At 41.4% G+C, this 42,846-nt stretch carries 40 protein-coding genes, 1 tRNA gene, 2 rRNA genes and 2 other annotated features (1 of these 45 cut by a window edge); of the genes, 3 read left to right on the plus strand and 40 right to left on the minus strand.

The window, feature by feature from the left end:
* The 31 genes from fusA to BUQ87_RS12510 form a co-directional block, all read right to left on the minus strand.
* Positions 1 to 269, minus strand: partial view of an elongation factor G gene (gene fusA, locus BUQ87_RS12360; protein ID WP_038267358.1) — the beginning only. Its footprint begins 1,801 nt before the window's first position; the window shows 269 of its 2,070 coding nt (coding positions 1-269); its start codon is at positions 267 to 269; the stop codon falls past the left edge of the window.
* 74 nt (positions 270 to 343) lie between these two features.
* Positions 344 to 814 (minus strand): 30S ribosomal protein S7, encoded by a 471-nt coding sequence (gene rpsG / locus BUQ87_RS12365; RefSeq protein WP_038267361.1) that lies wholly within the window; start codon positions 812 to 814, stop codon positions 344 to 346.
* 109 nt (positions 815 to 923) lie between these two features.
* Positions 924 to 1,346: a 30S ribosomal protein S12 gene (gene rpsL / locus BUQ87_RS12370; protein WP_038267364.1), complete on the minus strand. Its 423-nt coding sequence runs from the start codon at positions 1,344 to 1,346 to the stop codon at positions 924 to 926.
* Positions 1,347 to 1,375: 29 nt separating this feature from the next.
* Positions 1,376 to 1,621 carry a ribosomal L7Ae/L30e/S12e/Gadd45 family protein gene (locus BUQ87_RS12375; protein WP_038267366.1) on the minus strand — a complete coding sequence of 82 codons (246 nt, stop codon included), beginning with the start codon at positions 1,619 to 1,621 and terminating at the stop codon, positions 1,376 to 1,378.
* A 136-nt stretch (positions 1,622 to 1,757) separates the two neighbouring features.
* On the minus strand, positions 1,758 to 5,255 hold the full coding sequence (gene rpoC, locus BUQ87_RS12380) for a DNA-directed RNA polymerase subunit beta' (protein ID WP_038267369.1): 3,498 nt from the start codon (positions 5,253 to 5,255) through the stop codon (positions 1,758 to 1,760).
* Between the two features lie 113 nt (positions 5,256 to 5,368).
* The gene (rpoB, locus tag BUQ87_RS12385; RefSeq protein WP_038267459.1) at positions 5,369 to 9,103 is read right to left on the minus strand and encodes a DNA-directed RNA polymerase subunit beta; all 3,735 of its coding nucleotides are present in this window, start codon (positions 9,101 to 9,103) and stop codon (positions 5,369 to 5,371) included.
* A gap of 301 nt (positions 9,104 to 9,404) precedes the next feature.
* Positions 9,405 to 9,770 carry a 50S ribosomal protein L7/L12 gene (rplL, locus tag BUQ87_RS12390; protein ID WP_038267372.1) on the minus strand — a complete coding sequence of 122 codons (366 nt, stop codon included), beginning with the start codon at positions 9,768 to 9,770 and terminating at the stop codon, positions 9,405 to 9,407.
* Between the two features lie 110 nt (positions 9,771 to 9,880).
* The gene (gene rplJ / locus BUQ87_RS12395; protein ID WP_038267374.1) at positions 9,881 to 10,384 is read right to left on the minus strand and encodes a 50S ribosomal protein L10; all 504 of its coding nucleotides are present in this window, start codon (positions 10,382 to 10,384) and stop codon (positions 9,881 to 9,883) included.
* A 35-nt stretch (positions 10,385 to 10,419) separates the two neighbouring features.
* Positions 10,420 to 10,566 (minus strand) — a sequence feature (ribosomal protein L10 leader region).
* A 39-nt stretch (positions 10,567 to 10,605) separates the two neighbouring features.
* On the minus strand, positions 10,606 to 11,304 hold the full coding sequence (gene rplA / locus BUQ87_RS12400) for a 50S ribosomal protein L1 (protein ID WP_038267376.1): 699 nt from the start codon (positions 11,302 to 11,304) through the stop codon (positions 10,606 to 10,608).
* A 56-nt stretch (positions 11,305 to 11,360) separates the two neighbouring features.
* A complete protein-coding gene (rplK, locus tag BUQ87_RS12405) occupies positions 11,361 to 11,786 on the minus strand; it encodes a 50S ribosomal protein L11 (protein WP_038267378.1) in 426 nt (141 codons plus the stop codon).
* A 34-nt stretch (positions 11,787 to 11,820) separates the two neighbouring features.
* Positions 11,821 to 12,348, minus strand: a complete 528-nt coding sequence (gene nusG / locus BUQ87_RS12410; protein WP_038267380.1) for a transcription termination/antitermination protein NusG — start codon at positions 12,346 to 12,348, stop codon at positions 11,821 to 11,823.
* A gap of 49 nt (positions 12,349 to 12,397) precedes the next feature.
* Positions 12,398 to 12,613 carry a preprotein translocase subunit SecE gene (gene secE / locus BUQ87_RS12415; protein ID WP_038267383.1) on the minus strand — a complete coding sequence of 72 codons (216 nt, stop codon included), beginning with the start codon at positions 12,611 to 12,613 and terminating at the stop codon, positions 12,398 to 12,400.
* Positions 12,614 to 12,625: 12 nt separating this feature from the next.
* Positions 12,626 to 12,775 carry a 50S ribosomal protein L33 gene (gene rpmG, locus BUQ87_RS12420; RefSeq protein WP_038267387.1) on the minus strand — a complete coding sequence of 50 codons (150 nt, stop codon included), beginning with the start codon at positions 12,773 to 12,775 and terminating at the stop codon, positions 12,626 to 12,628.
* A 302-nt stretch (positions 12,776 to 13,077) separates the two neighbouring features.
* On the minus strand, positions 13,078 to 14,271 hold the full coding sequence (gene tuf, locus BUQ87_RS12425) for an elongation factor Tu (protein ID WP_038267392.1): 1,194 nt from the start codon (positions 14,269 to 14,271) through the stop codon (positions 13,078 to 13,080).
* A 74-nt stretch (positions 14,272 to 14,345) separates the two neighbouring features.
* Positions 14,346 to 14,421: transfer RNA gene (locus BUQ87_RS12430), tRNA-Thr, on the minus strand.
* Between the two features lie 52 nt (positions 14,422 to 14,473).
* Positions 14,474 to 15,112 carry an RNA polymerase sporulation sigma factor SigH gene (gene sigH / locus BUQ87_RS12435; protein WP_242943841.1) on the minus strand — a complete coding sequence of 213 codons (639 nt, stop codon included), beginning with the start codon at positions 15,110 to 15,112 and terminating at the stop codon, positions 14,474 to 14,476.
* Positions 15,113 to 15,135: 23 nt separating this feature from the next.
* Positions 15,136 to 15,648, minus strand: coding sequence for an NYN domain-containing protein (locus BUQ87_RS12440; protein ID WP_074210113.1), 513 nt, complete (start codon positions 15,646 to 15,648; stop codon positions 15,136 to 15,138).
* Between the two features lie 2 nt (positions 15,649 to 15,650).
* Positions 15,651 to 16,385 (minus strand): 23S rRNA (guanosine(2251)-2'-O)-methyltransferase RlmB, encoded by a 735-nt coding sequence (gene rlmB, locus BUQ87_RS12445; RefSeq protein WP_143182472.1) that lies wholly within the window; start codon positions 16,383 to 16,385, stop codon positions 15,651 to 15,653.
* A gap of 16 nt (positions 16,386 to 16,401) precedes the next feature.
* Complete coding sequence (thyX, locus tag BUQ87_RS12450) at positions 16,402 to 17,160, minus strand: FAD-dependent thymidylate synthase (protein WP_038267398.1); 759 nt, start codon at positions 17,158 to 17,160, stop codon at positions 16,402 to 16,404.
* Positions 17,161 to 17,255: 95 nt separating this feature from the next.
* Positions 17,256 to 17,687 carry a Mini-ribonuclease 3 gene (locus tag BUQ87_RS12455; RefSeq protein ID WP_038267400.1) on the minus strand — a complete coding sequence of 144 codons (432 nt, stop codon included), beginning with the start codon at positions 17,685 to 17,687 and terminating at the stop codon, positions 17,256 to 17,258.
* Positions 17,672 to 19,069, minus strand: a complete 1,398-nt coding sequence (cysS, locus tag BUQ87_RS12460) for a cysteine--tRNA ligase (RefSeq protein ID WP_038267402.1) — start codon at positions 19,067 to 19,069, stop codon at positions 17,672 to 17,674. Before cysS ends, BUQ87_RS12455 begins: the two co-directional genes overlap by 16 nt.
* A gap of 172 nt (positions 19,070 to 19,241) precedes the next feature.
* Entirely contained in the window at positions 19,242 to 20,726 is a 1,485-nt protein-coding gene (gltX, locus tag BUQ87_RS12465) for a glutamate--tRNA ligase (RefSeq protein ID WP_038267405.1), read from the minus strand.
* Positions 20,727 to 20,827: 101 nt separating this feature from the next.
* Positions 20,828 to 21,220, minus strand: a complete 393-nt coding sequence (locus tag BUQ87_RS12470; protein WP_052636325.1) for an ArsR/SmtB family transcription factor — start codon at positions 21,218 to 21,220, stop codon at positions 20,828 to 20,830.
* Between the two features lie 98 nt (positions 21,221 to 21,318).
* A complete protein-coding gene (locus tag BUQ87_RS12475) occupies positions 21,319 to 22,845 on the minus strand; it encodes a YbaK/EbsC family protein (protein ID WP_038267407.1) in 1,527 nt (508 codons plus the stop codon).
* 81 nt (positions 22,846 to 22,926) lie between these two features.
* A complete protein-coding gene (gene proS, locus BUQ87_RS12480; RefSeq protein ID WP_038267409.1) occupies positions 22,927 to 24,372 on the minus strand; it encodes a proline--tRNA ligase in 1,446 nt (481 codons plus the stop codon).
* A gap of 96 nt (positions 24,373 to 24,468) precedes the next feature.
* Positions 24,469 to 24,683: a binding site (T-box leader), on the minus strand.
* A 43-nt stretch (positions 24,684 to 24,726) separates the two neighbouring features.
* Positions 24,727 to 25,200: a 2-C-methyl-D-erythritol 2,4-cyclodiphosphate synthase gene (ispF, locus tag BUQ87_RS12485; RefSeq protein ID WP_038267412.1), complete on the minus strand. Its 474-nt coding sequence runs from the start codon at positions 25,198 to 25,200 to the stop codon at positions 24,727 to 24,729.
* A 1-nt stretch (position 25,201) separates the two neighbouring features.
* Entirely contained in the window at positions 25,202 to 25,888 is a 687-nt protein-coding gene (gene ispD / locus BUQ87_RS12490) for a 2-C-methyl-D-erythritol 4-phosphate cytidylyltransferase (RefSeq protein ID WP_038267415.1), read from the minus strand.
* Positions 25,889 to 25,904: 16 nt separating this feature from the next.
* Positions 25,905 to 26,507 (minus strand): glycerol-3-phosphate 1-O-acyltransferase PlsY, encoded by a 603-nt coding sequence (plsY, locus tag BUQ87_RS12495; protein ID WP_038267418.1) that lies wholly within the window; start codon positions 26,505 to 26,507, stop codon positions 25,905 to 25,907.
* Between the two features lie 163 nt (positions 26,508 to 26,670).
* The gene (locus BUQ87_RS12500; RefSeq protein ID WP_052636328.1) at positions 26,671 to 27,273 is read right to left on the minus strand and encodes a GDYXXLXY domain-containing protein; all 603 of its coding nucleotides are present in this window, start codon (positions 27,271 to 27,273) and stop codon (positions 26,671 to 26,673) included.
* The gene (locus tag BUQ87_RS12505; protein WP_038267419.1) at positions 27,263 to 28,339 is read right to left on the minus strand and encodes a DUF2157 domain-containing protein; all 1,077 of its coding nucleotides are present in this window, start codon (positions 28,337 to 28,339) and stop codon (positions 27,263 to 27,265) included. Before BUQ87_RS12505 ends, BUQ87_RS12500 begins: the two co-directional genes overlap by 11 nt.
* Before the next feature lie 106 nt (positions 28,340 to 28,445).
* Entirely contained in the window at positions 28,446 to 29,555 is a 1,110-nt protein-coding gene (locus BUQ87_RS12510; RefSeq protein WP_038267421.1) for a PIN/TRAM domain-containing protein, read from the minus strand.
* A 337-nt stretch (positions 29,556 to 29,892) separates the two neighbouring features.
* Here BUQ87_RS12510 and BUQ87_RS12515 point away from each other — a divergent pair, with 337 nt between their 5' ends.
* Positions 29,893 to 30,288: a nucleoside triphosphate pyrophosphohydrolase family protein gene (locus tag BUQ87_RS12515; RefSeq protein WP_038267424.1), complete on the plus strand. Its 396-nt coding sequence runs from the start codon at positions 29,893 to 29,895 to the stop codon at positions 30,286 to 30,288.
* A 59-nt stretch (positions 30,289 to 30,347) separates the two neighbouring features.
* Here BUQ87_RS12515 and disA read toward each other — a convergent pair whose 3' ends face one another.
* The 7 genes from disA to BUQ87_RS12545 form a co-directional block, all read right to left on the minus strand.
* On the minus strand, positions 30,348 to 31,424 hold the full coding sequence (gene disA, locus BUQ87_RS12520) for a DNA integrity scanning diadenylate cyclase DisA (protein ID WP_038267426.1): 1,077 nt from the start codon (positions 31,422 to 31,424) through the stop codon (positions 30,348 to 30,350).
* Between the two features lie 2 nt (positions 31,425 to 31,426).
* Positions 31,427 to 32,797, minus strand: coding sequence for a DNA repair protein RadA (gene radA / locus BUQ87_RS12525; protein WP_038267428.1), 1,371 nt, complete (start codon positions 32,795 to 32,797; stop codon positions 31,427 to 31,429).
* A 194-nt stretch (positions 32,798 to 32,991) separates the two neighbouring features.
* Positions 32,992 to 35,439 (minus strand): ATP-dependent Clp protease ATP-binding subunit, encoded by a 2,448-nt coding sequence (locus BUQ87_RS12530; protein ID WP_038267430.1) that lies wholly within the window; start codon positions 35,437 to 35,439, stop codon positions 32,992 to 32,994.
* Between the two features lie 19 nt (positions 35,440 to 35,458).
* A complete protein-coding gene (locus BUQ87_RS12535; protein ID WP_038267433.1) occupies positions 35,459 to 36,496 on the minus strand; it encodes a protein arginine kinase in 1,038 nt (345 codons plus the stop codon).
* 13 nt (positions 36,497 to 36,509) lie between these two features.
* Positions 36,510 to 37,043, minus strand: coding sequence for a UvrB/UvrC motif-containing protein (locus BUQ87_RS12540; RefSeq protein ID WP_200774469.1), 534 nt, complete (start codon positions 37,041 to 37,043; stop codon positions 36,510 to 36,512).
* A 54-nt stretch (positions 37,044 to 37,097) separates the two neighbouring features.
* Positions 37,098 to 37,196, minus strand: coding sequence for a hypothetical protein (locus tag BUQ87_RS15855; protein ID WP_159434332.1), 99 nt, complete (start codon positions 37,194 to 37,196; stop codon positions 37,098 to 37,100).
* Positions 37,197 to 37,264: 68 nt separating this feature from the next.
* Positions 37,265 to 39,265 (minus strand): elongation factor G, encoded by a 2,001-nt coding sequence (locus tag BUQ87_RS12545; RefSeq protein WP_038267438.1) that lies wholly within the window; start codon positions 39,263 to 39,265, stop codon positions 37,265 to 37,267.
* 319 nt (positions 39,266 to 39,584) lie between these two features.
* On the opposite strand from BUQ87_RS12545, the gene BUQ87_RS12550 reads away from it, so the two are divergent.
* The gene (locus BUQ87_RS12550) at positions 39,585 to 40,415 is read left to right on the plus strand and encodes a PHP domain-containing protein (protein ID WP_038267441.1); all 831 of its coding nucleotides are present in this window, start codon (positions 39,585 to 39,587) and stop codon (positions 40,413 to 40,415) included.
* A complete protein-coding gene (nrdJ, locus tag BUQ87_RS12555) occupies positions 40,402 to 42,417 on the plus strand; it encodes a ribonucleoside-triphosphate reductase, adenosylcobalamin-dependent (RefSeq protein WP_052636331.1) in 2,016 nt (671 codons plus the stop codon). Before BUQ87_RS12550 ends, nrdJ begins: the two co-directional genes overlap by 14 nt.
* 130 nt (positions 42,418 to 42,547) lie before the next feature.
* On the opposite strand, the gene rrf is transcribed toward nrdJ, so the two are convergent.
* Both rrf and BUQ87_RS12565 read right to left on the minus strand, forming a co-directional pair.
* Positions 42,548 to 42,664 (minus strand): 5S ribosomal RNA (gene rrf / locus BUQ87_RS12560).
* Between the two features lie 46 nt (positions 42,665 to 42,710).
* Positions 42,711 to 42,846, minus strand: a 23S ribosomal RNA gene (locus tag BUQ87_RS12565); the annotation flags it as partial.

The following is a 42,846-nucleotide window of genomic DNA, read 5'->3' on the forward strand; positions in this document are numbered from 1 at the left end:
ACTGTAAAGTCTACGTGCCCTGGCGTGTCTATTATGTTTATCCTGTTGTCTTTCCACTGGGCAGTTGTCGCAGCCGAAGTTATTGTTATACCTCTTTCCTGCTCCTGCTCCATCCAGTCCATAGTCGCTCCACCCTCATGAACTTCTCCTATCTTATGGGTAACTCCCGTATAATATAGTATACGCTCAGTAGTGGTCGTTTTTCCAGCGTCTATATGCGCCATTATACCAATATTTCTGGTTCTCTCTAAAGGAAACTCTCTAGGCACTACAAATGCCTCCCTTCTGATAATAATGCCAGCCCCACTTATACGCGGGGCCAGGCAATGTTTGTTTTTTTATCTTACCATCTATAGTGAGCAAATGCCTTGTTAGCCTCTGCCATCTTGTGTGTATCTTCTTTCTTCTTAACTGATGCTCCTGTACTGTTTGCAGCATCCATCAGCTCTTTTGCAAGCTTTTCTACCATTCCTTTTTCACCACGAGCTCTAGTATAGTTTACTAGCCATCTAAGCCCTAGTGTAACTCTTCTTTCAGGTCTAACTTCAACTGGAACCTGGTAGTTAGCTCCACCAACACGTCTTGCCTTTACTTCAAGCACTGGCATTATGTTGTTCATTGCCTTTTCAAATACTTCTATTGGTTCTTCTCCTGTTTTTTCCTTTATTATGTCTAAAGCTCCGTAAACTACTTGCTGAGCTTTACCTTTTTTTCCATCAACCATTATACTGTTTATAAGCTTAGAAACTAGCTGGCTGTTGTACATCGGATCAGGAGTTATAACTCTCTTTGGAACATTTCCTTTTCTTGGCACTGTGCTTCCCTCCTTATTAGCTTTTAATTCATTGGTACTCGACAGGCTGTAAACTGCCGTAGGTGCCTTCCGTTATATATATAATTAAAGGACCGTACACTTTAGTTTGTTATTTTTTCGCAGCCTTAGGTCTCTTAGTACCGTACTTAGATCTTGATTGAGCTCTCTTCTCAACTCCTGCTGTATCAAGAGTTCCTCTTACTATGTGATACCTAACACCTGGTAAGTCTTTAACCCTACCACCTCTTATAAGAACAACGCTGTGCTCTTGTAGGTTGTGTCCCTCACCAGGAATATAAGATGTAACTTCTATTCCGTTAGTAAGTCTTACTCTTGCAACCTTTCTAAGCGCTGAGTTTGGTTTCTTTGGAGTCACAGTCTTAACTGATGTACAAACCCCTCTCTTTTGTGGAGAACTCATATTAACGTTCTCTTTTCTCAGTGAGTTGAAACCTCTTTGTAGAGCTGGAGCAGTAGATTTTTTAGTTGCCTTCACTCTTCCTTTACGCACTAGCTGGTTTATAGTTGGCATAAAGTGCACCTCCTTCCATTTTTTGAAACTTACTTTAATATTCCAACTGTAGCAGCTTTCACCTGTATCCCACAGGCGCTTCCAAGCTGCTGCATGGATTCAACATAAACTACCTCAACATTTTTTTCATTGGCTATTTCCTGTGTGTTTTTGACTACGCGCTCGTCAGCATCTTTTGCTATTATCACATACTGTAGTTTTTCTTCTTTAAGCGCTCTTGCCGTCTGCTTAGTGCCAATCACCTTGTTGAGATTTTTCAATTCCTCAAGCTTCATAAAAGTTTCCTCCTTTTTAAATACCCAGCAATTCCCAGATACTAAAAAGTCCACTTTCTATTTTACACACTCAAACATTTTATCACTACATAATATTTAGTGTCAATAGAATTTAAAAGCTTTAACATTTTTAATATTATTCAGCAGACTCTTCTTCTGTATTTTTTATAGCTATATTCTTGTATCTTTTCATTCCTGTTCCTGCAGGTATGAGCTTTCCTATTATTACATTTTCCTTTAGTCCTATAAGCTTGTCTTCTTTTCCCTTTATTGCTGCCTCTGTAAGAACCCTTGTTGTCTCCTGGAAAGACGCCGCTGAAAGGAACGATTCTGTTGCAAGAGATGCCTTTGTTATTCCAAGAAGCACTCTGTTTGAAGTTGCAGGAGTTCCGCCTTCAGATTCAACTCTTTCGTTTTCATTTTCGAATTCGAGCCTGTCTACAAGACTTCCTGGAAGGAACTCAGTATCTCCCTCTTCTTCAATTCTCACTTTAGAAAGCATCTGTCTAGATATTATCTCTATGTGCTTGTCGTTTATATCAACACCCTGCATTCTATAAACCCTTTGAACTTCCTGAACTATATAGTTTTGAACGGCTGTTACGCCTTTTACAGCCAGTATGTCGTGTGGATTTATTGAACCTTCTGTTATAGGGTCTCCTGCGCTTACAAAATGACCTTCCTTGACTTTTATTCTCGAACCGTATGGTATCGAGTAAGTCTTGCTTTCGCTGTCTTGTCCTGTTATTATTACATCCCTTTTATTTCCGCTCTCTTTTATCTGAACAGAGCCGTCTATTTCTGTTATTATTGCAAGACCCTTTGGTTTTCTGGCCTCAAAAAGCTCCTCGACCCTTGGAAGACCCTGAGTGATGTCGCCTCCAGCAACTCCACCTGTGTGGAATGTACGCATTGTAAGCTGTGTACCCGGCTCACCTATCGACTGGGCAGCAATTATACCTACAGCCTCTCCGGTATTTACCTGTTTGCCTGTCGCAAGGTTTCTTCCGTAACACTTAGAGCATACGCCGTGCTTAGTCTTACAGCTTAGCGCCGATCTTATCATAAGATTTTCTATTTCGGCTCCAATTATCTTGTCTGCGATGTCTTCAGTTATGAGCTCTCCGTTAGGTACGATAATATCGCCGGTTTCCGGATGAAGTACATCTTCTGCAGCATATCTTCCAAGTATTCTGTCATAAAGCTCCTCTATTATTTCGTTTCCATCGCTGAACTTTCTAACTAGTATACCTTCTTTACTTCCACAATCTTCTTCTCTTATTATTACGTCCTGAGATACGTCAACAAGCCTTCTTGTAAGATATCCTGAGTCGGCTGTACGAAGTGCTGTATCCGCAAGACCCTTTCTTGCTCCGTGTGAAGATATGAAGTACTCCAGTACCGAAAGACCCTCACGGAAGTTCGCCTTAACTGGAAGTTCTACGGTTTCTCCGGTCGCATCCGCCATAAGACCACGCATACCTGCAAGCTGTCTTATCTGGTTTTTACTACCCCTCGCTCCCGAGTGCGCCATTATGAATATGTTGTTTAGTCTGTCAAGGTTGTCCATAAGTGCGTCGGTTACTTTGTCTGTTGTAGCAGTCCAAGTTTCGATAACTCTTTCTTTTCTCTCTTCATTTGATATAAGACCTCTTCTGAAGGCTTTCTCATATTTTGCAACCTTCTCTTCGGCCTGCGCAATATATTCATATTTCTCCTTAGGAATCTCCATATCCGCTACCGAAACAGTTATGGCTCCCCTTGTCGAAAACTTGAATCCAAGCTCTTTTATGTTGTCAAGCATTATTGCAGTAGTTGTATTTCCATGCTTTCTGAAGCACTTGTCTATTATCTGACCCATTTTCTTTTTGTCTACAAGGAAATCTACTTCAAGGCTGTGCATGTCCTTTTCCCTGTCTACAAATCCCAGATCCTGAGGAATGTTTTCGTTGAATATGAATCTTCCCACAGTACTCTCTACAAGTATGTCCTTGCCTTGATCATCTTTTCCTATTCTGACCTTTACCTTTGCATGAAGTGCCACGCATCTGTTGGTGTATGCAAGAAGCATTTCATTGTAGTCCTTGAACACCATGCCCTCGCCCAGAGATCCTTCTATGTCAAGTGTAAGGTAGTATCCTCCAAGAACCATATCCTGAGTAGGAGTAGTTATTGAAGATCCGTCTTTAGGCGCAAGTATGTTGTTTGTTGAGAGCATAAGGAATCTACACTCAGCCTGTGCCTCCACTGAAAGTGGCAGGTGGACAGCCATCTGGTCTCCGTCGAAGTCGGCGTTGTATGCAGTACATACAAGAGGGTGCAGCTTTATGGCCTTTCCTTCAACCAGTATAGGTTCAAATGCCTGTATTCCAAGTCTGTGCAGAGTAGGTGCACGGTTTAGAAGAACTGGATGAGCCTTTATTACATCTTCAAGCACGTCCCAAACTTCAGGCTTAACTTTTTCAACCATTCTCTTCGCACTCTTTATATTGTGTGCACATCCCTTAGTTACAAGCGCATTCATAACGAAAGGCTTGAAAAGCTCAAGCGCCATCTTCTTTGGAAGTCCGCACTGGTAGAACTTAAGCTCTGGCCCTACGACTATAACCGAACGTCCCGAATAGTCAACACGCTTTCCTAGAAGGTTTTGACGGAAACGTCCCTGCTTTCCTTTTAGCATGTCTGAAAGCGATTTTAGCGGTCTGTTTCCAGGACCCGTTACAGGTCTTCCCCTTCTACCGTTATCTATAAGTGCATCTACCGCCTCTTGAAGCATCCTTTTTTCATTTCTGACTATTATGTCAGGAGCTCCCAGCTCAAGTAGTCTTTTAAGTCTGTTGTTCCTGTTTATAACTCTTCTGTAAAGGTCGTTTAGGTCTGATGTTGCAAACCTTCCTCCGTCAAGCTGAACCATAGGTCTAAGATCTGGAGGTATTACAGGTATTGCATCAAGTACCATCCAGTCTGGCTTGTTTCCAGACTTTTTGAAAGCTTCTACGACCTCAAGTCTTCTTATTGTTCTGACTCTCTTTTGTCCTGTGCTGTCCTTAAGCTTGCTTCTAAGGTCTTTTGAAAGCACCTCAAGCTCTACATTCTCAAGAAGATCTCTTACCGCTTCAGCACCCATTGCCGCCTTGAATCCTCCAGGGTACTTGTCCATGGCCTCTCTGTACTCTTTCTCTGTAAGAAGCTGCTTTTCGCTAAGTCCCGTCTCTCCAGGATCAGTAACTACATATGATGCAAAGTATAGTACTTTTTCAAGTGAACGTGGTGACATGTCAAGAAGAAGTCCCATTCTAGATGGAATTCCCTTGAAATACCATATATGTGAAACTGGAGCTGCCAATTCTATATGACCCATTCTCTCACGTCTTACTTTTGATTTGGTGACTTCAACACCACATCTGTCACACACTACACCTTTATATCGTACTCTCTTGTATTTCCCGCAGTGACATTCCCAGTCCTTTGTAGGCCCAAATATTCTTTCGCAGAAAAGCCCGTCCTTTTCAGGTTTTAAAGTCCTGTAGTTTATTGTTTCCGGCTTTTTAACTTCCCCCTTCGACCACTGTCTAATCTTTTCAGGTGAAGCCAAACCTATTTTCATCGATTCAAAATTACCAAGTTCAAACAAGGAGTTCTCTCCCTTCTCTGTTAGATTGACTTGTCAAATATTCAAGACAAGGATTTAAAATCAAAGTAGCAACACGACCGTGTAGCCCGCAATTTTTTTCGCAGGCTATGGGTCTAAATATCTATATTTTCGCCAATTCCATAATTGTTTTCTTTGAAAAATTCCTGATCCGCATTGTCTTCATCAAAGTCATCTACGTCTTCTTCGCTATAGCCTTCAGCTTCATCTTCATCTTCTTCGCCCGGTTCTTCTTCGCTATAGCCTTCACTGTAATCAGAATCTGTCTTTATATATTCAAATTCGCCTTCCATGCTTGTCTCTTCTTCATCCACAGACTCTTTTATTTCTATTTCCCTGTCTGCTTCAAGCACCTTGACATCAAGACAAAGACTTTGAAGTTCTTTTATAAGAACCTTGAATGACTCAGGTATTCCCGGTTCTGGAATATTTTCGCCCTTAACTATCGCTTCATAAGTCTTAACACGACCAACCACGTCATCAGACTTGACAGTAAGGATCTCCTGAAGTGTATGTGCTGCTCCGTATGCCTCAAGCGCCCAAACCTCCATCTCTCCAAACCTCTGTCCTCCAAACTGCGCCTTACCGCCCAGCGGCTGCTGAGTTACAAGCGAGTAAGGACCAGTTGACCTTGCGTGTATCTTGTCGTCTACAAGGTGGTGCAGCTTAAGCATGTACATGTATCCTACAGTTACCCTGTTGTCAAACGGATCTCCAGTTCTTCCGTCATACAGCTGGAGCTTTCCGTCTTGAGGATATCCCGCTTCTGCAAGTGCCTTTTCTATGTCTGACTCGTTTGCTCCGTCAAATACCGGTGTCGCAACGTGCCATCCCATCTTCTTGGCTGCAAGTCCAAGGTGAACCTCAAGTACCTGTCCTATATTCATACGCGATGGAACGCCCAGTGGGTTTAGTACTATCTCTACAGGAGTACCGTCTTCCATGAAAGGCATGTCCTCTTCTGGAAGTATCCTTGAAATTACACCCTTATTACCGTGACGTCCAGCCATCTTGTCTCCAACATTTATCTTTCTCTTTGTAGCTATATATGCTCTGACAAGTTCGTTTACACCCGGAGGAAGCTCATCTCCATTTTTCCTTGTAAACACCTTCACATCTACTATTATTCCACTTTCTCCATGAGGAACCTTAAGTGATGTATCTCTTACCTCTCTTGCCTTTTCACCGAATATGGCTCTTAGGAGTCTTTCCTCTGCTGTAAGCTCAGTTTCACCCTTAGGTGTAACCTTGCCGACAAGAATGTCTCCTGATTGAACCTCGGCTCCTATTCTTATTATTCCCCTGTCATCAAGATTCTTTATTGCATCTTCTCCGACATTCGGAATATCTCTTGTTATTTCTTCTGGTCCAAGTTTTGTATCTCTTGCCTCTGCTTCATATTCTTCTATGTGTATAGTCGACAGCCTGTCTTCTTTTACAAGTCTTTCATTGAGGAGAATCGCATCCTCGTAGTTGTATCCTTCCCATGTCATGAAGGCTATTCTACAGTTTCTTCCAAGCGCCAGTTCTCCCATCTCCGTAGATGGTCCGTCAGCCAGTACATCTCCTGCATTTACAATCTCGCCTCTGTCTATTATAGGCGTTTGGTTAACGCATGTTCCCTGGTTTGACCTTTTGAATTTAAGCAGCTTGTACCTGTCTCTTTGGCCGTCTTCTCTTTTTACTATTATTTCATTTGCCGTTACTCTTTCAGCCACACCCGAGTTTCTTGCTATTATAGCTACACCCGAGTCCATTGCGGCCTTTCCTTCCATACCTGTACCTATAACAGGAGATTCCCTTCTTATAAGAGGAACCGCCTGACGCTGCATGTTCGATCCCATCAGGGCACGGTTGGCGTCGTCATTTTCAAGGAATGGTATTATTGCAGTCGCTATGGAAACAACCTGCTTTGGAGATACGTCCATATAATCAACAAGTGACGGATTTACAAGCTCAGCCTCTCCGCTTACAGCTCTAGCCGTTACCCTTTCATTTACGAATCTTCCTTCTTCATCTAGAGGCTCATTTGCCTGCGCTCTTACATAAAGGTCCTCTTCGTCAGCAGTAAGATAGTCTATCTGGCTAGTCACTATGCCCTTTTCCTTGTCTATCTTTCTGTAAGGAGATTCTATGAATCCATATTCATTTATCTTCGCAAATGTACTAAGCGAGTTTATAAGTCCGATATTTGGGCCCTCTGGTGTTTCTATAGGACACATTCTTCCATAGTGTGAATGGTGAACGTCCCTGACCTCAAAGCCCGCTCTTTCCCTAGAAAGACCTCCTGGTCCAAGGGCAGAAAGCCTTCTCTTGTGAGTAAGCTCTGAAAGAGGGTTTGTCTGGTCCATGAACTGCGAAAGCTGAGAGCTTCCGAAGAACTCTTTTATAGAAGCCGCCACAGGTCTTATGTTTATAAGCGCCTCCGGACTTGTATTTTCTGTATCTTGTATAGTCATTCTCTCTCTTACGACTCTTTCCATTCTGGAAAGTCCGATTCTGAACTGGTTCTGAAGCAGTTCTCCGACAGATCTTACCCTTCTGTTTCCAAGGTGATCTATATCGTCAATTCTTCCCACTCCGTGGAAAAGGTTGAATTGATAGCTTATAGACGCTATTATATCATCAAGTATTATATGCTTTGGTACAAGCCTTCTCTTGTTCTTTTTAAAGCTTTCAACTATCTCTTCTTTTGTATTGCACTCTTCAAGAATCTCTACAAGTGTTGGATAGTGAACTTTTGCCTTAGGGCCAAAACCTTGTATTTCAAAGTCAACATGAGCCTTAAGGTCTACGAAATTATTTCCTATTACCTTTATTTCCTTGTCTTCGCCGCCAAGCACTCTGACTATGTTTATTCCGGCATTTTGGATTGCAAATGCCTTCTCAAGGGTTATTTTCTCACCCTTTTTCACAAACACTTCTCCAGTATCGCTTGAAACTATATCTTCCATAGCCGTTCTTGTTGCTATTCTATGAGCTATAGAAAGCTTTTTGTTGAATTTATACCTTCCAACTTTTGCAAGGTCATATCTTTTAGGGTCAAAGAATAGAGAATTCAAAAGCGATGTCGAACTCTCCACTGTAGGCGGCTCGCCAGGTCTCAGCTTCTTGTATATCTCTATAAGTGCTTCTTCCCTGTTTTTTGTATTGTCTTTTTCAAGGCTTGCAAGAAGTCTTTCGTCCTCTCCAAGAAGCTCTATTATCTCTATGTCACTTGAAAATCCAAATGCTCTAAGCAGTACAGTTATAGGCTGCTTTCTTGTTCTGTCAACCCTTACTGAAATTACATCGTTTGAATCCGTTTCATATTCAAGCCATGCTCCCCTGTTTGGAATAACGGTTGATGAAACGAGTTTTTTCCCTGACTTGTCTCTTTCTTGAGAGTAATATACTCCTGGAGATCTGACAAGCTGGCTGACTATTACCCTTTCTGCGCCGTTTATAATAAACGTACCCTTTTCAGTCATCAGCGGGAAGTCTCCCATAAAAACGTCTTTGCCCGGCTCTTTTATCTCTCCGGTGCTTTTGTTTTCGAGTCTTACTTTCACTTTCAGCGGTGCCGAGTAAGTAACGTCTCTCTCTTTTGACTCTTCAACGCCATATTTAGGATCGCCAATAGAATAGTCTACAAAATGAAGCGACAAATTACCCGTGTAGTCTTCTATTGGTGATACGTCCTCAAAGACTTCCTTCAGGCCTTCTTTTAAAAACCAATCATACGAATCCAGTTGTATTTCTACAAGATTCGGAAGTTCTGCTACTTCATTGATTCGAGAAAAACTCATCCTAGTTCTCTTTCCGCTTTTTACAGGATGTGGATATGGCATCAATTGTTCACCTCTCCTAAAAAAATCTATTGTTAATGTATGTCAAATTGAAAAAATATACCGAACGACAGAAATATCCATTGTACGCATTTAAATATGATATCACACGCTTGTCAATAAGTCAATATTATATTTTTATCATTTTTTATTAATAAGCTTTAAAGTGCGCTTGAATTTAAAATTCAAGCGCACTTTAAAGCTTATTAAACAAACATTGCCATTCAATTAATTTCACCATTTTTTCAAAAGCAAATATAAAAGGCACCTTACTTGACAATAAGGTGCCTTTATTATATTTTTACTATTTAACTTCTATTTTAGCTCCAACTTCTTCAAGCTTAGCTTTCATTTCTTCAGCCTCTTCTTTTGAAGCTCCTTCTTTAACTGGGCTTGGTGCTCCATCAACAAGAGCTTTTGCTTCTTTAAGTCCAAGTCCTGTTATCTCTCTTACAACCTTTATAACTTTAACTTTTTGTGATCCTGCATCTGCAAGAACTACATCAAACTCAGTTTTCTCAGCTGCTGCTTCTCCACCAGCTGCTGCGCCCGCTACTGCTACTGGAGCAGATGCAGATACACCAAATTTTTCTTCTGCTGCCTTAACTAATTCGTTAAGCTCTAGTACTTTCATATTCTCTATAGCTTCTAGTATTTGTTCTATAGTCATTAAAAGACACCTCCGGTTTTATTCTTTCGATTTAATTATTTTAAAATATACATTTTCTCAAACGCATAAGACTTTGTCTCCTGCAGCTTGATCAAATGCAAAGCACGGTATTATTCGCCAGCTTCCTCTTTTTGCTTTGCAACTGCATCCAAAAGGTATGCAAAGTTCGAAACTGGAGCCTTGAAGCTTCCAAGAAGTTTTGCGATAAGTACTTCTCTTGAAGGTACGTTCGCAAGTTCTTTTATCTTTGCGTCATCGTAGAATTCACCTTCCACGATACCCATCTTAAGCTCTATTGCAGGATGATCCTTCATGAAATCCTTAATTATTCTTGCTGGTGCAACAGGATCTTCATATCCAAAAGCTATCGCATTTGGTCCTACTAGACTTTCATCGTTCAGTTGGTCATATCCAAGTTCGTTTGCTACTCTTCTTACAAGTGTATTCTTGTAAACTTTGTAATCACATCCAGCCTCTTTGAATTTAGCTCTTAGTTCATTAGCTTCATCAACTTTAAGACCTCTATAATCAACTATTACTAGCGAAGATGCATTTTTAAACTTCTCAGTAATTTCTACAACTTGCTCTTTTTTCATTTCTAAAGCCTTAGACACTAACCATCCACCTCCTTTGGTTGTTCTGTAATTATATAAACACTATAAAAGCCCTTGTATGCTCACAGACAGACAAGGGCTTGAATTTCAAAATTCAAAACTTCGAATTTTCGAAGTATTTGACCTCGGTAGGCATTTTAAGCTTTCGCGCCTACTGTCTGCGGCATATTTATTTTTAACAACAAGGGAATTATACTATATCATATACCATATGTCAATAATTATTCTGATATTTTGTTTGGATTTATTTTAATTCCAGGTCCCATTGTGCTAGCAACAGTAACTGATCTTAAGTACTGTCCTTTAGCAGCTGCAGGCTTAGCCTTCTCTATTGCATCAGCAAGAACTGCAAAGTTTTCAAACAGTTTTTCCTTGCCGAAAGAAACCTTTCCTACTGGAACGTGAATTATGTTAGTCTTATCTAGTCTATATTCAACCTTACCAGCTTTTATATCATTTACTGCTGCTGCAACATCGAATGTAACTGTACCTGATTTTGGGTTTGGCATAAGACCTTTTGGTCCAAGAACTCTACCCAGTCTACCAACTACACCCATCATGTCTGGAGTTGCAACTACAACATCAAAGTCAAACCAGTTTTCGCCTTGGATCTTGCTTACAAGGTCCATTTCTCCTACATAGTCTGCTCCAGCTTGCTCAGCTTCTTTAGCTTTTTCTCCCTTTGCGAACACTAGAACCTTTTTAGTTTTTCCTGTTCCGTGTGGAAGTACTACTGCTCCTCTAACCTGCTGGTCAGCGTGTCTCGAATCTACACCAAGCTTTATGTGAGCTTCTACTGTTTCATCAAATTTAGCACTTGCACATTCTACTGAAAGTGCCATAGCGCCAGATGCACTGTAAAGAGTATCTTTTTCGATTTTCTTAAGTGCGTCTACATACTTTTTTCCTTTTTTAGCCATGTTTATTCCTCCTCGTGGTATTAGCGGTTTATTTCCTCCCACTTATTTCTAAAATACTAGTCTACAACTTCAACGCCCATGCTTCTAGCAGTACCAGCTATCATACTCATAGCTGCTTCTACATCTGTCGCATTAAGGTCAGGCATCTTAAGCTCTGCTATTTCCTTAAGTTGAGCTTTTGTTATTTTAGAAACCTTCTTCTTGTTTGGCTCGCCTGAACCAGACTCTATTCCACAAGCTTTCTTTATAAGTACTGCAGCTGGTGGAGTCTTTGTTATGAATGTGAATGATCTATCCTGGTATACCGATATTATTACCGGTATTATCATGCCAGGCTGGTCTGCAGTCTTTGCATTGAACTCTTTAGTGAACTGCATTATGTTAACACCATGCTGTCCTAGAGCTGGCCCAACTGGTGGAGCTGGAGTCGCCTTTCCTGCAGGTATTTGCAATTTTATCTGACCTATTACTTTCTTAGCCATATATAACACCTCCTCATAATTTAAATCATATATATTACATTTTTTCTATTTGGTCAAAACCCAGTTCAACTGGTGTTTCCCTACCAAACATTGAAATTAAAACTTTGACAACACTTTTTTCCATATTTATTTCTTCTACATTCCCCATGAACCCTTCAAACGGCCCACTCTTAACTGAAATAACGTCGCCTAGTTCCACATTTATCTCAGATGTAACCTTTTCAACTCCCATAGCGGCCACTTCTTCGTCTGAAAGCGGCACAGGCTTTGAACCCGGTCCTACGAATCCGGTTACTCCTTTTGTGTTCCTAACTATATACCATGACTCATCAGTTATAAGCATTTTTATTATAACATATCCGGGGAATTTCTTTCTGGATTTTACTTTCTTTTTTCCATCTTTTATTTCCACTACCTCTTCTGTAGGAACTTGCACGTCAAATATGAAATCTTCCATATTCCTTGTTATTACAGTCTTTTCTATAGTTGCCTTTACCTTGTTTTCATGCCCAGAATAGGTGTGTACAACATACCATTTAGCTTTTTCTTCATTGTTAGGCATAATATTAGTCATCCTTTCTCCTAAAAGGCGACTCCCTATCCTTTTAGATTTATTGCTTAACTATAAATTTCAACAAAAAGCCTAGTCCTGAATCAAGCAGCCAAACAAAGAAACTTACAAAAGCACTTGTAACTAGTACTACTGTAGTATATCTTACAAGCTCTCTTTTACTTGGCCAGTGAACCTTTTTAAGCTCTCCTTTTACTTCCCTTAAAAAGCCCGCCTTAGACTCTTTGCCACCAGTAGTATTTAACTGGGCCGCCATATACTCACATCCTTATTTTGTTTCTTTGTGATTAGTATGCTTTTTACAGAACTTACAGTATTTGCTCATCTCTAATCTATCTGGATTGTTCTTCTTGTTTTTTGTTGTATTGTAGTTTCTCTGCTTGCATTCTGTACAAGCTAAAGTTACCTTCACTCTCATGTAATACACCTCCTTAGTTTCTGCCCATCAAAATATATCATGGATAGTTGGATCGTATCTATTTTTCTGACCACATATATATGCCATTATAAAACATCACCCATAAAATCTATCACATTTTCGAGGTCATGTCAATCTTATGTTGTTATATTTTTTATTTTTGAATATTGAAGCTTGCTGTTTCGACGGCTTGCAGGGATTAAATCTCCAAAAATTTTAAGAGTCTAAAAAAGAGAAGGACTCCCATCCTTCTCTTTGCAATTTCAGAAAGTCTATTTTATTATGCGAATCTTCGCAGGGGATTACTCTACTATAGAAGCAACTACTCCTGCTCCTACTGTTCTTCCGCCTTCTCTTATCGCAAATCTTAGTCCCTCTTCTATAGCTATAGGTCCTATTAGTTCAACTTCCATCTGTACGTTGTCTCCTGGCATTACCATTTCTACGCCTTCTGGTAGGTTGATTGATCCTGTTATGTCTGTTGTTCTGAAGTAGAACTGTGGTCTGTATCCGTTGAAGAATGGAGTGTGTCTTCCGCCCTCTTCCTTCTTAAGTACGTATACTTCCGACTTGAATTTAGTGTGAGGCTTTATTGATCCTGGCTTAGCTAGAACCTGTCCTCTTTCTATCTCGTCCCTTTGAACTCCTCTTAGAAGTACTCCTATATTGTCTCCTGCTTGCGCTTCGTCAAGAAGTTTTCTGAACATCTCTACTCCTGTTACTATTACTTTTCTTGGTTCTTCTGATAGACCTACTATTTCGATCTCGTCCTGAACCCTAACTATTCCTCTTTCAACTCTTCCTGTAGCAACTGTTCCTCTTCCCGTTATAGAGAATACGTCCTCTACTGGCATTAGGAATGGCTTGTCTACATCTCTTTCTGGCTCTGGGATGTAGCTGTCTATAGCTTCGAATAGCTCTATTATTTTGTCTCCCCACTCACTGTCTGGATCTTCTAGTGCCTTAAGCGCTGATCCTGCTATTATTGGAGTGTCGTCGCCTGGGAAGTCGTATGCGTCTAGCAACTCTCTTATTTCCATTTCTACTAGTTCTAGTAGTTCTTCGTCATCTACCATGTCGCACTTGTTCATGAATACCACTATGTATGGTACTCCAACCTGTCTTGACAGTAGTATGTGCTCTCTTGTCTGAGGCATTGGACCGTCTGCTGCAGATACAACTAGTATTGCTCCGTCCATTTGCGCTGCTCCTGTTATCATGTTCTTAACGTAGTCAGCGTGGCCTGGGCAGTCAACGTGTGCGTAGTGTCTGTTTGGAGTCTCGTACTCAACGTGTGCTGTTGATATTGTGATTCCTCTTTCTCTTTCCTCTGGTGCCTTGTCTATGTTTGCAAAGTCTACTGCTTCACCAGTTCCGTATCTCTTGTTTAGTGTGTATGTTATTGCTGCTGTTAGTGTTGTCTTTCCATGGTCAACGTGTCCTATTGTTCCGATGTTAACGTGTGGCTTATTTCTTTCAAATTTAGCTTTTGCCATCTTGCTTGTCCTCCTCCTTATAAAAACCGCCCTTAGCGCTTTATATTTTTAGGCTTACTGCAGTTATTTTATTCTGGAGCCCACGAGCGGACTTGAACCGCCGACCTCCGCCTTACCAAGGCGACGCTCTACCGACTGAGCCACGTGGGCACTAAAATCATCTCTAATATTGTACTATTGCCCCCCTATAAAGTCAATAGTTTTAGTCATTTATACAGCCCATATAAAGCCTCACTTTTCTTTTTATCCTCTGCAGTGTATTATCAATGGATTTGAATGTTTTTCCAAGCTCATTTGCGATCTCTTCATATGACTTTCCGTCCATATATAGATACAGCACTTCTTTCTCTAGATTGCTGAGGATCATATCTATCTTTTTTTGAAGCCTTATGAATTCTTCTCTCGACACCACTATTCTTTCCGGGTTTTTAGACATGCTGTCAGCCAGAATATCAAAAGGCCACTTGTCAGTTTCCAGTTCACTTGAGCACGAGCTTATGGATACATATGAATTAAGTGGAATATGCTTTTGTCTTCTGGATGTTCTTATGGCCGTTATTATCTGCCTTTTTATGCACATCTCTGCAAACGACCTGAACGAAGCGCTTCTTTTTGCCATGTCATAGTCCCTTATGGCCCTGTAAAGTCCTATCATGCCTTCCTGCATTACATCTTCAGCCTCTGCTCCAACTATGAAATAATATCTCGACTTCAGCTTCACAAGCCCTCTGTATTTTTCCATTATATATTCAATGGCTTGCTGGTCTCCCCGCTTTGCACTTATAAGCGCAGCCTCTTGTTCGTTTGCATGTCCAATTCCACCGGTAGCGTCTCTTTTCAAATACAGCAACCCCCTGACATTCTTCAAAAATTGCCGTTTCTACGCATTTGCTCAAGCTTTAAAAACACATCATCATCAACAACATCTGCAAGAGTGATCTTGGAAGCCTTTTTTTGAGAAGACCCCTTCATCTTTTTGCGTGAATTTTGCACGTCTATATGGAGCTCTCTAGCCGACAGTCTGCTGCAGCCTTTCCCCAGTACTATCTGCTGCTCGGCCCAATCATTTGTAGCCACTCTTATAACGGCTCTTTTGTCCAGCTCCCCTATTACCTTTTCAATATATGAATCTGCCGTTTGATTTTCCTTTGTGTATACAACCGTAACCTTGGGATATTTTTGCTTTGTTCTGCTTCTCTTTTTCACTCTATACGCATCAAATACTATTATGACCTCTTCGCCGCTGAGCGCTGCGTATTCGAGCATCATTTGAACAAGCTTATCCCTTGAAGCTTCAAGGTCGTTTTCAGCAATATTCTTAAGCTCACTCCAGGCATTTATTATATTGTATCCGTCTATTATAAGATATTCCTTCACATTTATCCCTCTTTAAGAGTTCTCTGCCTTAAAACCTCATACATTATTACTCCGCCCGCAACAGATGCATTTAGAGAAGAAACCTTTCCTTCCATAGGCAGTTTAACCGCAAAGTCACAATTTTCTTTTACCAGCCTGGATATGCCTTTGCCCTCACTCCCAAGCACTAGTGCTATAGGGCCTGTCATATTACTCCTATATACGGAATCTCCATCCATGTCAAGCGCCGCTATCCAAAGGCCGTGTTCCTTGAGTTCCTTAATTGCATTTACTATGTTAGAAACCCTGCATACAGGCACATGCTCCACTGCTCCCGCAGAAGACTTTACAACAACAGGAGTTATGCCAACGCTTCTTCTCTTTGGAATTATAACCCCATGCGCTCCTACCGCATCTACAGTTCTTATTATCGCCCCAAGGTTATGAGGATCTGTTATGCCGTCAAGCACTATGAGAAAAGGGCTTCCTTCTTGATTGTTGCAGTACTCCATAAGCTCATCCAGTTCATAATATCCGTATTCAGAAACAATGGCTACAACACCCTGATGGTTTGTACTCTCGCACATTTCATCAAGCTTCTTCTTGTCTGCATACTTGATTAATATACCCCTGTCCTTTGCCATTCCAACAATTTTTTTAATTGACCCCTCGGCTCCCTTTGCTATTGTTATGCTGTCTATTTCCCTTTCAGCCTTTATGGCCTCCATCACAGGATTTCTCCCTTGTATTCTTTCCACAAAATCACTCCTAAAACTATAAATTTTTGTATTTGGCTCTTATTTCTTCTATTTTTCCGCAGCTCATGTTGCCTTCCGGACATGCGGACTTTATGCAGCTTGGACCAGCATTCTTGAATATTGCAGGTGCCACAACCTTCACTTCCTTCAGCATTAGATCTGCCATAGTCCTTATCTCTCTTTGGGCCCTTTCGCAGCATCTTTTTTTGAAAAAGTGTATTAGTGTTCTGGCATTCATTGTAAATATCATTTTAGTCTCGCATGCATTCGGGAATACATATCTTGCATCTTCTATGGCCTTTTTTTCAGAAGCCCTTTCGGCTTTTTTCTCAGACATGCCTTCCTTTGTCATCTGCTCATAATGCGAATTTTGAAGTATTGCCACAAGCTCATTGTAGACCTTCTGGTCGCTTTCCATAGCCTGAATGAATTTTTCTTTTGCCTCAGGGTTTTTCTCTATTTCCTCTGGCACTATATATTCGAACTGCTCAAGCTTTACATATCTTTGGCTCTGCTGCGAATAACTCGCAAGCCTGTGCCTTACAAGCTGATGAGTACAAGCTCTTGATATCCCTTCAACTGCAAATGTAAAACTCACATGTTCTATAGGACTTTCATGCCCTATGTCCACCAGCATCTGTACAAATCTTTCTACTTCGGCTTCGTCTAGGTTTTTATCTATATCGTCAACCCCACCCCTAGAGTAACAAAGCTTTGCAGCCATTGCAACCACTCTTTCAGGCTGTGGAGTATACTGAATCAGTTTAACTTTCATTTTTCAGCGGCCTCCTGTCAATATCAGTTTTCATTTTCATTAATAAAACTCCCATTTCGACGCACAGGCTAAAATGAGAGTTTTATATTTAGACCCTATTGAATCTGATTTTCTATAAGTTCTATGCTCTTTTCAATCACAGCCTCTAGCTTTTCTTCAAGCCCGTTTAAATACAAATATCCTATAAGGGTTTCAAATCCCGTGGCATATCTGTAATCTGAAGCCTGTGCGTTTTTTGGCATAGAGCAGCTCTTTTGATTTCTTCCCCGCTTGACTATGGCCCACTCAGCCTCGTCCAGCTCTTCCTTAAGAGCCATTACCGCCATGGCCTGCGCCTTTGCCTTCACAAAATTAGTGGCCTTTTTGTGCATGTCATTTACCTTTATGTTTCCATATTTGCATATAAGGTATTTCCTTACGTATATTTCATATACGCAGTCACCCATATAAGCCAGCACAAGAGGAGAAAGCAGATTTGCATCCTTTACTTCTTTTATTGCATTTAAATCCTTTAGGCTCTTTTCCATTTAGTTCCCTGCCTTGTATCTTCAAGAACTATGCCCTTGTCCTTAAGCATGTCTCTTATCTCATCAGCCCTTTTAAAGTCTTTTCCTTTTCTGGCGTCAATCCTGTCTTGTATAAGCTGTTCAACCTCTTCGTCCAAAAGCTCCTCTTCAGCCTTTTGGCACACTATACCTAAAACGCCTGTAAGCTCGTCGAATATAGACTCGCCCATCTCCATGAATCCGTGCGACACCTCTTCGTCAAGCTTTGTATTAAGGAATCTCGACAGCTCGAATATAACACTTACAGCGTCTGCAGTGTTAAGGTCGTCATCCATTGCCTGCTTGAATCTTTCTCTATACTGCTCAAACTGCCCTCTATCTTCAGCCGATGCCGCCATTTTATCTTTTTGAGTGTTTTCAGCCGCAAACTGGAGCTTTTCTCTTGTGTTGTACAGCCTTTCAAGGCCTGCCTTAGCCTGCATAAGTAGGTCACCGCTGTAGTTTATAGGGTTTCTGTAGTGAGCTGAAAGCATGAAAAATCTCACGACCTCAAGGTCCACTTCTTTCGCTATGTCTCTCACTGTAAAGAAATTTCCCTTTGACTTTGACATCTTTTCATTGTTTATGTTTATATACCCATTGTGAACCCAGTATTTCGAAAAAGGCTTGCCGTTTCTAGCTTCACTTTGCGCTATTTCGTTCTCGTGGTGCGGGAATACAAGATCCTGGCCTCCAGAGTGTATGTCTATAGTCTCTCCAAGGTGCTTTCTGGCCATTACCGAGCATTCTATATGCCATCCAGGTCTTCCCTCTCCCCAAGGACTGTTCCATCCCGGCTCGCCTTCTTTTTTGGCTTTCCAGAGAGTGAAGTCTGCAGGATGCTTTTTCTTGTCACTTATGTCTATCCTCGAACCCAGCTCAAGCTCCTCAAGATCCTGTCCCGAAAGCTTTCCATATTCATTGAACTTATGAGAGTCGAAATACACGTCTCCATCTGATTCGTATGCATATCCCTTGTCTACAAGGTCCTTTATGAACTCTATTATGTCGTCCATTGTCTCTGTGACCTTCGGATGAACATCTGCCCTCTTTATTCCAAGTGCATCGGCATCCTTGAAGTACTCCGCAATATATCTTTCTGAAATTTCAGAAGGCTCCACACCTTCGTCATTTGCCCTGTTTATTATCTTGTCGTCAACATCAGTAAAGTTTTGCACAAACTTCACATCATATCCAATATATTCAAGATACCTTCTAAGTATGTCAAACATTATGAATGGTCTTGCGTTTCCTATGTGGAAAAAATTATATACGGTAGGTCCGCATGAATACATCCTTACCTTGCCTTCTTCAATTGGTACAAATTCTTCTTTTTTTCTTGTAAGAGTGTTGTACAGCTTCATATGCAATCACCTCTTTTTTTATTAGCCCTTACAATGCACGCTTCATGTAAAAAATCTCACATCATCATTTTACATTCTTTTTAGCATTTTTGCCATATATTATACTTCGCTTTTCCTTTTCAAAACGCTTAATGCCGCCATAGCGGCGGCATTAATATTTATTTTGCAGGTTTTATATAAGATTGTTTTTTACATATGCTATTCTGCTTAGAACTCTTTCTTTTCCAAGTATTTCTACAACGTATGGAATCTCAGGTCCGTGCATTTGTCCTGTGAGTATCACCCTAGTTCCCATGAAAAGGTTTTTTCCCTTTATGCCGTGCTCTTTTTGTATTTCCTTGAACATGGCCTTTACAAATTCAGGAGTTATCTCAGAAGCACCCGATATCTTTTCTTCAAGAGCTCCTATAAGAGCTGGCATGTGCTCAAGTGCAAGAAATTCCTTTGCATCGTCATTTTCAAGTTTCACATCATCCCCAAAGAAAAGAGAAATCTTTTCAGGAATTTCAGCCGCGTAGTGAAGTCCTTCTTTAACTATGGCCATTATCTTTTTTAGAGTTTCCACGTCCATGTCTTCTCCGTTTGAAACTCCAGACTCTTTTATATAAGGCATTGCAAGGTTTGCAAGCATCTCGTCCTCTGCATCCTTCATATAGTGCTGGTTTATCCAGTTGAGCTTGTTAGTGTCGAAAACTCCTCCACTTCTTGAAACCCTGTCAACTGAAAACGCCTCTATGAGCTCTTCCATTGAGAATATCTCTTTGTTGTCTTCAGGTGACCATCCCACAAGAGCCACATAGTTGACAAGACCTTCAGGAAGATATCCCTTTTTTTCGAAGTCCTCAACTGCAACATCACCCTGCCTTTTGCTAAGCTTTTTCTTTTCAGAGTTTAGAATGTTTGGAAGATGCACGTAAGTCGGTGCTTCCCATCCAAGTACCTCATACAGATACACGTGCTTTGGAGTCGACGATATCCACTCTTCCCCTCTTATTACGTGAGTTATCTTCATAAGGTGATCGTCAACTACAACAGCAAAATGGTATGTCGGGAATCCATCGGCCTTTATAAGAACCTGGTCATCAAGGTCGTCAGTGTTTATGCTGACCTTTCCCCTTACCATGTCGTCAAATTCTATTTCCCTGCTTGCAGGGAGCTTTAATCTTATTACATAAGACTCTCCTGCGTCTATTCTCTTTTGTGTTTCTTCTTTCGATACTCCCGCAAGCCCTCTACAAAAACCATCATATTTGGGAACTTTTCCTTCTGCCCTTTGGATCTCTCTAAGCTTTTCAAGTCTAGGCTTAGAGCAGAAGCAGTAATACGCATGGCCTTCGTCAAGCAGCTTTTGTACATATTTCTTGTATATGTCCAGCCTTTCCGACTGCATGTAAGGGCCGTACTCTCCCTTTTGGAACACCTTTCCTTCTTCGTCTATGCATACTCCCTCGTCATGCTCTATTCCTGCCCATTTCATGGCGTTTAGCATGCCCTCTATCGCTCCATCTACATATCTCGTTCTGTCCGTGTCTTCAACTCTCAGTATATACTCTCCACCTAGCTTCTTCGCAAAAAGATAGTTGTAAAGTGCAGTTCTAAGACTTCCTATGTGTACAAACCCCGTAGGACTTGGTGCAAATCTTACTCTAACGCTCATTTTAAACCTCCCAGTTAATGTATATTGAATTTTTTCACATAATACTAATATATTATAAATGCAAAAATAGTTCAATCAAGACTTGATGAATAGATCGACCTTTATCTTTCAGAATCCATATCCAGTTTTTCAAGGTCAAAATCTGCTTCCCTAAGGTCCTGACAGTTGCATCCGCTCACCTTGTACGCCGCCAGCTTTTCAACGTCGCCTCTGTACTCTCCCATCTGTTGGAGTTGATTGTATATCATCTCTCCAAGGAACGGATACTTCGATATGAAATCTTCATCCAGTTTATAGTGAACCCACTGCGCATCCTTTTCAAACTTTATTATCCCGACGCCCTTGAGCTTGTTCAAATGTCTCGATGCATTTGACTGAGTTATGCCAAGTATGCTTTGAATTTCACCAACGCACAGCTTCCCCCATCTGAGAAGATTGAGTATTCTCAGCCGGTTTTCATCCGAAAGCGCCTTTAGTATTTCCAATACCTCCATACTATTACCTTCCTTCATCCTTTAATGGCATTTTGTTAATTATATTATACACATTAGTCTGCTACAACACCACTGTGCATATAAGGCATGTAAGGACTTTACTTTAAAAGCTGCTCAATTTCCACGTCTTCCTTTTCAGATGTCTTTCTGTTTTTAAGCTCCACTTTCCCTTCGGATACAAGCTTTCCTGCAACTATAACTTTTTCTATGCCCAAAAGCTCACTGTCCTTGAATTTAGACCCTATCCTTTCTTTTCTATCGTCGAGAATCGCACTCAGGCCTTTTTCCAAAAGTGCATCATATATTTTCTCTCCAGCTGCAACTTCTTCCTCTTTTTTAGCATTTCCGATTATTATATAGTATTCAAACGGAGAATGTCCTTTTGGCCAGAGTATTCCCATGTCATCCCTGTTTTTTTCGACCGTTGCAGCCATAACCCTGTCAAGATTGACATAGGCGCTCACCTCGAAAAGCTCCTTTTCCTTTCCCTCTTCATTCAGGTATTTCGAATCCGCCTGCGATATTTTCACCTGTGCAAGGCAGCTTCCCTGTATGGTCTTAAGAGGCGCTTTATCCACAGGGCAGACATCACCTTCTTCAGCCATTCTGAAAATGCCGACCTCCTCAGGCTTGAAATCTCTGTTTATGTTCACGTTTTTTATGTGATAGTCAGTCCTATTGGCTCCCACCACTGCATTTTTCATTCTCAATACCTGCTCGTCGCAAAAAATTCTCCCCGCCTTAAGTCCTATAGGTCCTGCAAATCCAGCATCTGCCGACGTAGCTTCTCTCACTTGGCTCTCGTTTGCCATTTGAACCATGTTTTCATCGACTCCAATATGCTCCGCAAGCAGCCTTATATTGATGCTCTTGTCTCCTCTCAAAAGCACTGCAACTATTTCACCTTTAACGTCAAACAGCAGAGTCTTTATGAACATAGACGCAGGGCTGCCAAAAAAGCTTTCAAGGTCAGATATCGACCCTACTGAAGGGGTGTAGACTTCTTCCATTTCAAGTTCTTCTTCTGTGGATAAGTCATCTAAACACACGGGTCTGAGTTCATCGGCCTCTCCCCCATATCCACAGTTTGCACAGGACATAAAGCTTTTTAGTGGATAATCTGTATAAAGCATAAATGTGGCTTTATCTCCCTCTTCAAGGCATTTAGGATCAATCCCCGCATCTTTAAATATGCCCATAAGCTTTTCTTTTGCTTCGCTGTATGCCCCTGCTGCATTCTCTTCATCCGCAAAGCTTAAAAATTTCATCATTTTGTCACTTTTAGGATTTAAAAGCCCGTCCTTGAACTTGTAATCACTGTTTTTGTATTTCGATTCATAAACCAAATTCAAAGGAAGCTCCTTGTATGACTTTATATCACTTGAATACGCATTTATGTTTTTCTCTTCGCCAGATGCCATTTCAATGTCCATGTACCCTTCAAAGCTGTTTTTTATTATTGCCCTAAGTCTATCTGCAAAAAGTTTTCCCATAGGAGTATACGAGTAGCTCGCATCTTCAAGGAATTTTATGAGCCCGCTCCTGTATAAAAGCTTTGTTGACTCCAGCCCCATGTCATATGGGAACGATTTGTATGTCTTCATGTAAAGCTGTGAAAGTTTCATATTTATCCCCCCTGATAATATACCGTCTTTGTAAAAAAGGCGGCCATGCGGCCGCCTAAAATTATAAAGTCAATTTCATTCTTAATATGCTTTTGCCAAATAAACCATTTTTTCAGCTTTTTTGCCGCAGCATATGCACTTGTCCGAAAGGTTTTCCTGCTCAAAAGGCATACATCTTATTGTAGCTCCCGTTTCCTCTTTTATCTTTAATTCGCACTCTTGATCTCCGCACCACATAGCCTTTACAAAGCCTGGATTTTCAGAAAGCGACTTTTTAAGTCCGTCCATGTCAAACGCTACGCTTGTCTTTTCCTCTCTCATCTTAAGAGCTTTTTCAAAAAGGCTCTTTTGTATGTCTTCAAGAAGATCTTCTACTGTCTTAGCAAGGTTTTCCATTGGCACCTGTGTCTTTTCAAGAGTGTCTCTTCTGAATATAGTCACCTGTCCGTTTTCTATGTCTCTTGGTCCTATCTCAAGTCTGACAGGCACACCCTTCATTTCCCACTCGTTGAACTTCCAGCCTGGGCTGTAGTTGGCTCTATCGTCAAGTTCTACCTTTATTCCGGCAGCCTTTATGTCTGAGTATATTCCTTCAACAACTTCCATTACATTGCCCTTGTGAGAAGCTATAGGCACTATTGCAACCTGTATAGGGGCAATTCTTGGAGGAAGCACAAGACCTCTGTTGTCAGAGTGAACCATTATAAGCCCTCCTATAAGTCTTGTAGATATTCCCCATGAAGTGTGGTAAGGATATGACAGTCCGCCTTCTCTGTCTGTGAACTGTATCTCGAACGCCTTTGTGAAGTGCTGTCCAAGGAAATGGCTTGTTCCAGACTGAAGGGCCTTTCCATCATGCATAAGGGCCTCTATTGTATATGTCGCTTCAGCTCCTGCAAATTTTTCCTTGTCGCTCTTTCTTCCGCATACTACTGGTATTGCAAGCAGTTCCTCGCAAAGCTCCTTGTATATTCCAAGCATCTGAAGAGTCTCTTCATTGGCCTCTTCGTAAGTCTCGTGAAGAGTATGCCCTTCCTGCCATAGGAATTCCGAAGTTCTAAGGAAAGGTCTCGTGCTCTTTTCCCATCTAACTACAGAACACCACTGGTTGTAAAGGTATGGAAGGTCCCTGTATGAGTTAAGCCATTTTGCGTACATTGAGCATATTATAGTCTCAGATGTAGGCCTTACGCAAAGTCTTTCTCCAAGCTCTTCGCTTCCTCCGTGAGTAACCCATGCCACTTCAGGTGCAAAACCTTCAACGTGCTCTTCTTCTTTTTTAAGAAGACTTTCAGGTATTAAAAGCGGGAAGTAGCAGTTCTTGTGTCCCGTCTCCTTGAATCTCTTGTCTGCATACTCCTGTATTCCTTCCCAAAGAGCGTATCCGTAAGGTTTTATTACCATGAATCCCTTTACAGGCGAATAGTCCACAAGATCAGTCTTTGTTATAACGTCTGTATACCATCTCGCAAAGTCAACCTCCATAGGTGTTATTTCCTCGACAAATTGCTTTTCCTTTTTTGCCATTTACATTTCCTCCCCATTAATCAACTTCCAATATTTAAAAATCTTTAAATATGTCGTTTTTAGTTTACAAAAAATAAAAAACCGCGCATCTCAAAAAATAGAGACGAACGGTAATATTCGCGGTACCACTCTAGTTGACGCAAACTGCGTCCTCTTGAAAAGCTTTAACGGGCACAAACCGTGAAGGCCTAATATCTTCAGCCTTCCTGCTCCAGGGCGGGTTCAAAAGATTCCATCATGAGGATATTTCACCGGACAATCCCCTCTCTATAAAGCTTCATCTTTTTACTATTCCCTTTCAAAGCATTTGTTAAAATTATTTTTTGCAATTTTGTTGTATTATATACTAAAATACTACGGCTTGTCAATACAAGAAATCGCCTTTGCCGACATACCTTCTTCTCTTCCTTCAAGCCCCAATCTTTCAGTGGTCGTAGCCTTTATATTCAGCCTGTCTTCATCTATATCCAGCGCACTGCATATGGTTTTTTTCATATCCTGCATGTACGGCGCAAGCTTTGGCCTTTGAGCCACTATGACAGAGTCTATGTTCACCACAACATATCCTTTGGCACCCAGAAGGTTTGAAACATCCTTTAAAAGCACAATGCTGTCCGCCCCCTTGTACTTTTCATCAGTGTCCGGAAAGTGCATCCCTATATCCCCAAGGGCCGCAGCTCCAAGCAGTGCATCCATTATGGCATGTACAAGCACATCCGCGTCCGAATGTCCCAAAAGACCTTTTTCAAAAGGTATTTCAACACCTCCAAGTATGAGCTTCCTGCCTTCTTCAAGCCTGTGCACATCATATCCGATTCCCACTCTCATGCTATCTTCTCCTTTCCAGTATCGCCTTTGCAAATGGAATGTCTTCAGGTGTTGTGATCTTTATATTCTCGTAGTCTCCCATGACTATCTGCACTTTTTCTCCCGAGTATTCCGCAACCATGCTGTCGTCTGTGGCTGCGTATCCCTCACTCACGGCCTTTTCATACGCCCTTTTTATGATGTCCAATTTGAATGTCTGAGGGGTTTGAATGCACCAAAGTTCTTTTCTGTTTGGCGTATCGATCACTATCCCTTCCTCGTCGACAATTTTTATAGTATCCTTTGCAGGAACCCCTGCCGCACATGCACCCTTAGCACTTGCGCATTCAATTGTCCTTTTTATCATATCGCGGGTTGCAAAAGGCCTCGCCCCATCGTGTATAATCACTATTTCACAACCATCGCTCACCTTTTGAAGTCCATTGTATACGGACTCCTGCCTTTCGCTTCCCCCATATACAATGCTGATTTTCTTTCTACATTCAAGCCTCTCAAAAACCTTTTCATTAAATAGGGCCTCATCTTCTCTTGATATTACAACTACAAGTTCATCTATTTCCGGAACTGAAATCATGCTCTCAAGTGTAATAAGAACAAGTGGCCTCCCCCATATTTCCATGTACATCTTGTTTATGCCGCTTTTCATCCTCTTTCCTCTGCCTGCACAAAGTACTATGGCGCTGTTCATATGATTGCCTCCAAATCTATTTTTCGTGTCCCTTTACAAGCCTTTTTATGTTCTCCTTGTGTCTCCATATTATAAGCACTGCCGCAAGAGCTGTGAATATAACGCTCCCCTGGGGAGCTCCCTTTAAAAAAGTTACCACCGCAATTACTGCTCCAAGGGCCATAGACCTTATTGACACTATGCTTGTGACCGGCCTAAGAGCAAAATACACGACAAGCCCTGAAAATACCGATATTGGCTCTATGGCCAAAAATGCGCCAAGCGTCGTATTTACCCCTTTTCCTCCATTAAAGTTTAAAAACGGAGTATAGTCGTGCCCAAGTATTGCAAAAAATGCATTAAGTGCTATAAAATAGCTCTTTTCCATGTCCACATCAAAACTCTTGAATATGATCATCGAAATGAGCACGGGAAGCAGCCCTTTTGCAACGTCCATTGCCTGAGTAATGGCCGAGAGCTTTTTTCCTGCAGCTCTTCTTACATTGGTGGAACCTATATTTCCGCTTCCAGTGACCCTTATGTCGATTTCCTTGAACTTCTTGACAATCAAATATCCACTTGGAATCGATCCACATAAAAAAGACATTATAAGAGATGGCGCTACTACTGCAATATTCATAAACTTAAAACCTCCAAAATCATTTCGCAAAACTGCAGATTCTATTTTCTACACAGTTATTAATTATACCATGTTAACTACCTGCATTGAAACATGGAGTATGCAAAAAGGCCATTCATGCAGACAAAGCGGAATGAATGGCCTTTTTAGAATGCTGCTCTTTTCAGTTTTCAATCTGCTCACTAGGGAATATCTCTTCTAAAAGGGCATATCCCCTGTATACCTTTGCCCTTGCCGATAGCGTTCCCTCTCTCGACATCTTTTCAAGGTCTTTTCCAGTGTTTTCAGGTACAAAATACCTGTCTATGTTGTATCTTAAAAATATGGTATCGTATGCAACGCGGCCATCTTCTCTTTCCCCTTCCGTATGCTCAGCTCTGTATACAAGCGTGTATATGTCCCTTATTTTGCTTTTTAGGTATATTCCACTTTGGGGCCGTTCAAGGCTTATACTGTCCACAATATGAAATTCCCCTTCTTTTTTGAGCACTGCATATACCGTGCGATTTTTATATTTTTCAAGTTTTTGGATGTCCTTTTCATTTTTTATATCATCTGGAAGCTTTTCTATCTCCACCTCATTTATCTTGTATGAAAGAGCCACATAGTCGCCCCTGAATACGTCCCTTGGGTCATACGGCATAGTCTCCACAATTATTTCATCCCCCATTAGCTTTGCGGTAATTGGAATTACAGTCATCGAAAGCAGTATTGCTATGGGCAGCAAAAATGAATATACAAATCTTCTCTTTTTATCACTCGCCATCTGCTTCTCCTCGCTTTCTCATATTTTCTATATAGTATCCAAATCCCAGAAGCACAAGACCTCCCACCATGAAAAACAGTGACTTTGGCATGAAGTCATAAAATGTGTCGAAATAGTATCTGAATATTATAATGCATATGAAAACTACTGCGCTCACATGTGGTCTGCTTGCAAGCCATAAAAACCACGCTATGAGCAAAATCCCGAATATGACCGCCACTGTATTCGGCCTTGAAACATACGACAGATCCGCCCACATGTCCTTGTAAGTCAGCATTATTCCTGAAATTCCCATGAATATTATGCCTTCAACCCTGAATATATTCTTGTTTAGCGCTATGGGAATGTAGTACATCGCCGCGCCCGCTGCAAATATTAAAAGCGTAGTATATACCCCTTCAGCATTGTATCTGTCGGCCATATATATTATAAAATTGACCAGAAGTAGATTTGTAAAAAACGTTCCTATTTTGGAGTTTTCGATGTATCTGTTCAAATAGTAATATGCAGGTATAAGTATTATAATTGGATATGCCATATTCCAAAATTCAAACCGTCCGCCAAGGTACACTATTACGAGTATCTGCGAGAATACAAACAGTATCCTGTCTGAAAAAAATGCTGCCATTGGAATTATTCCAATGCCCCAAAGCAAAAATGCACTGCTGAAATGCCCTCCATAGTTGAATGTCTGACCATTTAGGAATATTCCCGACCCAAATATAAGAGATGATATGTAAAGCATACTGACAGATATTTTGGGATATTCATCCTCAAGCCTGTATGATGCATACATTGACACCAAAAATGCAACCATTACCACTGAAAATTTCACAGGCTTTGACAACTGTTCCCAGTTGCTCGCTATAAAACTCATGAATCCAAGCCCTACAAGTACGGCTCCTATTGTAACCACTATCTTTACAAAATTGTTTTCGCCGCTCACCTCGTAAATGTCCATAATCTGTGCATGCTGGCTCTCGTCTATTATGTCACGATTTTGATATTCTTCAACTTCCCCTTTAATAAAGGTATGAAGTTTCTTATTTATCTTCCTCTTTTCCAAAACCGCCACCCCCTCATCTGGAAAATTTCGCAATAAAAAAGTATGCCATAGTAATATATGACATACCCCATTAAATGCATTCCAACCCATATGCGCCATTGAGTAATTATTCTCCAGGCTTTGCAAATATCATTCTTCCTGCGGCAGTTTGAAGTACAGATGTCACAAGTACCGTTATTGTCTTTGTCATGTATTTCTTGCCACCTTCCACAACTATCATAGTACCATCGTCAAGGTAGGCTACTCCTTGACCTGATTCCTTTCCTTCCTTAACTATCTGGACGGTCATGCGTTCTCCTGGAATTGCAACAGGTTTCACCGCATTTGCCAATTCATTTATGTTGAGCACCTTTACCCCTTGGAACTGAGCGACCTTGTTAAGGTTGTAGTCGTTAGTCACCACTTTTCCGCCAATCACTTCAGTTAGCTTAAGCAGCTTGCTGTCAACTTCCGCAATGTCTTCAAAATCCTTTTCGTATATTTCAACCTCTATGTCTTCCTCTTTTTGAAGTGCATTAAGTATGTCCAGCCCCCTTCTTCCTCTGACCCTTTTAAGGTCATCCGAAGAATCCGCTATATGCCTTAATTCTTCAAGCACATATGTTGGAACTATGAGCTTTCCCTCTATAAAGCCGGTCTTGCATATGTCCAGAATCCTTCCATCTATTATGACGCTCGTATCCAGTACTTTTGGCATGGCCTCAAATTCGCCCTTGCCCTTTTCTTTCGAATCCTTTTCTTTAGGATTTGAAATTTTGCTGAGCATGCCAGCTATGTTGAAAAGTTCCTCCTTGTTCTTGTTCACTATACGTCTTCCAAGGTTCATTCCAACATATCCCACGAATATATAAAGGGCCACGGATATTGTCGTCCCTATTATAGGCACCGATATTTGCATTATAAGCTGGCTTATAAGATATGCTATTACAAGCCCTATTATAAGTCCTATTGATCCCATTATTATCTCCATCGGAGGAAGCTTTGACATCTCACCTTCCACCCAGTTGGCCATATCCTTGCCTTCTTTTATTATCCATGGAGACACTATAAAAAATATAAATCCCATTATCATTCCAGAAATCGCAGCTCCCAGTATCTGATATATCTGAGAGTCTTTTACGAGCCCTGGAAAAAATCTCAAAACGTAAAAGTATAATGCAACGCCGACAGTTATCCCTATAAGCGATGCCAGCCCTCTTATTATCTTTCCTATCACGGATTCACCTCCCAACAAATTATTTTTGACTATTAACTACATTGCCTCTTAAATATACTCAATTTTATAACAGTTATTCCATTTTGTCAAAATATACAGCATTAGAAATTCATTAAAAAAACTGGCCTGTAGCTTTTAATATTTACTTAACAGGGTATATATACCCTGCTAGCTTTTTATTCATCACTTATTTCCATATGTTTTGCCTTTATATGTATATTTGTTTCATTAAATCTCATTTGACCAGCTACATCATTACGTATTATACTAAGCATAGGCTTTAAATTAATTTTCTTTTTTTATTATATAAAACATTATATTCAGGGGTGAGTTGATTATGTCCAATTTTAGTTTTAATGAATTCGAGGAAAGAGTAAAAGATTCGCTTGTCAGACATAAGAGTATTCTAGACATAATAACAAAATTACAAGAAAGCACTTCAAAGGTGAACAGGGCTATAGTAAAGTCAGCAACCGCCTGCGGGTGTGTCCAGATATGCGCAAGCAAGCAGGACATCCCTAACGAAATCTCCTATAGCGAGCTCTCTTCATTCCTAGACAGCCATATAAGCGGCTCTCTTTGTGAAAATTGCAGGGATGTCGTGGAAACAGAACTTGGGAACCACCTTTTCTATGTGGCTTCGCTGTGCAATGTACTTGATGTGAATTTCGAAAGTATAGTTAAAAAAGAATATGATAAAATAGGGGCTCTTGGTAAATATTCACTTCTCTAGCCTTGTATAGGTCTAAACTTTAAAGGACATTTCTTATGGTTGAAATGTCCTTTCCCTTTTTATATATGTCTGTCAAGAAGAACCTGTTCTTGTATTCTTCTTAGCCCGTTTCTTATTGACTGGGCCCTTACCTCACCTATTCCGTCAACGGCGTCAAGCTCTTCTATAGTGGCTTTGAGTATTGACTGGAATCCGTTGAAATCCGATACCAGATTTGCAACCACGCTGCTTGGGAGTCTTGGTATCATATTGATAACCCTGTATCCTTTAGGGTATACCGAAAGGTCCAGATCTGATGTTATTTGTGAGTATCCGAGAAGCTTTACTATGTTTGAAAGGTCTATAAGGTCTTCTGAAGAGAGGCTTCTCATTGACTTCTTAAATTCTTCATAGTCTATTTCCCGATTTATGTTGTAGTCCTTAAAAAGAAGCTCTCCATCCTCTTTTACGCTTCCAATAAGCTCGTCCAGCTGCATGCTCACAAGCCTTCCTTCATCGCCAAGCTCTATTATGTATTTTTCAACCTCATCCATTATCCTCATTACCATTTCATTCCTCTGTATTACCGTGACTACGTCGTAAAGCGTCACAAAATCTTCGAATTCAAGAGCACTGAGGTTTATCATCCCCTGATCAAGCACAGACTTGTATTTGTCCAGCGTCTGTATTGCCTGGTTGGCCTTTGCAAGAACCTCTGATATCACAGTGACTATATATTTCGAATACCCCTGATACAGTGTTATTATATTCCTTCTTTGGGATATCGATATTACCATTTTCCCGGTCTGTCTTGCTACTCTCTCTGCCGTCCTGTGCCTTATTCCAGTTTCCTTTGATGATATTGAATGGTCTGGTACAAGCTGCGTATTTGCATATAATATCTTTTTTCCATCACTGCTCAGTATTATGGAACCGTCCATTTTTGCAAGCTCGTAAAGATATGCAGGTGAAAAATCCGCATTTATATTGAAGCCGCCTTCCACTATACTCATTACATCCTCGCTGTCAGCTACAACTATAAGAGCTCCAGTTTTAGCTCTCAATATACTTTCAAGGCCTTCACGAAGCGGAGTGCCTGGTGCTATCATCTTGAGAGACTTCAGTTTTTCCTTATCTTTCATAAATATATTCTGCATGCCTAACCTCCCAAAATAACATCTAAAGCTTCTCTTATACTTTGTACCCCAAATAATTGTATCCCTTTCATTTTTTCGATCCCCTTAATATTATTTTTTGGAACAATTGCTTTGGTAAAACCTAGTTTTACACATTCCTTTATTCTCTTTTCAATAAAGTTCACGCCTCTCACTTCTCCAGTAAGCCCTACTTCTCCTATCGCCACAAGACCCTGGTCTATTTCGCGGTTTCTAAATCCAGATGCAATTGAAAGTACTATCCCAAGGTCTATGGCCGGTTCTGCCAGCTTTATTCCCCCTACAACATTGAGGTATACATCCTGCCCCTGCACCTGCATTCCGGCCCTCTTTTCAAGCACTGCCAAAAGAAGCGACATCCTGCTACTGTCAACTCCCGTACACATTCTTCTTGGTATTCCAAAACTGTTTGGCGATACCAGCGCCTGTATTTCAGCAAGCATGGGTCTTGTGCCCTCCATTGTAGAAACTATCACAGAACCCGGAACCCCTTTTGGCTTTTCAGAAATCAGTATCTTGGACGGATTTTCAACCTCCATAAGCCCAAGCCCGCTCATTTCAAATACCCCCAGTTCGTTTGTCGATCCAAACCTGTTCTTTACAGCCCTTATCATCCTGTATGTGTTATATCTGTCGCCTTCAAAATAAAGCACCGTGTCCACCATATGCTCTAGCAGCCTTGGCCCCGCTATAGAGCCGTCCTTTGTGACATGGCCCACTATGAACGTCGCAATGCCCATGCTTTTCGATATCTTCATAAGAAGCGATGTCGCCTCTTTTACCTGGCTTACGCTTCCCGGAGTTGATGTTATATGCTGTGTAAACATAGTCTGTATTGAGTCCACAATCATATAGTCAGGGCTCAGGCTCTCAACCTGAAGCCTTATGACCTCAAGATTGCTCTCCGCCATTATATAAAGGTTCGGACTCGATATCCCAAGCCTCTTTGCCCTCATGCTGAGCTGATAGGCTGACTCCTCGCCTGAAATGTAAAGCACCTTGAAATTCTTATTCGCAAGATTTTGGGACAACTGAAGAAGTATTGTGGATTTTCCTATTCCCGGGTCTCCGCCTACAAGCGTGAGAGATCCTTCTACTATTCCTCCTCCAAGCACCCTGTCCAGCTCTTTTATTCCACTGCTTTGCCTGTCCTCATCCCTTGCCTCTATCGAATCTATTGGAACTGCACGGCTTATCCCGCTTCCTATGGATGAAAGCGATGGCTTGACTGTTTCCTTTTGGTTTACAGTCTCCTCAAAGCTGTTCCAGCTCGAACACTCTGGACATTTTCCCATCCATTTGGGAGTTTCAAACCCGCAGTTTTGACATATGAATTTAGTTTTTATTTTGGCCAAAAAAACAACCACCCTTCGCGCCTGCATAAACTCTTAATAACAATCTATTTATAGGATATCAAAATTCATATCATATTTACATAGGTATGTTGACTATTATGAAAAATAATCAATATAATGCCATAAAAACGGGAGCCTCGCACGGCTCCCTCTGTATTTTATAAAACATGTCCAGCTGATAGAATATTCTGCTTTTAACCCAATACCTTCGTACTGAATTTAAGCTTTCCATCTTCTCTACTTATTAAAAAATGCTCTCCTTTTTTTATGTTTCCTTTGAGCATCTCTTCAGATATCCTGTCTTCAAGATACTTTTGTATAGCCCTTTTGAGGGGCCTCGCCCCGTATTCAGGGTCAAATCCTTTTTGAGCTATGAATTCTTTTGCCTCTTCTGTAAGCTCCATTTCTATGTCCATATCCTCGAGCCTCTTTCTCAGCTGTCCTATCATTATTTCCACTATGTTGCCTATGTCTCTTTGAGTCAGGGCGTGGAACACTATTATATCATCTATCCTGTTTAAAAATTCAGGTCTGAAACTCCTTCTGAGCTCATTCGTCACATTGTCTTTCATTTTTTCATATTCGCTTTTTTCCTGCTTTTCCTCGTCCACTCCGGGAGTGAATCCAAGTGATTTTTGCCTTTTTATCGTGCTGGCCCCTACATTCGATGTCATTATTATCACTGTGTTCTTAAAGTCCACTGTCCTTCCCTTCGAGTCTGTAAGCCTTCCGTCGTCAAGTATTTGAAGCAGGGTATTAAATACGTCCGGATGGGCTTTTTCTATCTCGTCAAATAAGACTACCGAATAGGGTTTTCTTCTCACCTTTTCAGTAAGCTGTCCGCCTTCTTCATGGCCCACATATCCCGGAGGAGATCCTATGAGCTTCGATACGGCATGTTTTTCCATGTATTCCGACATGTCTATCCTGACCATTAGGTCTTCGTCTCCAAACATTACCTCTGCAAGGGCCTTTGTAAGCTCTGTTTTACCCACCCCCGTAGGTCCTAGGAATATGAACGAACCTATAGGCCTGTTTGGGTCCTTAAGGCCCACCCTGGCCCTTCTTATGGCCTTTGCAACGGAATCTATGGCCTCATTCTGCCCTATGACTCTCTTGTGAAGAGTCTCTTCAAGTTTTAACAGCCTTTGTGACTCCTCCTCCTGAAGCTTTGTAACCGGTATGGATGTCCAAAGCGATACTATTGACGCTATATCCTCTTCAGTCACTTTTTCAGATAAACCCTGGCTTTGCTTCTTCCATTCGTCCTTTACCGACTTTAGCTCTTCCTTGAGCTTTTTCTCCTCATCCCTTATGTTTGCGGCCTTTTCAAAATCCTGCATGCTTATGGCCTCTTCCTTTTCCTGTGCGAGATCCTTAATCCTGTCCTCAAGCTGCTTTATTCCGTCAGGTGCCGTATGCCTTCTAAGCCTTACTTTTGAGGCCGCCTCATCTATCAGGTCTATGGCCTTGTCTGGAAGGAACCTGTCTGTTATATACCTGTGTGACAGTTCTACTGCAGCCTTTATAGCCTCGTCTGATATCTTCACATTGTGGTGTGCCTCATACCTGTCCCGAAGGCCGAGAAGTATCCTTATCGAGTCCTCCATGTCGGGTTCCTCTACAATGACAGGCTGGAATCTTCTTTCAAGCGCCGGGTCCTTTTCGACATGCTTCCTGTACTCGTCTATTGTAGTTGCACCTATAACCTGTATCTCGCCCCTTGCAAGCGACGGCTTTAGTATGTTGGATGCGTCTATGGCCCCTTCGGCTCCTCCTGCTCCTATTATAGTGTGGAATTCGTCTATGAAAAGTATTACATCCTTGGCCTTCATGAGTTCTTCCATAACTTTTTTGAGCCTTTCTTCAAACTCTCCCCTATACTTGGCCCCCGCTATCATGGAAGCCATGTCTACCGCGACTATCCTCTTGTTTTTAAGAATTTCCGGGACATCTCCCTTCACTATCTTTTCGGCAAGCCCTTCCACCGCCGCAGTCTTTCCAACTCCGGGATCACCTATTAGCACAGGGTTGTTTTTAGTCCTTCTGCTGAGTATTTGTATTACCCTTTCTATCTCCTTTTCTCTTCCTATCACCGGGTCCAGCTTGCCTTCCTCCGCCTGGACCGTAAGATCCCTTCCAAACTTGTCCAGCGTGGGAGTGCTCGCAAACGACTTTTGATATGGTTCTTCTGCTCTGCTCGACTTGCCTCCCCCTCCGAGCACATTGAGTATGTCATTTATAAGCATATTCAGGTTAATTCCCATCTCCTGAAGTATTCTGACCGCTATGCCTTCCCCTTCCTTTATTATTGCCAGCAGAAGGTGCTCTGTTCCAACATAGCTGTGCCCCAGTTTTTGAGCTTCCCTTACGCTTATTTCAAATATTCTCTTTGTTCTTGGAGTAAACCCGAGGACCTGTACTCCCGAAGTTCCCTTGCCTTCTATTTCCTCTATTGATTCCCGTACACCTTCAAGCGACACCCCGAACTTTTCCAGAGTCTGGGCTCCCACACCGTTTTTTTCTGCAAGTATTCCAAGAAGTATGTGCTCACTCCCCACAAAATTGTGGCCCAGACTGCTCGCCTGCTTTCCTGCAAGGTCGAGCACATCCTTTGCTCTTTGAGTAAAGTTGTTAAACATATCGCATCCCCCCTCTTATCTACTTATCCTCAATCATTTTTTCCAACTGCTCTCTTATGAACCCGGCCCTTTTCACATCGCGCTCGCCAGGGGTCTTTGGATTGAACATCTTTAGCTGATGGGCCGGCTGTATCCTTATGAACAGCAGGTCTATCTCTCTTGTCGAAATGTCCTTTATATATCCCATCTCTATGCCAAGCTTTACATTTGAAAGCAGGCTCATTGCCTCTGCCGAATCCATTACTCTTGCACTTTGAAGGGTTCCCAAAGATCTGAATATCTTGTCCTCCAGCTTTATTCCCTGATTTTTTTTCAGGAAGCTTCTTGCTTCAATCTCCTTCGACACAAGCTGCTTTGCAAGGCCCGTTATATTTGCAAAAAGTTCCTTTTCATTCCTGCCGAGTGTAAGCTGATTTGATATTTGAAATATATTTCCTCTCGAATTGCTGCCTTCTCCATATATTCCCCTTATGGCAAGACCTATCTGGTTTGCCGCCTTTAATACTCCGTCCATATACCCCATTTCCACAAGAGCTGGAAGATGCATCATTATCGAAGCCCTCATCCCAGTTCCAACGTTAGTAGGGCATGCGGTAAGATATCCGAACCTCTCGTCAAATGCATAGTGCAGACGTTCTTCAAGCACATCGTCAACCTTGTCCGCGATGTCCCAAGCCTTCTCAAGATTCAGTCCCGGAAGTATTGTCTGTATTCTTATGTGGTCCTCTTCATTCAGCATTATGCTCACAGTTTCATCTTCTTTTATAAGAACGGCTCCCATTTCAGTCTTTGCAAGTTCCCTGCTTATCATATGCTTTTCTATGAGCATTACACGCTCCAGCTCGTCCATATCCTTCATGTTGTGTAGGCTGAACTGATCTTTCAGCGCGCTGTTTCCACTCATCACTGCGTCCTCGACCTCTTTTGTCACCTGGGCGGCCTCCCCAGCCTTGAGCTTGTTGCTGAAGTAGTAGTTTGAAAGGTTTCTTGCAAGCCTCATTCTAGAGCTTATAACCACATTCGATTCATCCTCATTGGCTTTAATCCATTTAGGCAATTTTCTCCCCCCTTTACATGTTTGAATCCAGATCTTTTTCAAGTCTTTTTATGTCGTCTCTTATCTTTGCCGCATTTTCAAAATCTTCACTTGCAATCGCCTCATTCAGCCTGTCTTTAAGCACGCCTATCTCTTTTTGCATTCTGAGGCTGCCGGCAGCCTTTTTAGGCACTTTTCCCATGTGCTGAGTTGAGCCCTGTATTCTCTTTACAAGCGGTAAGAGCTGATCTTTGAATGTGTCGTAGCATTTGTGGCACCCAAACCTACCTACATTTTTGAATCTGTTGTATGTGCTGTTGCAGTTAGGGCATATCTGCTCCTCCTTTACGGAAAAGACATTGTCTATGTCCACATCCATTATGCTTGAGAATATGTCTTGTACTGAAAAAGGAATACTAAAATCCACTTTCATGCTCTTTTCCTCTTTTGCACAACTTTCGCAAAGATGCCTTTCCTTCTTAATTCCGTTTTTTATCTCCGTAAGATGTAAAGTAGCCTGTTTTTGATTGCATTTTTCACAAAGCATTGTAGCACCCCACCTTCTCAAATTGTATTTATGAGTGTGTTCCTAAGGATGTTGGCCCTTATGAGATTTCTCTCTTTAAGGCTGAATGTTTATGGCCCTGTCGCTCAGCGCCGCAAGTATTATTTTTTCTTCTCTACTTGTTATTATTTCCCTTTCTCTCAGGCTTTTAACTATTTTTTAAATTTAAAAGGTCAAATGCAAACGCATTTGACCTTTTGTCTTTAGTTTTCACGGGCAGAAAATTAAAGCTTCACTTTTTCTTTTTCACTTTTTGCAGACTCTATTACCTTTTCAACCATATGAGGTGGGATCTCCTCATATCTTGCAAACTCCATCTCAAAAAATCCTCTTCCCTGTGTCATGGACTTAAGGTCTATGGCATATTTAAATGTCTCAACCTGAGGAGCCTCAGCATATATAGCCTGCTTACCCTTTCCACAGGGCTCCATTCCAAGTATCCTTCCCCTTTTCTTGTTTATATCACCCATTATATCTCCCATATAGCTTTCAGGAACTACTATCTTCATTTTCATCACCGGCTCCAAAAGCACCGGCTGTGCAATCTCCATCCCCTTTTTAAATGCCATGCTTGCAGCCATCTTGAATGCCATCTCTGACGAATCCACATCGTGGTACGAACCATCATAAAGAGTGGCCTTTATGTTTGTAACCGGAAACCCTGCAAGCACTCCGCTTTGCATGGATTCCCTGATTCCCTTTTCAACCGCTGGGATATATCCCTTTGGGATCGACCCTCCAAATATTTTTTCCTCAAATACAAAGTCTTCCTCCGAGTGTTCAAATTTCATCTTCACATCACCGTACTGTCCATGTCCTCCGGTTTGCTTTTTATGCTTACCCTGCACATCCGCCTTGCCCTTTATGGTCTCCCTGTACGGAACCTTTGGGTCCATGAGCTCTACTTCTACTCCGAATTTTTTCTTTAGCTGCTCCCTTATGCTGTTTATGTGTATTTCCCCCTGACCTCCTATAAGGGTCTGCTTTATTTCACTGTTTCTGTACCACTGTATTGAAGGGTCTTCCTCCATTATCCTGTGAAGACCTGTACTTATCTTATCTTCATCCCCCTTGCCAAGCGACCTGAGCGCAAAGTATATCTGCGGCTTTGGAAACTCTATTCTTTCAAACGGCTCATGGTCAGAATCTATTGAAAGTGTATCTCCCGTTTGAGTGTCCGAAAGCTTTAAAAGCACAACTATGTCGCCCGCCATGGCCTTTTCTATTTCAATCTGCTGGCCGTTTATCATGGTGTATATGCGGCCTAACCTTTCCTTGGTTCCCTTGCTTACATTATATAGCTCACTATCCGGAAGCATTTCTCCTTCACTGACCTTTACAAACGACATCCTTCCCACAAACGGGTCTGATACAGTCTTGAAAACAAATCCCGAGAATTTGTCAGTAACATGCTCGTATCCCGCATCTATCGGTGACGGCATGTAATCCCACACCATGTCTAAAAGAGTGTGTATTCCTATATTCTTTGCGGTTGAGCCGCAAAGCACTGGTATTATGTCGCCTTCAAGAACCCCTTTTCTAAGCCCTGCATGTATCTCTTCTACAGTGAAGCTTTCTCCCTCAAAATATTTTTCCATTAGAGACTCATCACTTTCAGCAACAGATTCCATAAGCATTTCTCTAACGGGACCTATTTTATCGTTCATATATTCAGGCACATCCACCGTGACGCAGTCATTGCCGTTGTATTCTCTTGCAAACAAGTCAACTACATTTACAAAGCCCTTGAAGTCGTCACCTTTTGCCATAGGTATGTGGAATGGAGCTATCTTTTTGCCGTATCTTTCCCTTAACTGTTCAAGTATATTCTCGTAGTCAGCCTTTTCGCTGTCTATTTTATTTACAAATATGAATCTAGGAGTGTTGTTTTCATCAGTTATTTCAAGTGCCTTGTCGGTTCCCACCTGAAGGTCAGATGTGCCGTCTACAACTATTATGGCTCCCGCCGCCGCCCTCATTGCAGATATCACATCCCCTATAAAGTCAAAATAACCCGGGGTGTCTATGAAATTGTATTTGTGTCCGCTCCACTCAACTGGAACAAGATTCAAAGTCGACGTCATTTGCGACTGTTCATCTGGCTTTGATATTCTCGTTGTAATCCTGTTTGTAAACAATATGGCCTCTGTAAGATTAGACTTACCGGATCCACTGTGGCCCAAAAAAACAACATTTCTAACCTTGTCCGCCTCGTAAACTTTCATAACTTCATCTCCCCTTTTATAATATATATTTTTGAAAATACATAAAAGCACTCCCACATGCATTCCTGGAAACGTTAACATCCGTTTTTTTATACCCAATTAAGTTTTGCTTAATCTTGAGCCTGCAAAGGCATATCTCCTCACCATTCCGTCCAAAGTGCATATATAACACTTGCAACTTTCGATTCCCTTATGGGTATAATTATATAATATAGATTCAAAGTAATATCAATCTTTGGCGGGAGCATGTGGATGTTCACACATCCATACCTGTGATATATATCTCAGCATTTTACAATAATACAGTAGGGGTGAAAATATGAAACTTATAGACATGCATATTCATTCAACATATTCCGATGGAACCTATTCTCCAAAAGAAATAGTAGACCTTTCACTAAAAAAAGGGCTCTATGGAATTTCCATAACAGATCACGACTGCGTGGACGGCCTGCCCGAAGCAGTAGAATACTGCAAGGACAAAAATATAATTTTCATACCCGGAATTGAGTTCAGCTGCTTTCACAATGACGAAGAAGTCCATATACTTGGATACAATATAGAGTGGACATACGCTCCCCTGCTGAAACTTTGCCAAAAACTTCAGGATGCCAGGGTTCAAAGGGCAAGACTCATTATAGAAAAGCTTCGCAATATTGGCTTTGATATAGACTATTCAGATATTGAAAAATACCCGGCCAATTCAGTAGGCAGGCCCCACATAGGACAGGTTATGGTCGACAAGGGATATATCGGCTCGGTGTCAGAGGCATTTGAAAAGTACATAGGTTCTGGCATGGCTGCATATGTTGAAAGGTACAAGCTCTCGGTAAGCGATGCAATAAATATCATAAAGTCTGCCAAAGGCCTCAGCGTAATAGCCCATCCGTTTTTGATTTCAAACCAGGATTCAATAGATGCAATTGCCCGTATGGGAATAGACGGCCTCGAAATCTACCATTCATCCCACAGCAGGGACATATCTAAAAAGTACAAATACATGGCAAAGAGGTTAGGGCTCATAATTACCGGCGGCTCCGATTTTCACGGGCGAAACAGCGACTTTGACTTTTTTTCAAACACCGGCATAAAACTGGATGAAATGGACTCTTCTCTTTTGAAAGGGGTACTTCTCAATGGATTGCGATAAATGCCCTCCGGCATGTACGTTCACAGAAAAATATAAAGGCATCCCTTCACCCATGAGTAATTTGGGCAAATTCATATACTACAAGTCCTACTCTAGATGGAACAGTGGAAAAAATCGCATGGAAAGATGGCATGAAACTGTAAAAAGATCTGTCGAATATAACTGCAGCCTTGTCAAAGTTGAAGAAAAGGAAAAGCTGATGCTACTTGACAATATGTTTTACATGAGACAGTTTCTGGCGGGACGCACTCTTTGGATAGGTGGGACTAAAATGGCTTCAATAAGCCCAATGTCAAACTACAACTGTGCATTTATAGTTCTCGACGATATCGACTGCTTTATGGATATATTTTACCTGCTTATGCTTGGCTGCGGTGTAGGGGTAAGGATATTAAAGGATGACTCCTATAAAATGTCCCCATTTCGATCGGATTTTAATATCATACATAAGGACTACGAGCCAGTTCCAAAGCATAAGAGGATTACAAACACATCACTTGAGTTCATAGGGGAAAACACATGCATAGTAAAGGTCGGCGACAGCCGCGAGGGCTGGGCCAATTCACTCGACTTCATGCTAAAGCTCATTTCAAAAAATGAGTACAGATTCATAGATAAGATAGTTTTTGACTATGACAATGTCCGCCCAAAAGGCGAACGCCTTGAGACATTTGGCGGTTTTGCAAGTGGACACGAAACCCTCTTGGAAATGTTTTCAAAGATATCCAGTATAGTCAAAATGAGAATACCCACCGGTTCCTTGCAAAAACTAATGCCTATAGACCTTTTGGATATTGTAAACATAGTTGGCGAAAACGTCTCAGCTGGAGGGGTCAGGCGCTCCGCAGAAATGATAATCATAGACAGCAGCGATAACGAATGCATATCCTCAAAGCTGGACATATACAGGTATGACGAGGAAAAACGAATTCTAAACAGAGCCCTTGCACATAGAAGGATCAGCAACAACTCCGTATACTATTCCTCAAAACCTTCACGCCAAAGACTCCATGACCACATGTCAATGATAATGGAAAATGGCGAACCGGGAATACTAAACTCGGCCTCAGCCCTTAAGCGAAAACCTACTTTCAAGGGGATAAACCCATGCGCGGAGGTTCTGCTTGATTCAAGGGGTGTTTGCAATCTGACAACAGTAAACCTCATGGCATTTGTCAAAAATAACTCTCTCGACGTCAAGCCCCTTTGCACCGCACAAAGGCTTTCTGCCCGCGCTGCGGTTCGCATGAACAGCGCCACACTCGAGCTTTCAAAATGGGACAATATCAAAAAAAGAGACCAGTCTATAGGCTGCTCTCTCACTGGATGGCATGACATGGTCAGCGTCACTGGCATGAACATCAAAAGTCAAATAAGCCTTTTAAAAAAACTCAGGGACACAGCTAGAAAGGAGGCCTTTGAATACTGCCGATCTCTAGGCAGACCTCTTCCAGACCTTGTTACTACAATAAAGCCCGAAGGGACACTCAGTCAAATGGCAGGAGCTTCTCAGGGAATACACTATCCATATGCCAAATATTATATGAGGCGAATAAGAGTGCACTGTAAAAGCCCCCTTTCCGAAGCTTTCAAGTCACACGGCTATACCGTAATAAATGATCCTTCTGAAGATCTTGACATAATAGAGTTCCCTGTTAAAAGCAGTTCAAAAATTACAGCCTATTCCGCAGGGGCAATCAGACAGCTCGAAAACTACAGTATGTTCATGCGCCACTATGTAGATCACAACTGCTCTGTCACAATAAGCGTCAAAAAAGACGAGTGGAATGCTGTTTCAGATTGGATATGGGCAAATTGGGATGAAATAGTTGCAATAAGTATTATGCCCTACGGAAGCTCTTATTATCCCTTTATGCCTTGTGAGGCCATATCAAAGGAGATGTATGAAAATGCAATCTCCAAAATAAAAGACATAAGTGAAAATGAAATCGAAAGCGCAATAGGATGCATACAGCCTTCACCGGGTTCTTGCTGCTATTGATCCTAAATCCTTTTTAAAATTCATAGAACCATAAACAAACAAGCATTTACAAAAAAAGATCCTCTCAATAAGATTGGATCTTTCATGTTTTTAGTAAATAAAAAAACCTCCGAAATATCGGAGGTCTATCACGCAGCCACGTCCTATTCTCCCGGGACCTTCCGGTCCGAGTACCTTCGGCGCTAAGGAGCTTAACTTCTGTGTTCGGTATGGGAACAGGTGTATCCTCCTCGCTGTAATGACTGCATTATGAAGATTTATCGAACCTTCAAAACTGCAAAGTTTTAATATTATTGGTCAAGTCCTCGATCTATTAGTACCCATCAGCTGAATGCATTGCTGCACTTACACCCTGGGCCTATCAACCAGATAGTCTTTCTGGGATCTTACCTTCTATGAAGTGGGAAATCTTATCTTGAGGTTGGCTTC

The sequence above is a fragment of the Peptoclostridium litorale DSM 5388 genome, assembly GCF_900141635.1.
Classification (GTDB): domain Bacteria; phylum Bacillota; class Clostridia; order Peptostreptococcales; family Peptostreptococcaceae; genus Peptoclostridium; species Peptoclostridium litorale.

What these genes read in the sequence shown, in the direction of transcription:
- rpsL (WP_038267364.1), bottom strand. Translation starts at nt 1,346, where the DNA reads ATGCCAACTATAAACCAGCTAGTGCGTAAAGGAAGAGTGAAGGCAACT.
- BUQ87_RS12375 (WP_038267366.1), bottom strand. Translation starts at nt 1,621, where the DNA reads ATGAAGCTTGAGGAATTGAAAAATCTCAACAAGGTGATTGGCACTAAG.
- rpoB (WP_038267459.1), bottom strand. Translation starts at nt 9,103, where the DNA reads ATGCCATATCCACATCCTGTAAAAAGCGGAAAGAGAACTAGGATGAGT.
- rplL (WP_038267372.1), bottom strand. Translation starts at nt 9,770, where the DNA reads ATGACTATAGAACAAATACTAGAAGCTATAGAGAATATGAAAGTACTA.
- rplA (WP_038267376.1), bottom strand. Translation starts at nt 11,304, where the DNA reads ATGGCTAAAAAAGGAAAAAAGTATGTAGACGCACTTAAGAAAATCGAA.
- rplK (WP_038267378.1), bottom strand. Translation starts at nt 11,786, where the DNA reads ATGGCTAAGAAAGTAATAGGTCAGATAAAATTGCAAATACCTGCAGGA.
- nusG (WP_038267380.1), bottom strand. Translation starts at nt 12,348, where the DNA reads ATGCCTAACAATGAAGAAAAAGCTAAATGGTATGTTGTACACACCTAT.
- secE (WP_038267383.1), bottom strand. Translation starts at nt 12,613, where the DNA reads ATGGCGGCCCAGTTAAATACTACTGGTGGCAAAGAGTCTAAGGCGGGC.
- rpmG (WP_038267387.1), bottom strand. Translation starts at nt 12,775, where the DNA reads ATGAGAGTGAAGGTAACTTTAGCTTGTACAGAATGCAAGCAGAGAAAC.
- tuf (WP_038267392.1), bottom strand. Translation starts at nt 14,271, where the DNA reads ATGGCAAAAGCTAAATTTGAAAGAAATAAGCCACACGTTAACATCGGA.
- thyX (WP_038267398.1), bottom strand. Translation starts at nt 17,160, where the DNA reads ATGAAAGTTAAACTGATTCAGTATACTCCACAGCCTGAAAGAGTGGTT.
- BUQ87_RS12455 (WP_038267400.1), bottom strand. Translation starts at nt 17,687, where the DNA reads ATGGAAAAGAGCCTAAAGGATTTAAATGCAATAAAAGAAGTAAAGGAT.
- cysS (WP_038267402.1), bottom strand. Translation starts at nt 19,069, where the DNA reads ATGAAGCTGTACAACACTCTTACAAGAAAAAAAGAAGAATTTGTACCA.
- gltX (WP_038267405.1), bottom strand. Translation starts at nt 20,726, where the DNA reads ATGAGCGTTAGAGTAAGATTTGCACCAAGTCCTACGGGGTTTGTACAC.
- BUQ87_RS12470 (WP_052636325.1), bottom strand. Translation starts at nt 21,220, where the DNA reads ATGGAGGTATTGGAAATACTAAAGGCGCTTTCGGATGAAAACCGGCTG.
- BUQ87_RS12475 (WP_038267407.1), bottom strand. Translation starts at nt 22,845, where the DNA reads ATGAAACTTTCACAGCTTTACATGAAGACATACAAATCGTTCCCATAT.
- proS (WP_038267409.1), bottom strand. Translation starts at nt 24,372, where the DNA reads ATGGCAAAAAAGGAAAAGCAATTTGTCGAGGAAATAACACCTATGGAG.
- ispF (WP_038267412.1), bottom strand. Translation starts at nt 25,200, where the DNA reads ATGAGAGTGGGAATCGGATATGATGTGCACAGGCTTGAAGAAGGCAGG.
- ispD (WP_038267415.1), bottom strand. Translation starts at nt 25,888, where the DNA reads ATGAACAGCGCCATAGTACTTTGTGCAGGCAGAGGAAAGAGGATGAAA.
- plsY (WP_038267418.1), bottom strand. Translation starts at nt 26,507, where the DNA reads ATGAATATTGCAGTAGTAGCGCCATCTCTTATAATGTCTTTTTTATGT.
- BUQ87_RS12500 (WP_052636328.1), bottom strand. Translation starts at nt 27,273, where the DNA reads ATGGCGAGTGATAAAAAGAGAAGATTTGTATATTCATTTTTGCTGCCC.
- BUQ87_RS12515 (WP_038267424.1), top strand. Translation starts at nt 29,893, where the DNA reads ATGTCCAATTTTAGTTTTAATGAATTCGAGGAAAGAGTAAAAGATTCG.
- disA (WP_038267426.1), bottom strand. Translation starts at nt 31,424, where the DNA reads ATGCAGAATATATTTATGAAAGATAAGGAAAAACTGAAGTCTCTCAAG.
- BUQ87_RS12530 (WP_038267430.1), bottom strand. Translation starts at nt 35,439, where the DNA reads ATGTTTAACAACTTTACTCAAAGAGCAAAGGATGTGCTCGACCTTGCA.
- BUQ87_RS12545 (WP_038267438.1), bottom strand. Translation starts at nt 39,265, where the DNA reads ATGAAAGTTTACGAGGCGGACAAGGTTAGAAATGTTGTTTTTTTGGGC.
- BUQ87_RS12550 (WP_038267441.1), top strand. Translation starts at nt 39,585, where the DNA reads ATGAAACTTATAGACATGCATATTCATTCAACATATTCCGATGGAACC.
- nrdJ (WP_052636331.1), top strand. Translation starts at nt 40,402, where the DNA reads ATGGATTGCGATAAATGCCCTCCGGCATGTACGTTCACAGAAAAATAT.